This window comes from Janibacter sp. YB324 (assembly GCF_014217915.1).
Taxonomy (GTDB): domain Bacteria; phylum Actinomycetota; class Actinomycetes; order Actinomycetales; family Dermatophilaceae; genus Janibacter; species Janibacter indicus.
This window is the reverse complement of sequence record NZ_CP060120.1, coordinates 673,089-728,492: the sequence shown is the minus strand read 5'-3', so window position 1 is coordinate 728,492 and position 55,404 is coordinate 673,089. Positions and strand designations below refer to the sequence as shown.

Genomic DNA, 55,404 nt, shown 5'->3' with positions numbered 1-55,404 from the left:
TACCGCGCAGTAGGATCCTGTGACCCACCACACGGTGGGCTGATCCTCGGAGGAACCATGAGCTCCCACGCGACCGGCACCCGCGTCCAGCGGATGCCCCGCGCCCAGCGACGGGCCCAGCTGCTCGGCGCGGCGCTGACCGTCTTCGTCTCCAAGGGCTACCACGCGGCCGCGATGGAGGACATCGCCGACGAGGCCGGGGTGTCCAAGCCGGTGCTCTACCAGCACTTCCCGGGCAAGCTCGACCTCTACCTCGCCCTCCTCGACAACCAGTGCGACCACCTCGAGACGCTCGTGCTCGAGGCGCTCAACTCCAGCGAGGACCACGAGGAGCGCGTCTACGCGACGGTCCGCGCCTTCTTCACCTTCGTCGCCGACGAGGGCGGCGCCTTCCGCCTGATCTACGAGTCGGACCTGACCAACGAGCCCCAGGTGCGCCACCGCATCGACGCCCTCGAGGCCCAGCTCGGCGAGGCGATCGCCCAGCGGATCATCCAGGACACCACGCTGCCGCTCGAGCTGGCCGAGATGCTCGGCCTGGCGATGTCCGGCGCGGCGCAGGTCATGGCCCGCACCTGGCTGGCGCACGGCTCGCAGTTCCCGCTGGAGGTCGCGGCGCAAGCCGCGGGTCACCTCGCCTGGCGCGGCATCGGCTCCTTCCCCGTCAACCGCATGGGCGACCCCGACCGTGGCACGCCCGGGCAGGAGTGACACGATGAGCGCGAGTCACAGCACCGACAACCAAGGAGTGACCGTGGAGGTCAAGATCGGGATCCAGAACGTCGCCCGCGAGGTCGTCCTCGAGGCGAGCGGCTCCGAGGCGGAGATCGAGGCCGCCGTGCAGGCCGCGCTCGACGGTGGCGCGCTCGTGCTCACCGACGACAAGGGCCGCCGCGTCATGGTCCCCGCCGGCGCGCTCGGCTACGTCGAGGTCGGCGAGCCGAGCCGTGGTCGGGTGGGCTTCGGCGCCTGATCGCCGGGGCCGCCGCGCCCACATCGTCACTTCCTGAGATTCGCCCCACCCGTCTCAGGAGTCTATGTTGGTCACGGAGCCCGCACGGGCTACCTGAGCGCGTCCGCTCACCCCTGTCGGGCGCAAGAAGGAGTGATTGCTGTGCTGTGGACCATCATCGTCACCGTCATCTTCGGTGCCATCATCGGCGCCCTCGCCCGTCTCGTGCTGCCGGGCAAGCAGAGCATCTCGACGCTCGTCACCGTCGTCCTGGGCATCCTCGGTGCCCTCATCGGCTCGTGGGCCTACACGGCGCTGTCGGGCAACGAGACGACCAACGGCATCGACTGGATCGCTCTCATCCTCGGCGTCATCGCCGCCGCGATCCTGATCGTCGTCTACGGCATGGTCGTCGGCCGCAAGCAGGTCTGACGCACGAGCGCGAAGGGGGGTCCCGCCGAGTCGGCGGGACCCCCCTTCGTCATGTCGTGGGGCTGCAGACGGTGACGGCAGGCGCCTCAGGCCGACATGCCGAGGCGGGCCATCCGCTGCTGGTGCCGGTCGGTGAGCCGCTGCATGAGCTCGCCGACCTCCTCGAGGGTGGCGCCGGGCCGGTCGTGGCTCAGGCCGAGGACGAGCTCGCTGAGGGCCTCGCGCTGGGCGGCGACGACCTGCCCCTGGGTGAGGGCCTCGCCCATGAGCCGTCGGCCCCACAGCGCGAGCGGCCCACCACGGCGCGGGTCCTGCCTGATGCCGCGACGCACCGCGGTGACGATCGTGTCGCGGTCGGCCTGCAGGCCACCGGTCTGCTCGATGACCGCCCGGGCCGCGGGGTCGACGTAGCGCGAGATCTCGACGAAGAAGTCGCGCGCGATGCCGTCACCGATGTAGGCCTTGACCATGCCCTCGAGCAGGTCACGTGGCCGGGTGCGCGCGTGGTAGGCCTCGAAGGCGTCCTCGAAGGGCGCCATCGCGGCGACCGGGTCACCGCCGAGGGCGACGATGTGGTCGCACAGCTGCTCGTGGCTCTGGAACTCGCGCACCGCCATGCGCGCCAGCGCCCGCTTGAGGACGAGGTCACGGGCCATCTCGGAGTCCGCCGCCATCCGGGTGAAGCCGGAGATCGAGCCATAGGCGATGACCCCGAGGAGCTCGATCGTCCCCTCGCGCTCGCGGTCGCCGAGCTCGGGCACGGACGAAGGGGGAAGCTGCTCGCTCATGGGTCGCAGCCTAGTGGCGCACCGGCCTCGTTTCGGCTCCGGGAGGGGGTCGCGGGTAGCATGACGACGACCAGCGGTGCCCGGTCGGCATCCTTTGCCCCGGACGAGACGTCCGGCGCGGTCGCCCCACGTGGCGCAGACCGCTTTGACTCACCTCCGATCGGCCCGTGCCATCCACGGCGCGCGATGCGTCGTCCACGCTGAGCGAGAGATTCCATGACCGACACCGACACGACCGTGCCCGCGTCCGACGCCGAGCGCGAGGCCGTCCAGGCCACGCCTGACATCGAGGGCACCGCGCCCGAGGCGGCGCAGCAGACCTTCGGCGACTTCGACGTCCACCCCGACATCGTCGACGCGCTCGCCGACGCGGGGATCATCCACCCCTTCCCCATCCAGGCGATGACCCTGCCCGTCGCCCTCGCGGGCCACGACATCATCGGCCAGGCCAAGACCGGCACGGGCAAGACGCTCGGCTTCGGCGTCCCGATGCTCAACCGCATCGACCTCGAGTCCGACGACACCCGCCCGCAGGCCCTCGCGGTCGCCCCGACCCGTGAGCTGGCCAGCCAGGTCGCCGCCGACCTCGAGCGCGCCGGCAAGCGCCTGGGCATCAAGGTGCTCACCGTCTACGGTGGTCGCGCCTACGAGCCGCAGATCGAGGCGCTGAAGAAGGGCGTCCACGTCGTCGTCGGCACCCCCGGTCGCCTCATCGACCTGGCCCAGCAGCGCCACCTCGACCTGTCGGGCACCAAGACGGTCGTCCTCGACGAGGCCGACGAGATGCTCGACCTGGGCTTCCTGCCCGACGTCGAGAAGATCATGGCGATGACCTCCCCGGCCCGCCACACGATGCTCTTCTCCGCGACGATGCCCGGCGCGATCGTCGCCCTGGCCCGTCGCTACATGACCCAGCCGACGCACATCCGCGCGATGAGCGAGGACGGCGAGGGCGACAGCCACACCGTCAAGGCGATCGAGCAGTTCGTCTACCGCGCGCACGCGATGGACAAGGTCGAGATGCTCGCCCGCATCCTGCAGGCCAAGGACCGCGGCCTGACGATCATCTTCTCGCGCACCAAGCGCACCGCCGCCAAGGTCGCCGACGAGCTCACCGACCGGGGCTTCGCCGCGGCGTCGATCCACGGTGACCTCGGCCAGGGCGCCCGCGAGCAGGCGCTGCGTGCCTTCCGCAATGGCAAGGTCGACGTCCTCGTCGCCACCGACGTCGCCGCGCGCGGCATCGACGTCACCGACGTCACCCACGTCATCAACTACCAGTGCCCCGACGACGAAAAGACCTACGTCCACCGCATCGGCCGCACCGGCCGCGCGGGCAACACGGGCATCGCCGTCACCTTCGTCGACTGGGACGACGAGACCAAGTGGGCGATGATCAACCGCGCCCTCGACCTGGGCATCCCCGAGGCCGTCGAGACCTACTCCTCGAGCCCGCACCTCTTCACCGACCTCGACATCCCCGAGGGCACCAAGGGCCGCCTCCCCCGCGGGCAGCGCACCCGCGAGGGCCTCGACGCCGAGCGCCTCGAGGACCTCGGCGAGACCGGCAAGTCCAGCGGTCGTCGCTCCGGCGGCGGGCGCGGTGGCTCCGGCGGCCGCGGCAACGGCGGTGGCCGTGGTGGCGAGCGCTCCGGCCAGACCGAGGCGAAGGTGGACGGCGAGTCCCGTCCGCGTCGTCGCCGCAACCGCCGCCGCACCCGCGGTGGCCAGTCGCAGGCCTCGGGCTCGGAGAGCTGAGCGCTCCTCCCTTCGTCCCACGCGTCTCCCGATTCTCGGGTGACCCGAAAAACTGCCCCTTCGCAAGAGTTTCAAACCCTTGCGGAGGGGCAGTTTCTCTTGCCCAGCGCGAAGGGGGCCCGCCTCCCGGCTCCCTTCGGCCCGGCGAACTAGGCTGACTCGGGTGCGTGACCCCCGAAGCCTCGCCCGCGACGCCGCCCGCCGGGCCTACGCGACCCTGCAGCGCCTGCGTCCCCGCCCGACGGCCTCCGACGGGAGCAGCGCGGCAGAGGTCACCGCGCGGCTCGCGGCACTGACCGAGCAGCGCGACCACGCCGGCGCCGTCGACCTCGTCCGTCGCGAGGTCGACGCGCTGGGCCGGGACTCCGGCTTCCTCGACCAGGCCCGCCGCAGCGCCTCGCGGGCCGGCGAGCCGAGCCTGCAGGCCGAGGTGACCCGCGCCCAGCTCGCCGTGACCCCCCGTCTGGCCGGCCCGGCCCGCACCCGTCTGGCCGCGGCGCTCGACCAGGTCGAGGGGCGGCTGCGCGAGACCGACCCGGCGTGGTCCCCTTCGCTCGACCCCGCCGCGGTCCGCGCCGCCCGCACGCGCCAGGAGCGCACCGCACCCGGCGGCGGCCGCCGCGTCGTCCACCTGCTGAAGATCGCCCTGCCCCACCGGCAGTCCGGCTACTCCGTGCGCACCCGCTACAACCTCGCCGCCCAGGTGCAGGCCGGCATGGACCCGGTGGCGATCACGGCGCTCGACTTCCCCGGCGGTGACGCCCCGGAGGTCGAGGAGGTCCACGGCATCCGCCACCGGCACCTGCTGCGCGAGCACGTGCCCGGCGACGAGCGGGTCGACAGCTACCTCGACGCCTACGCGAGCGCCCTGCTGCCGGCCGTGGCAGAGGAGGCCCCCGACCTGCTCCACGTGCACTCCGGCGGCCGCGGCTACGAGGCGGCCCTCGTCGGGCGCGCCGTCGCCGACGCCCTCGACATCCCGTGGGTCTACGAGGTGCGCGGCTTCTTCGAGGCGATCTGGAGCCAGGACCTCGACCGGGCCGAGTCCGCCGAGACCTACCGCCGTCGGCGCGACACCGACACCCGGTGCATGCAGGCCGCCGATGCGGTCATCACCCTCAGCGAGTCGATGCGCTCGGACATCATCGGTCGCGGCGTGCCCGCCGACCGGGTCCACGTCGTGCCCAATGGCGTCGACGCCCAGGCCTTCTCACCGCGCCCCCGACGCGACGACCTCGTCGACGGCTACGGCCTGCGCGACCGCTTCGTCTTCGGCTACGTCTCCAACCTCGACCACTACCGCGAGGGGCAGGAGCTGCTCGTCGACGCCGCCGTCGCCCTGCGCGAGCGCGGCGTCGATGCGGTGGCGCTCGTTGTCGGCGACGGCACCCGGCGCGCCGAGCTCGAGGCGCACGCGGAGGCCGTCGGCGCCGGCGACGCGGTGGTCTTCACCGGCCGGGTCCCCCACGACGAGGTCCTCGACCACTACGCCCTCATCGACGTCTTCGTCGTCCCCCGCGTCGACGAGCAGGCGGCCCGCCTCGTCACGCCGCTCAAGCCCTTCGAGGCGATGGCCACGGGTCTGCCCGTGCTCGTCTCCGACCTGCCGGCCCTCACCGAGATCACCGGCGAGGGCGCGTGGGGCGAGTCCTTCGCCGCGGGTGACGCCGTCGCCCTGACCGACGCGCTCGAGCGACTGGCCGGCGACCCGAAGCGCCGGGCCGAGCTCGCGGCCGCCGGGCGAGCCTGGGTCGAGACCGAGCGCTCGTGGGCGGCCAACGGGCAGCGCTACGCGCAGGTCTACGAGCAGGTGCTCGGCGCCCGCGCCTGACCCCAGCAGCCCTCAGACGTCGACGTGCTCGCGCGGGTCGCCGTAGAAGACCACCCGGCTCGAGGCGTTCATGAAGGACGCGTCCTCGAGGGTCCACGTGTGCGCGTGCCGGTCGGTGCCGCGGATGCTCACGTAGTTGAAGCGATCGGACGAGTAGGTCCGCACCCCGGCCGCCTGGGCGCGGTTGAGCAGGTCGGTGTCGACGGCCCGCGGCAGGTCCGAGAAGCGCAACCGCCGCGCGACCTCGCCCTGCATGAGGATCGAGCCGCCCTGGACGAGCCGCTCGAAGCGGTGTTCGCTGCGCGGGAAGCGCAGGATCACCGCGCCGGTGCTGCGCAGCCAGGTGTAGTGCGCCCACTTGCCCGCGATGCCCGCGCCGGAGTAGTCCAGGGCGTCGACGAGGTCGAGCAGGTAGTGCCGCCCGTAGAAGTTGTCGTCGTCGATCTTGGCCACGTGCGCGCCGTCGCTGGCGTCGATGCCGAGGTTGAGGCAGGCGCCGAGGGTGAGCGAGGAGTCGGCGGGCACGACGACGAGCTGGTCGATGCCCCGCTCCCGGAAGCGCGCCTCCACGTCGGCGACGTCGACGTCGAGCCCGTGGAGCACGAGGACGACCTGCAGCTCCCCGCTCTCGCGCAGCGACTGCCGGGCCATGTTGTCGGCGACGGTGTCGAGCTCGTGGGCGCGGTTGGTCGAGATGACCGCGCTCACGCTCCGGTCGAAGGGAGCACCCGTCGCCTGCCGCAGGTCACGGGGGCGGCCGACGAGGGCCTCGAGGTCGGCGGCCCGGTGGGCGAAGGTGTGCCCGCCGCGCACGGCGCGGGCGGCCGGCAGGCCGACCCGGTCGACGAGCTCGTCCTGCCACAGGTGCGCGCGCACCTGCAGCGCCAGCTGGGTGTCGTCCTCGACCCGGCAGGTGTGCGCGGCCAGGGCCTCGGGCAGCCGGTCGATCGTGGCACCCGTGGCGACGACCGCCGTGCCGGCCGCCGCGGCCTCGAGCACGTGCCACGGTGCAATGGGCCGGTCGGCGACCAGCGCCGCGGCCCGGTAGCGCCCGAGGACCGGTCGGTCGCCGGGCAGCTCGCTCGCCGCGTCGTCGCCGCCGATGACGTCGAGCCGCTGCGGCTGCACGGGGGCGAGTCGGTCGAGGTCGACCTCGGCGTCGCCGACGAGGGCGACGACCTGCTCGCGTGCCTCGGTCGCGCCGACGAGCGAGGGCGCGTGGACCGTGTGGTCGACGGCCGGCGCCAGGTGACGCACCGCGCGGCCGAGGGCGGCGGCCCACTCGGGGATGCTCGCGGCGTCGTCGACGTGGATGTGCACGGGTGCGGTGACGCCTTCGACGAGACGCGCGACGTCGTCGGCGACGACCCGGGCGCTGCTCGTCACCCACACGATGACCGGCACCTCGACGCCCGCGACGGCCGCCCGCTGCCGACCGAAGGGGGCCGCCACCGTCACGCTCGATCGCGCGTCGACCTCGACGAGCACCGCGTCGGGGTCCTCGTCGGTGATGAGCCACTGGCTCGCCAGCCCGGAGCGCACGCGGTCGGAGGCGTGGACCTCGACGCGCAGCCGCTCCCGGGAGCGTCGCTCCGGGGACACCGGGGCGGTGACCCGCGCCTGCCGCCGGCTCCGGGCACGTCGGGCACGGGGGGTGGCGGTCGCGTCGCGCACGGCCGCGCGGACGGCCTTGGCGGGTCCGGTCAGGGCACTCATCGCATCTCCTCGGCAAGCTGGTGGACCCGTGCTCGGGCCTCGTCCTCGGGCAGCCACAGGGCGCTGCCGGCCGGCACGCCCCACGTCACGAGCTCGGCCTCGACGGCGGACCGGGTCCAGGCCGGCTCGACGAGGTGGGTGCGGGCGCCGCTCGGGGTGCTGACGACGACCTCACCGGTCGTCAGCTCGGGAGCCGGTCGTCCGACGGCCAGCGCCTCGGCCCGACGGACCCAGGTCACCGCGGCCTCGACGGGCTCCTCGGGGTGCACCTGGACGAGGTCGTCGGCGTGGTCGACGAGCCGGCGGACGGCCGGCAGCAGGCCCTTGCGGTACAGGCGCAGCCGCGCCGGATTTTCGCGGTGCAGCAGGCCGATGCGCACGTCGAGGTCGAGCAGCTCGTCGAGCACGTCGCGCAGCTCGTGGGGGTCGGCCATGGTGTCGGCGGCGTCGTCGACGACGAGCACGTCGAAGGGAGCCAGCGGCCGCGTCGAGATCCACGCGTGCGGCGCGGTGAAGGGGCGGCCGGGCGCACTGTCGCGCTCGGGGTCGGACTCGCCGTGGCGGGTGGCCCAGTCGAGGACGAGATCCTGGGGGACGTCGGCCCCGGCGGCGACCGGCGGCAGCTCCCCCTTCGTCCTGGCGGTGGCCAGCTGACGGTGCCACGCCTTGTAGGCCGAGCGGTAGGCCAGCCGCGCGCCGATGCCCCAGCCGACGCCGAAGTCGCTGCGGGACAACGACCCAGAGCGCAGACGGGTGATCTGCAGGGGCGGGGTGACCATCGGGGGGACCTGCCCGGTGACCGCCTCGATGCGGGCGTTGTACTCGCTGTCGGCGCTCTTGCGCACGTCGTCGAAGCTGCCCACCCGCTCGTGCGTGGACCGCCGCATCACGAGGCCGGCAGCGTTGTGTCGCACCGCCGGGTAGCCGAGCCAGGCGAGCCGCAGGTCCTCGCTGGCCCGGATCGCGAGCGCGTGCGTCGCGACGACCTCGGGGTCGGCGAGCAACGGGAGCACCTGCCGCTCGATGCGCTCGGGATGGCACCAGTCGTCGGCGTCGAGGAAGGCGAGGAACTCCCCCTGCGCCTGCGCCAGACCGAGGTTGCGCGCACGGTAGGCCCCGCCGTTGCGCTCGCGGGCGATGACCCGGGCGCGCGGGTCCAGGGCGGCGATGCGGGCGATCTCGTCGGTGAAGTCCGGCCCGGACGCGTCGTCGACGACGAGCACCTCGAGGCGCGACCAGGTCTGGTCGAGCAGGGCCCGGATCGCCGTGGCGAGCCACGGGCCGGGGCGGTAGGCGGTGACGACGACGCTGACCAGAGGCAGGTCGTCGGGGTCGACGTCGCGGCCGGTGGCCTCACGGACCCGCTCGCGCAGCCCGGCGCGGCGGGCCGCCAGCTCGTCGGCGTCGGGACCGACCCGGTCGTAGACGTCGAGGTCGTCTCCGAAGGCCGCGACCGACTGCGGCCCGACGACGGCGGCGAGCTCGGCGTCGGTGAGCAGCCGCGGCACGAGCATCCCAGCCTCGCGCCACCGGCGGGTGAGCAGCTCCAGCCAGGCGTCGCGGTCGCCCGTGATCGAGGGATGCGCGAGGTCGGTCTCGAGGTCGAGGCGCTCGTCGTCGCCGAGGGCGGTGAGCCGGGGCAGCTGCGCGGCGAGGACGGCGGCGCCCTCCCCCGCCTCGGTCTGCCGGGCGAGCAGCGTGTGGGCGTGCAGCAGGCACTGCCGCCCGGTCAGGGCACCCGCGTGACCGTCGTCGACGAGCTCGCGGAAGACCGCGGAACCGGTCCGGGCGAGGTCGGCGTCGCCGCTGGTGACGAGCAGCTCGGCCCAGCCGGCCCGCCAGCTCGGCGCGCCCGTGCGCTCGGCGAGGAGCCGGGCCGCGTCGCGCAGCAGGGCGGAGCGGGTGCGGTGGCCGGTCGCGACGAGGTCGTCGACCCCGATCTGCTCGGCACCTCGGGCATAGCTGGCGACGAGCGGGTCGGCACCGGTGAGCGGGGTGGGCCGCAGCCGGGCGCGAAGGGGGTCGATCACCCGTCGTCGGGCGGCCGGGTCACCGGTGACGACGGCCCGCAGGCCGCCGACCGCGAGGGTGCGGGCGCGTTGCAGGGTCGGCACGGCTCAGATCGCCGCGAGGATGGCTTCGGTGACCTCGCGGTAGGCGGTCGCGCCCTTGCTGGAGCGGGCGGTGTCGAGGATCGAGCGACCGGCGGCGGGCGCCTCGGCGAAGCGCACCGTGCGCGGGATCGGCGGCGAGAGCACCGGCAGCTTGTAGCGGGTGCCGAGGTCCTCGAGGACCTCGCGGGAGTGGTTGGAGCGGCCGTCGTACATCGTCGGGAGGATGCCGATGGTCTTGAGCTTCTTGTTGAGCAGGCGCTTGACGTCCTTGACCGTGTCGAGGAGCTGGCCGACGCCGCGGTGGCTGAGCATCTCTGCCTGCATCGGGATGATCAGGCCGGTCGCCGCGGTGAGCGCCGAGAGGGTGAGCACCCCCAGGCTGGGGCTGCAGTCGAGGAGGATGACGTCGTAGTCGCCGCGCACGTCCTCGAGCACCGACTGGAGGACGAACTCGCGCCCGGGGCGGGTGAGCAGCTGGGCCTCGGAGCCGGCGAGCTCGATCGTCGAGGGCAGCAGGTCGATGCCGTCGCTCGCCTCGAGGATCGCGTCGCCGATCTCGGCCTGGCCGAGGACGACCTCGTTGACCGAGAGCTCGACCGCGTCGGGGTCGATGCCGAGGCTGAAGGTCAGGCTTGCCTGCGGGTCGAGGTCGACGAGGAGGACCCGCCGGCCGAGCTCGGCCATCGCGGCACCGATCGAGGCCACGGACGTCGTCTTGGCGACGCCCCCCTTCTGGTTGGCGACCGCGATGATCGCCGCCTTCTTCGCGCGTGCCACGTGTGGGCCCTTCCGTCCGTCGGGATGCGCCGCCATCCTCTCAGGTCAGCGCCCGGCGGGGGGCACGCCACCCCGCGGCGCCGGTCACGTCACCGCACGGCGTCGACCGCGCCGATGCGCCCTTCGCGGAAGGCGCTGACGAAGAGTGCGTGGTCAGCCCGGACCCGGTCGGCGTAGTCGATCGCGAAGTCGACGAGCTGCTCGACGAACTCCTCCTCGTGACCCGCCACCGCCTCGGCGATGGCTGCCTCGGTGTGGAAGTCGACGACCGTGTGGTCGCTGTCGGCGTCGGAGACGCAGTGGATCTTGGCCGTCGCCCGCCCGAGGGCCACGACGACCGGCTCGATGTCGACCGGCTCGTGCAGGTCGACCCACGACAGGTCGATCTCGTAGGGCGAGACCTCGTCGACGACGTAGCCGACCCCGTCGACGGTCGTGTAGCCGAGGAGCGGGTCGGCGTGCACCTGCAGCGCACGCTGGCTGACGACGGTCCGCTCGCCCTCGTGGGCGAAGAGCTCGCGAGCCCGCGGCAGGTCGACGACGTCGGCGAGCGCGGGGCGGTTGGCCTGCTTCATCGACAGGACGACGTCATTTTCGTGGGCTTCGTTGTAGCCCTCGATGAGCAGGCTGTAGGCGGGCAGCCCGGCGCTGCCGATGCCGAAGCCGGACCGCCCGACGACGTCCTTGACCTCGTAGAAGGTCTCGTGCTCGGCGCGCTTGGCCTCGGGGATCGTCTCGAGGTATCGACCGTAGGCCTCGAGGACCTGCTCGCGCTCGGCGTCGTCGAGGCGCCGCACGCCGACCCCGTCGGTGAAGACCCGCCCCTCGTCGGTCACCTCGCTCATCGCGTCGAGCATCCCGGCGCGGCTGTTGCGTCGGGCCCGCTGGATCGTCGCGTGGACCGCGCCGTCGGTGTTGCCCAGCCGCAGCGCGAACTCGGTGTCGTCGGCACCGTCGACGAACTCCTGGACGAGCTCGAGGTAGCTGCGCAGGTAGGTGGCCGCGAGGTCGCGCACCGCCTGCTCGGGCAGGGCCTTGCGCCAGCCCATGACCGCCAGACCGGCGACGAAGCGCCGCAGGTCCCAGGTGAAGGGTCCGACGTAGGCCTCGTCGTAGTCATTGACGTCGAAGACGAGCTCGCCGTGGGAGTTGACGTAGGTGCCGAAGTTTTCGGGGTGGAGGTCGCCGTGGATCCACATGCGCGAGGTCCGCTCGTCGGCCCACGGCTCGTCGAGGTTGACCATGTCGCGGTGGAAGAGGCAGGCGCTGCCCCGGTAGAAGGCGAAGGGAGAGTCGGCCATCTTGCGGAACTTCACCCGGAAGGCGTCGGCTGAGGCCGCCATGAGGTCGGCGAAGGCCGCCTCGAGCGTCTCGATGACGTGCTGCCGGCGCTCGTCCTCGCCTGCGGCGCCGCCCGGCGAGCTGGTCACCGCAGCACCGGCACGCCGGTCGCGAGCGCCTCGATGCGGGCGAGCGACTCCGGCGCCGTGGTGTTTTCGCCGAGGCGGTTGGTCTTGCCGTCGCCGTGGAAGTCGCTGCTGCCGGTGGGCACGAGGTCGTGGCGGTCGGCGAGCTCGCGGGCGAGGGCCCGCCCCGCGTCGTCGTGGTCGCGGTGGTCGACCTCGATGCCGGCGAGGCCGGCCTCGACGAGCTCGGCCACGTCGTCGCCGTCGAGCGAGCGCTGGCGCTTGGTGGCAAAGGGGTGCGCGACGACCGGAACCCCACCGGCTGCGCGCACGAGCCGCACGGCCTCGGCGGTCTCGACGGCGTAGTGCGGCTCGTAGTAGGCGGAGCCGTTGTGCAGCCACTGGTCGAAGACCTCGTTGCGGTGGGCCGCGATGCCCTTGGCCACGAGCGCATCGGCCAGGTGGGGGCGACCGAGCGAGGCGCCCTCCTCGACCTGCGCCATGACGTCGGCCCACGTGACGTCGAAGCCGTCGGCCGCCATCCGGTCGACGATCCGCTGCAGGCGCGGCACCCGGTCGTCACGCATGCGGGCCATCTCGGCGACGAGGGCCGCGTCGGTCGGGTCGAACAGGTAGGCGAGCAGGTGGACCGAGCGCCAGTGGTGACGCGTCGACAGCTCGGCGCCGCGCACGAGGGCGACCCCGTGCCGCTGGGCGGCCTCCGCCGCCTCGTCCCACCCCGCCGTCGTGTCGTGGTCGGTGATCGCCAGCGTGCCCAGCCCGGCCTGCGCCGCCTGGGCCACCAGCTCGGCGGGCGCGTCGGTGCCGTCACTGCGGGAGCTGTGGGTGTGCAGGTCGATCACATATGCACCCTATGACCTCGGGCCGACAGCCCGAGGCAACCTGCCGCCCCCTTCGCACGTGTTGATCAGCAGAGGGGTCATGAGCAGCAGGGCACGAGACCGACGAAGGGGGCGACGCAGGTGGGGTGGTTCGACGACCGGGAGCGTGACGACGGGTACACCGCCTTCGTCACATCGGCGTCGCCGGCGCTCGTCCGGACCGCGTGGTTCCTCACCGGCGACGTGCACGCCGCCGAGGAGCTCGTGCAGGCGACCCTGGTCAAGCTCTACGTCGCCTGGCCCCGGGTCCGGCGCGGGGAGGTGCTCGGCATCTCCGTCGGCGCGGTCAAGAGCGCTGCCTACCGCGGCATGGCCAGGCTGCGCACCCATCTCGAGACCCCGAAGGAGGGCCTGTCGTGAGCCAGACCTGGTACGACGACCACAACGACCTCGAAGCGGCGCTGGCGACGGCCCTGCACTCGGCGGACGTGCCCGACCTCTCCCCCGACCTCGACGACGCCCTGCGCCGGGGCCGTCGGGTGGTCCCGCGGCGCCCACTCGCCGCCGTCACGGCTGGCGCGGCGGCGGCCCTCCTGCGGGGCCTGGGCATCGTCTCGGCGACGACCCTCGGTCCGGCCGAGACCCCGCCCGCGTCGACGACGAGCGTGCGGTCCGGCACCGTCGAGCTCGCCGACGTCATGGTGCTCGGCGACGGTGCGGGCGGCTACCTCACCTACGCGGTGGTCCGCGGCGAGCCCTCCGGCGTGCGCGGCTTCGCCGGTGACGACGAGGACGACCTCGTCGACTCCCGGTCGCGTCACCGCCCGGCAGCGACCTGTGGGTGCTCGTCGTGACGACCGACCCCGATGACGTGACGAGCCGGGTCGACCGGCTGACGTGGACCTCGGACGGGCAGGAGCGCGAGGCCAGCGCGCCCTAGGTCACCGACCGGGGCGCCGACGCGTGCTCAGCCCAGCCCGGGCCACTCGGGCGTGCGCTTCTCGGCGAAGGCGCGCACGCCCTCCGCCCGGTCGGCGCTGAAGGCGGTGTCGTGCCAGCGGGCGTCCTCGAGGTCGAGCCCCTCGTCGAGGCCCACGTCGAGGCCGCCGCGCATCGCGGCCTTGGCATTGCGCACCCCGACCGGGGAGTGCTTCGCGATCGTGCTCGCCAGTGCGAGGGCCTCCCCCTTCGCGTCGTCGACGAAGCGGTCGGCCAGGCCGAGGCGCAGCGCCTCCTCGGCGTCGATGCGGCGGGCGGTGAAGATCAGGTCGGCGGCCCGCGACCAGCCGATGCGGCGGGTCATCAGCTGGGTGCCCCCGCCCCCGGGGATGACCCCGACGGAGACCTCCGGCAGCGCGAAGAGCGCCCGCGGGCCGGCGACGATGAGGTCGCAGGCCAGGGCCAGCTCGCAGCCACCGCCCATGGCATAGCCGTCGACCGCGGCGATCGTCGGCACGGGCAGGTCGAGCAGGGCGCGGTAGGCGAGGCGGTTGCCGGGGCGCTGGGCGCGCAGCTGCTCGTCGCTCAAGCCGTTGCGCTCCTTGAGGTCGGCACCGACGCAGAAGGCCTTGTCGTGGCTCGAGGTGAGCACCACCGCGCGCACCGAGGTGTCCTCGGCGAGGGAGGCACCGGCCGCGGTGAGCGCGGTGGCCATCTGCGTGGAGACGGCGTTCATCGCCTCGGGGCGGTCGAGGACGACCTCGACGACGCCGGACTCGTGCCGGTCGATGCGGATGAGCGGGGTGTCGATCATGGGCCCATCCAACCAGCCGGCCCGGAGGCTGACAGAGAAGTGTGCGCAGAGCCGCCGATCCGGCCGGGGCACGATCGTCATCAGGGTGCAGCGGTCGACACGTGACCGCGTCAACGAGAGGATCGATCATGCGCTACACACTCGTCATCAGCGCCCCCGAGCCCGCCCAGGGGCAGGTCTCCCAGGAAGCGATGGCCGAGATGCAGGGCCTCATGGGCGACTACGCCGCCGCGCTGCACGCGGCCGGTGTGCTCGTCGCCGCCGAGATGCTGCGTCCCGCCGACATGACCACGACGGTGACCCGGCGACACGGCAAGGTCGAGATCCAGGACGGACCCTTCGCCGACACCAAGGAGGCGCTCGCCGGCGTCTTCGTCCTCGACGTGCCCGACCTGGATGCCGCTCTGGCCTGGGCGGAGCGGCACCCCGTCACCTCCTACGGCACCGTCGAGGTCCGGCCGAGCGCCGTCTCCGTCGTCGATGGCACCTGGGTCCCCGCGGGCTGACGCGGCGGTGCGGGCGGCCGAGGTCGCCCGCACCGGCTACGGCCGGCTCGTCGCCCTCCTCGCCGCCGCCGACGGCGACATCGCCGCGGCGGAGGACGCCCTCGGCGACGCCCTGGAGCGCGCACTGCGCCGCTGGCCGGAGGACGGCATCCCTGACCGGCCGGAGGCGTGGCTGCTGACGGTCGCCCGCAACCGGCAACGGGACCGGTGGCGCTCCGCCTCCCACCGGACCTCCGTCGAGCTCGAGCCGGACCGGCACTCACCCGCCCTGCTCGAGGACGTCGACCCCGACGCCCTGCCCGACCACCGTCTCGCCCTGATGGCCGCCTGCGCGCACCCCGCGATCGACCCGGGAGTGCGCACCCCGCTCATGCTGGGCGTCGTGCTCGGGTGCACCGCGGAACAGATCGGCCGCGCGATGTCCGTCCCGACGACGACCATGGCCTCACGGCTCGTGCGCGCCAAGCGCCGCATCCGCGAGCGCGGCATCCCCGTCGAGGTGCCCGGCTCGGACGTGCTGCCCGAGCGGATGGCGGCGATCCGGGAGGCGGTGCACGGGGTGCACGCCATCGAGTGGGCCAGCTCCGACCCCGAGCCGGTCTCCGACCTCGTCGGCGAGGCACTGCACCTCTCCGAGCTGCTCACCCGCCTCGCACCCCACGACGCCGAGGCCCACGGGCTCGCCGCCCTCGTGGCCCTCTCCGCCTCGCGGCTGCCCGCCCGAGGAGGCCGCGACGGCTTCGTCCCCCTCGCCGAGCAGGACCCCAGGCTGTGGGACCCGGACCTCATCGCGCGCGGCGAGGAGCACCTGCGGGCCGGTCACGCGCTCGGCGAGCTCGGCCGCTTCCAGGTCGAGGCCGCGATCCAGGCCGTGCACTGCGCACGCCGGCGCACCGGCCGCACGGACTGGTCCGCTCTGCGTCGTCTCCACGAGATGCTCCTGGCCCTCGCCCCAACGCGAGGTGCACGGGTCTCGCACGCGGTCGTCACGGCCGAGGGCGTGGGCCCGCAGGCGGGACTCGACCTGCTCGACGCCCTCGAGCCCGTGCGGCCGGCCTTCCAGCCGGAGTGGGCCGCGCGAGGGCACCTGCTCGCGCTGCTCGGACGCGCGGACGAGGCCCGCACGGCGTGGCAGCGGGCGATCAGCCTCACGACGGCACCCGCCCAGCGCCGCCACCTCGAGGAGCAGGTGGCGGCGCTGGCCGACCCGGGCAGGCGAGGGGCACTCCCTTCGCCCGACTGAGACGACGATCCACGAGGTGAGACGATGGGGCGATGAGCGAGGAGCAGCAGCAGGCAGACAACCGCAAGCGACCGACGACCGACGAGTTCCGGGCCTTCGTCGCCGAGGACTGGTCCCCGCGGTCGGACCAGCGCCCGACGCTCACCGAGGCGGCCGAGCGGGCCGCCGAGCGCCGCGCCGCCGTCTCCACCGCCCACCAGGGCGAGCGCCTCGTCATCCCCGCCGGCGGGCTCAAGGTCCGCAGCAACGACTGCGACTACGTCTTCCGCCCGCACTCCGCCTTCGCCCACCTCACCGGTCTCGGCGCCGACCGCGAGCCCGACGCGGTCCTCGTCATGGAGCCCCTCGGCGGCCCCGACGAGCAGGCCGGCCACGAGGCGAGCCTCTACTTCCGCCCGCTCGCGCCGCGCGACTCCGAGGAGTTCTTCGGCGACGCCCGCTACGGCGAGTTCTGGGTCGGCGCGCGCCCGTCGATCGAGGACATCGAGGCCGAGCTGGGCCTCGTCGGCCGGCACGTCGACCAGCTCGAGGACGCCGTCGGCAAGGACGCCGGGCAGGTCACCGTCCGCCTCGTCCGCGACGCCGACCGCGACCTCACCGCCCGCCTCGACACCGTCCGCGCGCAGGCCGGCGCCGACGCCGAGTCGCTCGCCGAGGCCGATGCCGCGCTCGCCCACGACCTGTCGCACCTGCGGATGATCAAGGACGACTGGGAGCTCGGCCAGATGCAGCAGGCCGTCGACGCGACCAAGGTCGGGTTCGAGGCGGTCATCCGCGAGCTGCCGGGCCTGCCCGAGCGGGGCCGCGGCGAGCGCTGGGTCGAGGGCACCTTCGGCCTGCACGCCCGGCACCAGGGCAATGGCGTCGGCTACGACTCGATCTGCGCCTCCGGCGACCACGCCAACACGCTGCACTGGATCAAGAACGACGGCGAGGTCAAGGACGGCGACCTCATCCTCCTCGACGCCGGGGTCGAGCTCGACTCCCTCTTCACCGCCGACATCACCCGCACCCTGCCGGTGAGCGGCACCTTCTCCCCCACCCAGCGCGAGGTCCACGAGGCCGTCGCCGCCGCGCAGGCCGCCGGCATCGCCGCGGTCAAGCCGGGCAACAAGTTCTCCGACGTCCACGCCGCGGCGATCCGCGTCGTCGCCGAGCACCTGCACGCGTGGGGCCTGCTGCCCGAGGGCGTCTCGGTCGAGGACACCCTCGACACCGAGCACGGCCAGTACCACCGCCGCTGGATGGTGCACGGCACGAGCCACCACCTCGGCATCGACGTGCACGACTGCGCCCTGGCGACCCGCGAGGAGTACATGGACGCCGAGCTGCAGCCGGGCATGGTCCTCACCGTCGAGCCGGGCATCTACTTCAAGGCCGACGACCTCAAGGTGCCCGAGCGATTCCGCGGCATCGGCGTGCGCCTCGAGGACGACGTCGTCGTCACCGAGGACGGCTGCCGCAACCTCTCCGGCGACTGGCCGCACACCGCCGACGAGGTCGAGGCCTGGATCGCCGAGGTCCAGGGGCGCTGACCTCCCTTCGCCCTCCCACGCGGGCGGATGGCCGGGAAGTCCTGAGATGGCCGGGAAGTCCGGAGTTGGCCGAGCAATTGCGCGGTCATCCCCGGACTTCCCGGCCATCTGCGCTCATCCCGGTCAGGCCACCCGCGCCATCGCCTGCTGGACCATCGCGAGCACCCGCTCCGGCTGATCGAGGTCGGTCCAGACGAGACGCACGACGGCGTAGCCAGCAGCTCGCAGCCGGTCCTCGCGGGCCTTCTCCGCCGCGAGCGCTCGCCGGCCTTCGTGCCCCTCGTACTTGACGAGCCCGTCGAACTCGACCACCACTCGCTCCCCCACGAGGAAGTCCACCCGCCCGATCTTGCCGCGCCGGTCGAAGATCTCGACCTGGCTGCGCAGGGACAGCCCGAGGTCCCGCAGGAGCACCCGAGTACGCGTCTCTCCGACCGACTCGCACTCTGGGTCGGCCTCCGCGACGACCCGCCGCAGACGTCCGGCTGCCAGTCCACGAAGCCCGAGTGCCACGCCCGCAGCCTCGACCTGCGCCCCCGTCACCTGCTCCGCGTGCAGCGCCCCGTCGAGGCTGACGAGACCGGGGAGGAAGCCGTACTCGTCGGTGACCTGCGCGATGGCCATCCCCACGGAGACCACCCGCAGTCCGTCGACGACCTCGGCCTCCACCCCGTCGGGCCAGGGATGCAGGCGCACACCCCCACGCAGCCGCCGTCGGGGCGACGAGCAGATCACCTCGACGGTCGAGAGCCCCACGCCCCAGAGCGGCAGCCCGTGGAGCACCGCGGCGCTGGCGTGCGACGCAGCTGCCCCCCGCCGCTCCCCCAGGACGGCTCGGGTGCACAGGGCAAGACGCGCCTCTGGCTTCGCCGAGCGCCATGTCTCGCCCGCGGCGAAGAGCCCCCGACGCAGCCGCACCAGCTCGCCGGACCGCACCAGACGCTCGGTCGCGTCCGCGTCGATCTCGATCGCCCGCAGCCTGGCGGTCGTGCACACCTGACCGCCCGCGACGAGCACACCTGCGAGTCGTGGATCCATCACGACATCCTTGCGGGGTCCTCCCTTCGCTCGCCGGCGTCATCCACAGGCCACCGGGCTGCGCTGCCCACGACGGCCGAGAAGTCCGGAGATGGCCGGGAAACCCGGAGTTGACCGAGCAATTGCGCGGCCAGGTCCGGCGATCTCGGCCAGTCGCGCGCTTCCCGGCCGGGTGTGGCCGGGTCAACAGCCGGACGGCCTGACCACCACGGGGGCGAAGGGGGAAGATGTCACCGACCCCCTTCGCCCCCACCGAAAGGCCCGCGCACATGTCGACCAAGACGGTCCCCGGCAACTACTTCGAGGACTTCGCGATCGGGCAGGAGATCCGGCACGCGACGCCGCGCACGGTGACCGAGGGCGACATCGCGCTCTACACCGGGCTCTACGGCTCGCGCTTCGCGGCGACGAGCGCGGCGACCTTCGCCGAGTCGATGGGCTTCGAGCGGATGCCGGTCGACTCCCTGCTCGCCTTCCACCTCGTCTTCGGCAAGTCGGTGCCCGACATCAGCCTCAACGCCGTGGCCAACCTCGGCTACGCGGGCGGTCGCTTCGGGGCGCCGCTGCACGTCGGTGACACGGTGACGACGACCTCGACGGTCATCGGCCTGAAGGAGAACTCCAACGGCCGCACCGGCGTCGTCTACGTCAACTCGGTCGGCGTCAACCAGCGCGGCGAGATGGTCGTCGACTACGTCCGCTGGGTCATGGTCAACAAGCAGGACGCCTCCTCCCCCGCCCCCGAGACGGTCATCCCCGACCTGCCGGGCGCCGTTGCGGCAGAGGACCTCCTGGTCCCCTTCGACCTCACCGGTCGCGACTACGACGTCGAGCTCGCGGGCTCGCCCTTCCTCTGGGGTGACTACGAGGTCGGCGAGCGCATCGACCACGTCGACGGCATGACGATCGAGGAGTCGGACCACATGCTGGCCACGCGGCTCTACCAGAACACCGCGAAGGTCCACTTCAACCAGCATGCCCAGTCGCAGGCCAAGATCGGGCGCCGCCTCATCTACGGCGGCCACATCATCAGCCTCGCGCGCGCCCTGTCCTTCAACGGCCTGGCCAACGGCCAGCTGATCGCGGCGATCAACGCCGGCGCGCACGCCAACCCGACCTTCGCCGGCGACACGATCTACGCCTGGTCGGAGGTCCTCGAGCGCATCGAGCTTCCCGGCCGCACCGACGTCGGCGCGCTGCGTCTGCGCACGGTCGCGACCAAGGACACCCCGTGCGCCGACTTCCCCTACAAGGGCGAGGACGGCAAGTACCTGCCCGAGGTCGTCCTCGACCTCGACTACACGGTGCTCATCCCCCGCTGACGGGCAGCGTCCGTTATGGCCGGGGGGCAGCAGGGAGAGGGCCCGGCACCGGGTCGCGCCGGGGGCCTGAGCCCGTGGCTGGTCGCCGCCGTGGCGGGCGCTCTCTACGCGGTGCTCTCCTGCCTGCGGCACGAGCGATACCTCAGCGGCATGGACCTGGCGATCTTCGGCCAGGTGGCCCGCCGGGTCGCCTCCGGTGAGGCCCCCTACAGCGAGATGAAGGGGGCCGACTACCTCATCTTCGGCGACCACCTCCACCCCGTGGTCCTCCTGCTGGGGGTCCCGTGGAGGTTGTGGGGCGACCCGCGCTCGCTGCTCGTCGCCCAGGCCGTGTGCGTGGCGATCGCCGTGGCGATCGTGGGGCGGCTGGCCGTGGAGAGACTCGGCACGCGGCTGGGCCTGCTGCTCACCGTCCTGCTCGCCCTGTCGGTCGGGGTCCAGGCGGCTGTCGTCTTCGACGTGCACGAGGTGGCCCTCGGCGCACCCCTCGTGGCCCTGGCCGGAGCCGACTTCGTGCGTCGCCGGTGGAACCGCACGGCCATCTGGGTCGCGCTCTTCCCGCTGGTCAAGGAGGACATGGCCGTCCTCGTGCTCGGCTTCGCCCTCGCCCTGCTCGTCGCCGGCCGGCGTCGGCTGGCGGCCGCCCTCGCGGTGTGGGCAGGCGTCGCGCTCGTCCTCGCCCTGCGCGTCATCATCCCGGCCCTCAACCCCCGCGGGATCTACCCCTACTCGGGCACGACGAGCGTTGCGCCGCAGCACGTCTGGGACAGCCTCGTCGCCGACGGGCGAGGGAGCATCACGGTCCTCGTCCTCGTCGCGAGCGCCGGGCTGCTCTCCCTTCGCTCCCCGCTCGTGCTCGCCGCGGCGGCACCCCTGGGGCTGCGCATGGCCTCGTCCAACGACTCCTACTGGGGGCTGGACTACCACTACTCGCTGCTGCCGGCCGTGGTCCTCGCCTGTGCGGCCGTCGACGGGCTCGCCCGGACCCGGTCGCAGGCCCTCCTCCGGGCCACCGTCGGGCTGTCGGTCGCCGTCGCCGTGTGGGCGGTGTGGACCGGCCCGCTCGTCGACGAGGTCGAGCGACAGCTCACCCCGTGCGCCCGCTGCGCCGACGCGCGCGCCGCGCTCGACCAGGTCCCCGTCGGTGCCGAGGTCGCCGCCGACGACCACCTCGCGCCGCACCTCCTCGCCGACCGAACCGTCCTGCACGTGCACCCCAACTACACCGACGAGGAGACCCGTCGCCCGGAGTGGATGCTGCTCGACCGGCGCACCGACACCGGGCGCAATGCCCACGGCCGCGCGTGGTCCGAGGAGCTCGTCGAGCACTCGATCGAGCAGGACGGCTACGAGCTGGTCTGGGAGCGCGCGGGCTATGTGGTCCTGCGGCGGTGACGTCCTCGAGCGCCGTGCGAGACCATCGACCGCACGACGACCCCGCGTGCGGAGACCACCCGCACGCCATCACGACGGAGGCACGATGCGGACCGACCACGAGACCCTCTCCCTGAGCATCACCGACGGGATCCTCCTCGTCACCCTCGATCGGCCGGAGGCGATGAACTCCTTCACGGTGACCATGGCCGACGAGCTCGAGGCGACCTTCCGCGAGGTCGACGACGACGACGAGGTCCGTGCGGTCGTCGTCACCGGCTCATGCTCAGGGCCAGCGCGACACAGCACATGGCGCGGCTGCGTGCTGTGTCATGAGGCTTGGAGGCAGCGAAGGGGGCGCCGGTTCCCCTACCGCTCGAAGACCTCCAGCAGCAGCGCGTGCTCGACGGCCGGGTCGGCGACCGCCTGCCCGCCCTCGCCGAGGATGTGGCCGAGCAGCTGCGCGGGCTGGGGGAAGTCGTCGGGCAGCGCGTCGTTGTAGAGGCGGTGCTCCTCGAGCGACTCGATGGCGTCGTCGAGGTGCCCGGTGACGTCCACGAAGTGGCTGGGCCGCTGGCTGCCGCCGACGGCGAGCAGCGTGACGTGCCAGGGCTCGAGGCCGTCGTCGACGAGCTCGGGGAAGATCCACCGGTTGCCGGCGTCGGCGCAGGCGTCGACGGTCGCGAGGCCCACGGCCCGGTGGTCGGCCTGGTTGAGGATGCCGCCCGGGAAGGTCACGTCGAAGGTCGTGCCGATGACGAGGTCGGGGCGAGCCCGCCGGATCGCCGCGGCGATGTCACGCCGCAGGGGCAGCCCGTACTCGATGGTCCCGTCGGAGTGGTCGCCGAACTCGACCTCCTCGACACCGACGACCGCAGCGCTCGCGCGCTCCTCGTCGGCGCGGGCGGGCGCGGCGTCGACCGGGTCCATCGTGTCGATGCCCGCCTCACCACGGGTCAGCAGGAAGTAGCGCACGCGCTTGCCCGCCGCGGTCCACTTGGCGATAGCGGCGGAGGTGCCGTACTCGATGTCGTCGGGGTGGGCGACGACGCACAGCACGGAATCGAAGGTGGTCTCGTCGAGGGCGGCCAGGTCGGGCTGGGTGCTCACACCGACGACGCTAGTCCCGCCCCGACCCGAGCGGAAGGGGCGGACTCAGCCCTGCTGGCCGTGCTCGGCCTCGCGGCGCATCCGCTCACCCTCGGCCCGTGCCGCTGCCTGATTGCGGGCCAGCTGCTCCCGGGCCGCGCGCGTCGGGTCGAGCTCGTGGAGCAGCTCACGCGCGCGGGCGGCGTGCTTGTGCTCGGTGAGCACCTCGTAACGCGACGCGACGACCTGGCTGACCGAGGTGAAGTCGCGCTGGCCGCCGGTGGAGCGGTAGCCGAGCCAGGCCCACACCGCACCGAAGAGCGCGCCCATCGCCATCGTCGAGGCCAGCCGCACGAGCAGGCCCTCGCTGCCCTCGAACATCGCGAAGATCAGGCCGACGAAGACACCGATCCAGATGCCGGAGAGCAGTCCACCGAGGACGACCTTGCCGCTCGTCAGCCGCCCGCGGACCCGCTCGACCTGCTTGAGATCGGTGCCGACGATCATGACGTCCTGGACCGGGAACTCCTTGTCGGCGAGGAAGTCCACCGTGTGCTGAGCCTCGGCATAGCTGTCGTAGATCGCCAACGACATCGGGTACTCCAGACGCAGGAACTGCTGCATGTGGGCGGCCATACCGGGCTGGGTGCTCATGGGTCCAGTATCCCACCCGGACCTGTGGGCCCGGTGTACGGGGCGGACGGGACGAAGGGGGCTGACCGTCACCTGCTTCGAGTGACGGCCAGCCCCCTTCGTCGGAGCGACGGGTGTCGGTGCCGGCACCGACCCGGACATCACCCCTTGAGCTGGTAGTCCTTGAGGATGCTCTTGCCGATGATCATCTTCTGGATCTCGGCGGTGCCCTCACCGATGAGCAGCATCGGGGCCTCTCGGTAGATCCGCTCGATCTCGTACTCCTTGGAGTAGCCGAAGCCACCGTGGATGCGGAAGGACTGGTTCACCACGTCGGCGCAGTACTCGGCCGCCATGTACTTCGCGATACCGGCCTCGAGGTCGTTGCGCTCGCCCTTGTCCTTCAGACGGGCGGCCTTGACCATCAGCTGGTGCGCGGCCTCGACCTTGCTCGCCATGTCGGCGATGCGGAAGAGGATCGCCTGGTGGTCGACGATCTTCTTGCCGAAGGTCTCGCGCTGCTGCGCGTACTGGACACCGAGCTCGAAGGCGCGCATCGCCAGGCCGCAGGCGCGGGAGGCGACGTTGACGCGGCCGACCTCGACGCCGTCCATCATCTGGTAGAAGCCCTTGCCCGGCTCGCCGCCGAGGATCTGGCCGGTCGTCGTCCGGTGGCCCTCAAGGATGAGCTCGGTCGTGTCGACGCCCTTGTAGCCCATCTTGTCGATCTTGCCGGGGACGGTGACGCCCTGGGCGGTCTCGCCGAAGCCCTCGGTCTTGTCGATGAGGAAGGTCGTCATGTTCTTGTGCGGGCTGTCGTGACCGAGGTCGGTCTTGACGAGCACCGCAACGAGGTTGGCGGAGGCGCCGTTGGTCAGCCACATCTTCTGGCCGGTGATCGTCCAGTCGTCGCTGTCGCCGTCGCGCACGGCCTTGGTCTTGATGCCGGCGACGTCGGAGCCGAGCCCCGGCTCGCTCATCGAGAAGGCGCCCCGGATCTCACCGGTGGCCATCTTCGGCAGGTAGTGCTGCTTCTGCTCCTCCGTGCCGTGCTTGAGGATCATGTAGGCCACGATGAAGTGGGTGTTGATGATGCCGGAGACCGGCATCCAGCCGCGGGCGATCTCCTCGACGCACAGCGCGTAGGTGAGCAGCGACTCGCCGAGCCCGCCGAACTCCTCGGGGATCATCAGGCCGAAGATCCCCATCTCCTTCATCTGGTCGACGATCTTCTGCGGGTACTCGTCCGCGTGCTCGAGCTCCTGCGCGACCGGGATGATCTGCTCGTCGACGAACTCCTTGACCAGGCCCAGCAGGTCGACCTGCTCCTCGGTCAGTCCGTCGGTCGTCTGCAGTCGGGACATGCGTCCACCTTTGCTCTCGTGGTTCAAGGATCCGGGTCAGTATCCCAGCGCGCCCCGCCGCCTGCCACAGAGTCTCAGGGTGTCCTCGGCCACGATCTAAGGCGGGTCATCAGAGACGGACGAAGGGAGATGTCAGCGCACATCACGCCGAAGTCAGGAACGACAACCTGCGGCAGCAGGCCATCGCAGGACTTGGGCGGGCGCTGACCTCTCCCTTCGCCCGTCGGTGGAAGGTCCCTGGTGGACCGGTCAGTAGACCTTGACGACGCGCCCGATGGGCGCGAGGTTCTTCCACCAGATGTAGTTGATCGCGCGGTTGCTCAGGCGGGCGCAGCCGTGCGACGCCGCATAGCCCGGGATCGACGGCGAGCCGTGGATCGCGATGCCGCCGTTGAAGTAGCGCGGACGCCACAGCTCCCCGAGGGGGGCATTGCGCATGCCGTTGATGGCGCGGTTGAAGCGGAAGGTGCCGCTCGGGGTCGTCGCGTAGAGGTAGCGACGCGAGGCGGACGACCAGTAGCGCTCGCCGTTGCCCGTGCTGGTGTTGAAGACCCACTGGGCCCAGCCCCAGCGGGCGACGATCTGCAGCTGACGGGTCTTGTCGATCTCGAAGGCCGACGTGGTGCGCGGGCGCGGGGTGCGGGGCTTGAAGATCGCCGACCACGTCTGCGGCCCGACGATGCCGTCGCGGCTCAGTCCGTGCGCCTTCTGCAGGGCCATGACGGCCTGCTGGGTGGTGTCGTCGAAGGTGCCGTTGGCCTGGCGCAGCCAGAAGTGGGCGTCGAGCAGACGCTTCTGCACGTTCTTGACCCACCAGCCGGTGTCGCCCTGACGCAGCTTGTCGGGCCGCGCGGCGCGGGCGTCCTCACCCGCGGTGACGACGAGCCCACCGGCGACGGCGGTCGCGGCGGCGCCGCGGAAGAGGTCGCGGCGGTCGAGAGAGATGGTGTCCATGGTGTCCCCCCTGGTGTGGATGCGCTGTACCCGTGCAGACGCCCGGACCGTCAGGTGGGTTGCGCGCTGGTGAGGAAAATATAGCGCGGCCCCCATCCACCCCGACCTCGAATACAGCGTCAGCCGCGGGCGGCGATCGCCTCGTGGGTCGCGAGCACGCGGCGCGCGATGTCGACGTGGAGGTTCTCGATCATCTTGCCGTTGTGGGTCACCACGCCCTTGCCGGCGCCGTCCTCCCAGGCCTGCAGGACCCCCTTCGCCTCCTCCACGGCCGCCTCGCTCGGGGCGAAGGTGGAGTTGCACACCTCGACCTGGCCGGGGTGGATGAGGGTCTTGCCGTCGAAGCCCATGTCGCGGCCCTGCTCGCACTCGGCCGTGAAGCCCTCGAGGTCCTTGACCGCGTTGTAGACGCCGTCGAGGACCGCGATGCCGGCCTCGCGCGCGGCGAGGAGCGCCCACGACAGCGAGGTGAGGAGCGGGGCGCGGCCGGGCACGTGGTCGGCCTGCAGCTCCTTGACCAGGTCGTTGGTGCCCATGACGAAGGTGACGAGCCGGTCGGACGCCTGCGCGATCTCGCGGATGTTGAAGATCGCGGCGGGCGTCTCGATCATCGCCCAGAGCTTGGTGTGCCCCGGCGCGCCGGCGGCCTCCATCGCCGCGACGAGCTGACGCACCTCGTCGGCGGTGTTGACCTTGGGCACGACGATGCCGTGCGGGCCCGCCTGCGAGGCGGCCGCGATGTCCTCGTCGTGCCACTGGGTGCCGATGCCGTTGACCCGGATCGTCAGCTCGCGCTCGCCGTACTCGCCGGAGCGCACCGCGGCGCACGCGGCCTCGCGGGCGGCGGGCTTGTCGTCGGGCCCGACGGCGTCCTCGAGGTCGAGGATCAGCGCGTCGACGGGCAGGGTCTTCGCCTTGTCCAGAGCACGGGCGTTGGAGCTCGGCATGTAGAGGACGGAGCGGCGGGGGGTGTAGCTGCTCTCGGTCATGGCTCAGGCCTCCGCGTAGAGCTTGGCGAGCTCGGGGTCGTTGGCGGACAGGCGCTCGGCGAGCTCGAGGATGACCATGCACTGCTTGTAGCTGGCGTCGTCCTCCATCTTGCCGTCGATCATCACGGCGCCACCGCCGCTCGGCATCGCGTCCCGCACCTCGCGGGCGTGGGCGACGTCCTCGGCGCTCGGGCTGAAGACCTTCTTGGCGATGTCGATCTGCACCGGGTGCAGGCTCCACGCCCCGACGCACCCGAGGAGGAAGGCATTGCGGAACTGGTCCTCGCAGGCCACGACGTCCTTGATGTCGCCGAAGGGGCCGTAGAAGGGGAAGATCCCGTGCATCGCACAGGCGTCGACCATGCGGGCGATCGTGTAGTGCCACAGATCCTGCTGGAAGATCGTGCGCTGGCCCTGGTAGTCGGGGGCACCGTCGGCGCCCTTCGTCGGGTCCTGACGCACGAGGTAGCCGGGGTGGCCGCCACCGACGCGGGTCGTCTTCATCCGACGGTCGGCAGCCAGGTCGGCCGGGCCGAGCGAGATGCCCTGCATGCGCGGGCTCGCACCCGCGATGGCCTCGACGTTGGCCATGCCGCGGGCGGTCTCGAGGATCGCGTGGACCATGATCGGGCGCTGCACGCCCCCCTTGGCCTCGAGCTGCGCGAGGAGGCGGTCGACGTAGTGGATGTCCTCGGGGCCCTGCACCTTGGGCACCATGACGACGTCGAGCTTGTCGCCGATCTCGGTGACGAGGGTCGTCAGGTCGTCGAGGACCCACGGGCTGTCGAGGGCGTTGACCCGGGTCCACAGCTGGGTGTGCTCGCCGAAGTCGACGTCCTTGGCGATCTGCACCAGGCCCTCACGCGCGGCCTCCTTCTTGTCCGCCACGACGGCGTCCTCGAGGTTGCCCAGGAGCACGTCGGCGACGCCGACCATGTCGGGGACCTTGGCGGCCATCTTGGGGTTGCTCGGGTCGAAGAAGTGGATCATCCGGCTGGGACGCGCCGGCACCTCGCGGGCCGGGGCAGGCGCCCCGACGGCGAGTGGGGCGAAGAAGTCCTTGGCACTGCGCATGTGTGGCTCGAGTCCTCTCGGGTGAGCGAAGGGGGGTTCTCGCGCAACCTAGCAAGGCGCCCGGGCGGGCCGATATGACGACCGACACCCGGGCACGCACCTAGGCTGCGGCCATGAGCGAGGTCAACCTCTCCGCCCTGACGACCGAGGCGCTGTCGAAGTCCGACGTGCTGTGGCTGCGCGCGGGCGGGCGCGAGCGGCTCACGTGGTTCGCCACGGGCGAGGACCAGCTCGCCGGTCAGGTACTCCTCGTCTCCGGCGGCCCCGAGGCCGACCTCGGGCCCCTCCCCGAGCAGGTCGAGCTCGTCCTGCGCAGCAAGGGCGACGGTGGCCGGCTGCTCACCCTGCGCGCCCGGGCGCAGTCGATCGCCGTCGGCAACCCGTGGTGGGAGCCTGCCGCCGCTGCGCTGCTCGCGGAGCGGCTCAACGCGCCCGGCGACCTCGTCGACCGCTGGCGCGAGAGCGCCACGCTCTGGCTCCTCTCCCCCTTCGGCACACCGGTGCAGGCCCCCGGCAGCCCCGGTCCCGAGGGCGGGGCGCGCGTCGCGGAGCGGACCACCGCCGGCGCCGCCGCCACCCGGGTGCGCCGCCCGTGGCACCTCGGCGGGCGCGGCGCCCGAGGCTGACCGGGACGCTCGCCGCCCGCGGTTACGCTGTCAGGCGTGAGTGCTCCCACCCGGTTCTTCGTCGCCCGCCTGGCGAGCCTCAACGTCTTCGACCCGCTCGGCGACCAGGTCGGCCGGGTCCGCGACGTCGTGGTCACCTTCTCCCCCGCCCGCCGCCCGCGGGTCATCGGCCTGGTCGTCGAGGTCCCCGGCCGGCGGCGCGTCTTCGTGCCGATGACGCGGGTGACCTCGGTCGAGGGCGGCCAGGTCATCACGACCGGCCTGGTCAACATGCGCCGCTTCGAGCAGCGGGCCACCGAGACGCTCGTCCTGGCCGACCTGCTCGAGCGGCCGGTCACCGTCCGCACCGACGACGGCGAGGTCGAGGCCACCGTCGAGGACATCGGCGTCGAGCAGTCCGCCAACCGCAGCTGGTTCGTCACCAAGGTCTTCGTCCGAGGTGGGCGCCAGTCCCGCCGTGGCCTCCTCGTGCGGCGAAGGGGGGAGACCTTCACCGTGCCGGTGGAGGACGTCACCGGTTTGTCGGCCTCGGTGAGCGCCGCCCAGCACTCCGCCGTCAAGCTGCTCGAGTCGGTCGAGGACCTCAAGGTCGCCGACCTCGCCGAGGTCGTCGCCGACCTGGCCCCCGAGCGTCGCGAGGCCGTCATCGCCGCCCTCGACAACGACCGTCTGGCCGACATCCTCCAGGAGCTCGGCGACGACGACCAAGGCGAGATCCTCGGCCTGCTCACCCAGAGCCGGGCCGCCGACGTCCTCGAGGCGATGGACCCCGACGACGCGGCCGACCTGCTCTCGGTTCTGCCGCCCGAGCGGGCCGAGACGCTGCTGCAGCTGATGAAGCCCGACGACGCCGAGCCGCTGCGCCGACTGCTCAGCTACGACGAGAACACCGCTGGTGGTCTCATGACGACCGACCCGGTCGTCCTGGCCCCCGAGGACACCGTCGCCGAGGCCCTGGCCATCGTGCGGCGTGAGGAGATCACCGCGGCCCTGGCCGCCACCGCCTACGTGTGCCGCCCACCCCTGGAGACCCCGACGGGCAAGTACCTCGGGATGATCCACATCCAGCGTCTGCTGCGCGAGCCCCCGCACGAGAGCATCGGTCGCTACCTCGACAAGGCGATCGACCCCCTTCGCCCCGAGGCACCGCTCGGCCAGGTGACCCGCACGCTCGCGACCTACAACCTCATCTCGGCGCCCGTCGTCGACGAGGCCGAGCACCTGCTGGGCGTGGTCACGGTCGACGACGTGCTCGACCACATCCTCCCGGACGACTGGCGCGAGGAGCGCCACGAGGTGACCGATGAGTGAGCGCCGCACGACCACGACCCGCGTGGACACCCCGCAGGAGGTGCGGCGTCAGCTGATCCGCAAGCCCTCCAGCTTCTCGACGGAGACCTTCGGGGTCATCTCCGAGAAGTTCGCCCGCTTCATGGGCACTCCGCGGTTCCTCATCTGGATGTCGCTCTTCGTCGTCATCTGGCTGGCGTGGAACACCTTCGCCCCCGAGGCGGCGCAGTTCGACCCGCGGGCGCTCAACTACACCCTGCTCACGCTCATCCTCTCCCTGCAGGCCTCCTACGCCGCCCCGCTGATCCTCCTCGCGCAGAACCGGCAGGACGACCGTGACCGCGTCGCCCTGGAGCAGGACCGCGTGCAGGCCGAGCGGGCCCTCGCCGACACCGAGTACCTCACCCGCGAGGTCGCCGCCCTGCGCATCGCCCTGCGCGACGCCGCGACCCGTGACTTCATCCGCAGCGAGCTGCGTGACCTGCTCGAGGAGCTGGAGACCAAGGGGCTCGAGGTGCGCCAGCGCGAGGAGCCCGGCGACGACGTCGCCGAGCCCAAGCCGCTCTCTCCCTGACCCGCTCCCGAAGACACTGCCCCGCCTCCTCGACGGGAGCGACGGCAGAGGCGGCTGCCTCGACGGGTGCGGCGCGGGCCACACTCCCGGGCGATCTACGATGGGGCAATGGCTTCTTCGCACCCCACGATCACCGATGAGCAGCTGCGCGAGGCGCTGAGCACGGTCATCGACCCCGAGATCCGTCGTCCGATCACCGAGCTCGGCATGGTCGAGACCGCCGCGGTCGACTCCGACGGCCTCGCCACGGCGACCATCCTGCTCACCGTCTCCGGGTGCCCGATGAAGGACACGCTGACGACCGACACGACCAAGGCGCTGGCGGCGATCGAGGGTGTCACCGACGTCAAGGTGACCCTCGGCGTGATGACGGACGAGCAGCGCGCCGAGCTCAAGACGCACCTGCGTGGTGGCCAGGCGGAGAAGGAGATCCCCTTCGCCAAGCCCGGCTCGCTCACCCGCGTCTACGCCATCGCCTCGGGCAAGGGCGGCGTCGGCAAGTCCTCGATCACCGCCAACCTCGCCGCGGCCCTGGCCGCCGAGGGCCTCAAGGTCGGTGTCGTCGACGCCGACATCTACGGCTTCTCCATCCCGCGCATGCTCGGCGTGACGCACCCGCCGACCCAGGTCGACGACATGATCCTGCCGCCGATCGCCTCGGACGTGAAGGTCATCTCGATCGGCATGTTCGTCCCCGGCAACCAGCCGGTCGTCTGGCGCGGCCCGATGCTCCACCGCGCGCTCCAGCAGTTCCTCGGCGACGTCTTCTGGGGCGACCTCGACGTGCTGCTGCTCGACCTGCCCCCGGGCACCGGTGACATCGCGATCTCCATCGCCCAGCTGATCCCCAACAGCGAGATCCTCGTCGTGACCACTCCGCAGCAGGCCGCGGCCGAGGTCGCCGAGCGGGCCGGGTCGATCGCCATGCAGACCCACCAGCGGCTCGTCGGCGTCATCGAGAACATGTCGTGGCTCGAGCTGCCCGACGGCTCGCGCCAGGAGCTCTTCGGCTCCGGTGGCGGTCAGACCGTCGCCGACTCGCTGAGCCGCACCGTCGGCGCCGACGTCCCGCTGCTCGGGCAGATCCCGCTCGACGTCTCGCTGCGCGAGGGCTCCGACCACGGGGACCCGGCCGTGATCTCCAACCCCGACGGCCCCGCCGCCGTCGCCCTGCGCGGCATCGCCCGCGGCCTGGCGACCCGCTCGCGTGGCCTGGCCGGCCGCAGCCTCGGCCTCACGCCCACTGGTCGCTGACAGGGGTTGAGGTGGCACCGACCGGAGAGGCGGTCACGGGTACCTCCCACCCGCACCATGACGAAGGGGGGCGAGGAGATCACTCTCCTCGCCCCCCTTCGTCATGGTCAGGGCTCAGGTGGCCTCGCGGTCCCAGGGGGTCCCGGCGGGCACAGCCGAGACGGAGGACTCGGGCTCGGCCGCAGCGGTGCTCGCTCGCGACGCCGCGCTGCCCGCCGGCTTGTCGTCGATGCTGAAGGCGTCGTCGAGCGGCTCGAGCAGCGCCTGCTTGACGATCCGCCGCGGGTCGTACTGCCGGGGGTCGTACTGACGCCAGTCGAGGTCGTCGTACTCCGGCCCCATCTGCTCCTTGAGCTGGACCTTGGCGTCGTTGGCCATCCGCCGCGCCCTGACGACGAAGCGCGCCAGCTTGGCGGCGTACTCGGGCAGCTGCTTGGGACCCAGGATGATGAAGGCGAGGACGATGAGGACGAGGAACTCGGTCCCGTGGACGGGCATCGTCAGCTCTCCTCGGCCGCTTCGAGCGTCATGGTCAGCTCCTGCTCCTTGCCGTCACGCCGGATCGTCAGGGTGACCTTATCCCCCACCGCCTTGGCCCGGATGCGGGTGATCAGCTGGTCGAGGTCGGTGATGCGGCGTCCGTCGAGCTCGGTGATGACGTCGCCGGCCTCGATGCCGGCCTTGTCGGCCGGGCCGTCGGGGACCACCGCGCGGCCGCCCTGCGCGGCGTCGTCCTCGAGGACCTTGGCCCCCTCGCCGTCCCAGCGCCGGTCGAGGCTCACGCCGATGATCGGGTGCTGCGCGCGGCCGGTCGCGATGAGCTGGTCGACGGTGCGCACGACGACGTCCGACGGGATCGCGAAGCCCACCCCGATCGAGCCGCTCGCCTGCTGCTGACCGGGCACCTGCGCGATCGCGGTGTTGACGCCGATGACGTCGCCGTCGCCGTTGAGCAGGGGGCCGCCGGAGTTGCCGGGGTTGATCGCCGCGTCGGTCTGGACCGCGGAGATGAAGGACTCGTCGCCCGCCTCGCCGGCCGTCACCGGCCGCTCGAGCGCCGAGACGATGCCGGCGGTGACCGTCGAGCCGAGCCCGAGCGGGGAGCCGACGGCCACGACCTCGTCGCCGACGGCGACGTCACCGGAGCGGCCGATGTCGAGCGGGTCCAGGTCGGTCGGGTCGACCTTGAGCACGGCCAGGTCGTAGGAGGAGTCCTTGCCGACGACCGTGGCGTCGCGGCGGCTGCCGTCGGTGAGCTCGATGCTCACGCGACCGTCGTCGCCGGCGGCGTCGACGACGTGGTTGTTGGTGACGATGTGCCCACGGTCGTCGTAGACCCAGCCCGAGCCGGTGCCGGAGCCACCGCCACCGCTCACCCGGACGGTGACCACGCTGGGCACCGCGTCGGCGGCGATCGCGGCGACCGACCCGTCGGGCCGCTCGGCGCTGCCACCCTCGCGCTGGACGATCGTCGGGCCGCCCCCGTCGTCGTCCGCCAGGCCGCCGACGAGTCCGCCGACCCCGCCGGCGACGAGCGCGGCGACGAGGGCCAGCGCCAGCGCGCCGCCCCAGCCGGGACCGCGTCGGGGACGCTGGGGCTGCGGCGTGGTCAGGTGCTGCCCGGCCTGCTGCTGGGCCACCGGGTGGGCCGGGTGAGGCTGCGGGCTCGGGGTCTGCTGCCGGTCACCGCCCAGGCTGTCGAAGGGGAGGTAGGGGCTCCGCGGCATCGGCTGCGTGTGCGATGCGCCGGGCTGCTCGTCGACGCTCGCCGCCGCCCGCGGCTCGGGGGCGGCGGGCACCGGCGGAGTCGGCTCGGTGGGCGCGTCCTGCGGACGCGGCCCCCTCACCGTGGTGCGGAGAGCTCATGTCTGTAGATCATGCCTTGTCGCCGGGGCTGCCGACTCACAGGGTGCCGGTCACCGGACGAGCGAGCGGGAAGCCGGAACCGCCCCGCCGGCGGCTCTCGGTGCGGGTCGACGGGGACGGGGCGCGGTGGCTCAGGCTCTCGCGCAGCAGCGATCGCCCGCGGTGGATCCGCGAGCGGACGGTGCCGAGCTTGATGCCGAGGGCGTCCGCCACCTCCTCGTAGGTCAGCCCCTCGATGTCGCACAGGACGACCGCCGCGCGGAACTGCGGGGGCAGGGCGTCGAGGGCGCGTTGGATGTCGGCGTCGAGGTGGTGCTCGAGGACGACCTGCTCGGGCGTGGCGGTGCCGCTGTGCAGCAGCGCCGCGAACTCGTCGGTCAGCGCGTCGAAGCGGATGCGCTGCCTGCGTCGGGCCCTGTCGAGGAAGAGGTTGGTCGTGATGCGGTGCAGCCACCCCCTCGAAGGTGCCGGGGGTGTAGCCGTCGAGCGAGCGGAAGACGCGCACGAAGACGTCGTGGGTCAGGTCCTCGGCGTCGTGCACGTTGCCGGTGAGACGGTAGGCCAGCCGGTAGACGCGGGCACTGTGCTCCTCGACGATCTCGGCCCAGGTGGGCGGTGCCCACTCCTGCTCCGGAAGGTCTCGGGCGTCGGTGCTGCTGGTCACCCGACCATGCTCACCCCCCAACCTGAAGGAAGTCTGTGACGGCCCACTGCCGACTAGGGTGGACTCCCATGACCGCCGCCCAGCTCAACAGCCATGCCTACGCCGAGCAGTTCGTCCCCGAGGACGAGAGCTTCGAGGCCGCACGTCGCACCGGGACCGAGCTCGGGGCGGTGCCGATCGGTACGGGCGGAGGCGCCGCCCTTCGCCTGCTCGCCGCGGCCAGCGGGGCCCGGCACGTCGTCGAGGTGGGCACCGGCGCCGGCACCTCCGGCCTGTGGCTGCTCGCCGGGATGCCCGCCGACGGGGTGCTCACCTCGATCGAGATCGAGCCGGAGCACGCGCTGCGGGCCAAGCGCTCCTTCGCCGCCGCCGGCATCGCCCCCCAGCGCACCCGGGTCATCACCGGTCGCGCCGTCGACGTGCTGCCGCGGATGAACGACGCGTCCTACGACCTGGTCCACATCGACGCCGACAAGGAGGGCTACCCGACCTATGTCGAGCACGCTATCCGGCTGCTGCGCCCCGGCGGCGTCCTCGCGATGGACAACATGCTCTGGCACGACAAGGTGGCCGACCCCGCTGCGCGGGACGCGACGACCGTGCTGCTGCGCAACCTGGGCAAACAGCTGCGCGACGACGAGCGGCTCGTCCCGAGCCTGCTGCCGGTGGGCGACGGCATGTTCGCCGCCGTCAAGCGCTGATCCGGCCGGGGGCCGGGCGCGTCAGAGGCTGCCGGGCCCGGGGCCGCGGCGGAACTGCGCCGGCCCCTCGGCGATGGCGACGACCTCGAAGGGCGTGATCTCGATCGGCGCCGAGCCGATGATCCGCGAGCCGGCCGACTCGGTCGCACTCGAGGTGAACTCCTCGCAGAAGTCGTCCCGGTCCTTGGCGGCGTCGAAGACATAGGTGCCCTCGAACCACTCGCCCTCGCGCATCCGCCACGTCTTGAAGGCCAACCCGTCGAGGAACATGAAGTTGGCCATCGAGGTGCCGACGACGTACTCCCGCAGCTGCTCGGCGACGTCACCCGGCGCATCGGTCAGCGACCAGCGGACGGCGAGTCCGTATCCGGCGTTCATGTGGGTCCCCTCGTGGGCTCGGAGCCAAGTCGACATGGTCCGGGCACCGTAGCCAGTGAGTCCGGCGGCCGACAGGTGCGTGTCATCATCCGGGCGTCCACGCACGACGGAGCCCCCGGACGCAGTGCGTCCGGGGGCTCACGTACCGGCGTTACTTCTGCAGACCCTCGCAGTTGTCGATGGCCTCACCCAGGGCGAGGACCTCGTCGGGCTTCATCTCGACGACGAGACGCCCACCGCCCTCCAGGGGCATGCGCAGGACGATGCCGCGACCCTCCTTGACGACCTCGAGAGGACCATCCCCCGTGCGTGGCTTCATTGCCGCCATGTGCGTTCCCTTCGATCAACACCGACCGGTGCCTCACCGGTCGGGCGGCGCAGTCGCGCCGACGCTGGCCCCCATTATCCACCTGTGGAGCGCGCTCGGCCTAATCGCCGTGGGTCACGGCGGCGTGACGTGCCAGGGCACGTAGGGCAGCAGCGCGCACGACCACGTGAGCACCCCGATGACGAGGACGCCGAGCACGACGACGGCGCGGCGGCGCCAGTGCGGGACGACCCGACCGCCGGTCGAGGTGCGCATGACGACCGACGCCAGGAGGGCCGCGATCGGGAAGTCGAGCAGGAGGAAGCGCCACATGCTCGTGATCGGCCGCACCACCGCGAAGAGGTACAGCGGGTAGACCAGCGCCCACATGCGCACCTCGAGCGGGATCCAGCGTCCGTGCCGGCCGAGGACGAGCGCGATGTAGGTCCCGACGAGCGAGACCATGACGACGACGGCGAGCAGGCCGCGCTGCTCCCAGGCCCAGCTGAACCACAGGACGAAGGGCCCCTCGTCGGGGCGCTGCCCCCACGCCGCCTGCACCCGGAAGAAGGCGTCGGGCAGCCCGGAGAGCCAGCCGACGGTGAGCGGCCAGGCGATGCCCGACAGTCCGGTGGCGAGGAGCATGGTCGCGATCCGCAGCCGGTCGTGGCCGAAGGGGGTGACCCCCGCCTCGCGGTCATCGCGCCAACGCAGCCACAGGTGGGCGAGCACGGCCACGCCCAGCGGCGCCGCGACCCCGCGGGTGAAGCCGAGGAGCAGCGCGATGCCGGCCACCACGAGGTAGCGGCCGCGCATGAGCATGAGCAGTGCTGCGGCGATGAGGACGGCGGCCAGGGCCTCGGTGTAGGGCAGGACCATGACGCCGGTCGCCGGGTAGAAGCACCACAGGGCGGCGGCGACGAAGGCGAGCCGCTCCCGGGCGGGCTGGCTGTCGGCGTGACCGGGGAAACTCAGGACCTTCCACACGAGGAGCGTCGCGGCGGCGCCGAGGACGAGGTTGAGGGCCACCGCCGACGCGGTGAACCCGATGCCGGAGTACATGACCAGCCGGACGAGCGCCGGGAAGAGCGGGAAGAAGGCCCAGGCGCTGTAGGTGATCTCGCCGGTCTCGGGGTCGGCCGGCAGCGGGATCGGGTAGCCCCCGGTGACGATCCGGTGGTACCACTGCGTGTCCCACAGGCGGAACATGTCGGCCAGCCCCGGCTCGAGGTGCCCGACCCCCGCCGGCGTCTGGTACCAGCGGGCCGCGACCCACAGCCCCAGGACGGCGACGAGACGCGAGAGCGCGTAGATCACCAGGAGCGAGCGGACCGGGTGGGCCAGCGCTGCCTCAGTCGTGGTGCGCGCCGTCATCGGTGCGGGCCGCCTCGCGCGCCGACTCGAGCTCGGCGATGCGCTGCTGCAGCCGGTCGAGGACGTCGTCGACCTGGTCCATGCGGTAGCCGCGCAGCGCGGTGTCGAAGCGGACGGCGTCGACGTCCTCGGCCCGGAAGTCACCCGACGGCAGGCCCGGGTCGGGCGCGGACGAGACCGCCTCGGCCATCGGGTCCGGGGTGATCCGCCCGGTGACCGCCGCGGCGATGGCGACGACGACGAGCAGTGCGACGAGGACGAAGAAGATCCAGACCACGGCTACTCCGGCTGCTTGGCGGTCTCGGGCCGCACCCGCTCGGACTCCGCCTTGAGGTACTCGACGGCGTCGACGAGGTCGTCGGTGACGTAGAGGCGGTCGATGTCGGCGGGGCTGATCATGCCGCCCTCGAGCACCGAGCCCCGCAGCCAGTCGATGAGTCCCCGCCAGTAGTCGGTGCCGATGAGCACGATCGGGAAGCTCGTCACCTTGCCCGTCTGCGCGAGGGTGACCGCCTCGAAGACCTCGTCGAGGGTGCCGAAGCCGCCGGGGAGGACGACGAAGCCCTCGCTGTACTTGACGAACATCGTCTTGCGGGCGAAGAAGTAGCGGAAGTTGATGCCGAGGTCGCAGTAGGGGTTCAGGCCCGCCTCGAAGGGCAGCTCGATCCCGAGGCCGACGCTCGTGCCGCCGGCCTCCCTGGCCCCGCGGTTGGCCGCCTCCATGGCACCGGGACCGCCGCCGGTGATGACGGCGTAGCCGGCCTCGGCGACGAGGCGGCCGAGCTCGATGCCCTGCGCATAGCGGGGCGAGTCGGCGGGGGTGCGGGCGCTGCCGAAGATGCTCACGGCCGGTCCGAGCTCGGCGAGCGCACCGAAGCCCTCGACGAACTCGGCCTGGATCCGCAGCACCCGCCACGGGTCGGTGTGCAGCCAGTCGGCGTGGCCGCGGTCGTCGAGCAGTCGCTGGTCGGTCGTGGACTTGGGCACCTGGCGGCCGCGCATGAGGACCGGGCCCTTGTGGTACCAGCGGTCGGACGCCGGCTGCTTCCCCTGATCAGTCACGTCAGCGACCCTACGCGAGCCACCGGAGGACCGCGGCCTCCGCCGTCTCGATCTGCTCGACCGGGCAGCGCTCCTCGTCGTGGTGGGCGAGGTTGGGGTCGCCGGGGCCGAAGTTGACCGCCGGGATGCCCAGCGCGGAGAAACGAGCCACGTCGGTCCAGCCCTCCTTGGGGCCCACGGGCACGTCGAGGGCCGCGACGAAGGCCTGTGCCGCCGGCAGGTCGAGCCCCGGCCTGGCCCCCTCGGCGACGTCACGCAGGTGCAGCTCGCGGCCGGGCAGCACGGTCTGGACGTAGGCGAGCGCCGCCTCGGTGTCCTTGTCCGGGCTGAAGCGGTAGTTGATCAGGATGCTGCAGCTGTCGGGGATGACATTGCCGGCGATGCCGCCGCTGATGCCGACGGCCTGGAGCGCCTCGTGGTAGTCGAGCCCGTCGACCGTCACGGTCTGCTCCTCGTGGGCGGCCAGGGCGGCGAGGACCTCGTGGGCGTCGTGGATGGCGTTGTGGCCGTTCCACGGGCGGGCGGAGTGGGCGGCGATGCCCTTGGTGACCACCTCGACGCGCATCGTGCCCTTGCACCCGCCCTCGACGGCCGCGTTGGTCGGCTCGAGCAGGACCGCGAAGTCGGCCGCCAGCAGGTCGGGGTCGGACTCGGCGAGCAGCTGCAGGCCGTTGTAGACCGCGTCGACCTCCTCGGCCTCGTAGAAGAGGAAGGTGATGTCGCGGCTCGGCTCCTCGACCAGCGCCGCCTTGAGCTGGACGGCGACGCCACCCTTCATGTCGACGGTGCCTCGCCCCCAGAGCACGTCGACGCCGCCGACCTGCTCGCGCCGGGTCGGGAGGTTGGCCGGGTCGCTCGTGAGCGGCACCGTGTCGATGTGCCCCGCGAGGACCACCCGCTCGTCCCGTCCGAGGTCGGTGCGCGCGATGACGGTGTTGCCCCGCCGGATCACCTCGAGATGACGAAGGGGGCGCAGCGCCGCCTCGATCGCGTCGGCGATGGCCGCCTCGTCGTGGCTCACGGACTCGATGTCGCACAGCTGCTGGGTGAGGGTCACGACGTCGGCGGTCAGGTCCAAGGTCGGCATGCCGCCACCCTACGACCGCCCCTTCGCCACGGGACGAGGACCCGGCCCAGCCACCGGTGCCCCCTCGGCGGCCACCTACGCCGCTGACTCGTCCGATGAATCACGGCGCACGGCCCTCGGCCTCTGCCATCCCGTGCCCCTTGTCGGCCGACTACGCCGCTGACTCGTCCGGTGAATCACGGGTCCCGGGCGCGACGGCCGACGAATCGGCCGACGGGCGGGGCGACGCGTCGGGGAGCCCTGCCGCTCGATAAGTCAGTCGATGATTCATCGCACGAGTCAGGGCCGTAGGGCCGAGTCGACTCCCTCAGGACCTCACCGACACCCCCCTCGCCGGCCCGGGCGGCGCAGATAGCGGGAGCGCGTGTCCACACCCCCCGACGGAGTCGCCCCCGTCGTCCACATCTCCCGCCGGGCCGCGGCCGGAGCCCATCGCGCGGGCCACGATGCAGCATGGACGACGACCTCACGGCCCACGCAGACGGCATCACCGGGGACGACGGCGACCAGATCATCTGCCCGGTTCCGTGCGCCTGGTGCGACGAGCTGGGCGCCGGAGGATGCGAGGACTGCCTCGACTGCCTGCTGTGGCCAGAGCTCCCGCCGCCCAGGGTGCGGTTCTTCCCGGAGCTGCCCGGACCGACCTCCCGACTACCCACGGACGATCTGCAGCGGCGCCGCGCACAGTTGGGCATCGGGGACCGGATCGGTCTGGTGAGCCGCCGCCATCGACGGGTCAGGCAGCTGAGCCAGCGGGACCTCGCGGCCGACCTCGGCTGGAGCCAGCCGAGCATCAACCGCGCAGAACGGCACGGCGGCAGCCTGAGCGTCGACAAGGTCGAGACCCTGCTGCGGCACGCCGGCTTCCGCCTGGCGATCGTGCGGGACGACACCGACGTCGGGGACGCCGCGGGCGAGGACCTCGACACCGCGTGGGGCACGCCCGACCTCGTGGCGCGCGACGGCGCGGGCCGGCGATTGCCTCCCTTCGGGCTCATCACGTGGCGCGACGAGATCGACCGGAGGCTTGACGCCGGGGGCCGCGGGCACGAGACGGAGTGGACCTGGCGGCGGTCCGGCTGAGGGTTTCGTAGGATTCGGCCCATGACGACGACGCGCGCAGCCTGGGGCCACGGAGTGGCCACCGTGACGACCGAGGGCACGGTCCTCGACACCTGGTACCCGCAGCCCGCCCTCGGCGAGGCCCCCGAGGCGACCCAGGTCCCCGAGGAGCTGCTCGCGCTGGCCGGCGACGACGAGGCGCGCGGCGTGCGCACCGAGGTCGTCACCGTCGCCATCGACCTCGACGCCGCCCCAGAGGGCGCCTCCGACGCCTACCTGCGCCTGCACCTGCTCTCGCACCGGCTCGTCCAGCCCAACTCGATCAACCTCGACGGCCTCTTCGGCCAGCTGAGCAATGTCGTGTGGACCAACCACGGCCCGTGCGCGGTCGAGGGCTTCGAGACCACCCGCGCCCGGCTGCGCGCCCGCGGCCCGGTCCAGGTGACGAGCATCGACAAGTTCCCCCGCCTCACCGACTACGTGACCCCCTCCGGCGTGCGCATCGGCGACGCCGACCGGGTGCGCCTGGGCGCCCACCTCGCCTCCGGCACCACCGTCATGCACGAGGGCTTCGTCAACTTCAACGCCGGCACCCTCGGCACCTCGATGGTCGAGGGCCGGATCAGCCAGGGCGTCGTCGTCGGCGACGGCTCCGACATCGGCGGCGGCGCCTCCACGATGGGCACCCTCTCCGGCGGCGGCACCGAGCGGGTCTCCATCGGCGAGCGCTGCCTCGTCGGCGCCGAGGCCGGCGTCGGCATCGCCCTGGGCGACGACTGCGTCGTCGAGGCCGGCCTCTACGTCACCGCCGGCACCAAGGTCACGCTGCCCGACGGCGCCGTCGTCAAGGCCGCCGAGCTCTCCGGCCGCAGCGGCCTGCTCTTCGTGCGCAACTCCGTGACCGGCACCGTCGAGGCACGGGACCGCACCGGCCACGGCATCGCGCTCAACGACGCGCTGCACGCCAACGACTGACGTGCCCAGGGCCGAGCACCCACCGCTGCCCGACGGCTCCGGACCGCGCTGGTCCGGGGTCGTCGCGCTCGTGTGCGTGCTCGCGCTCGTCGTCGGGGTCGGCGCCTGGTACGCCCGCGACCGGATCGGCCTCTTCCTCGGTGAGCAGTGCAGCGCGACCGCCCTCGGCGAGACGGTCACCTTCGCGCCCGACCAGATGCACCACGCGAGCACGATCGTGCTCCTGGGGGTCAAGCGCGGCCTGCCCGCCCGCGCCGGCACGATCGGCATCGCCACGGCGATCCAGGAGTCGAAGCTGCGCAACCTCTCCTACGGCGACCGCGACTCCGTCGGCCTCTTCCAGCAGCGACCGAGCCAGGGTTGGGGCACCGCGGCCCAGCTGCAGGAGCCGGTCTACGCAACCAATGCCTTCTACGACGCCCTGGTCAAGGTCGACGGGTGGCAGCAGATGGTGATCACCGAGATCGCCCAGGAGGTCCAGCGCAGCGGCTACCCCGAGGCCTACGCCGACCACGAGCACGAGGGGCGGGCGATCGCCTCCGCCCTGAGCGGCCACTCCCCCGAAGGCTTCGTCTGCCGCCTCGACGACCCCACGGCCGCCGGCCGCCCCGACCGCTTCGTCGCCGCGCTCGACGAGGAGACCGGGCACTCCGGCACCGCCGACGGCCAGACCATCAGCATCACCGCCGCGGACTCCCGCCACGCGTGGGCGGTCGGCTCGTGGTCGGTCGGCCAGGCCAAGGCCCGCAACGTCGTGCGGGTGCAGGTCGGCGACCGCGAGTGGGTCCGTGGCTCCGGGGACGACGCGATGCAGTGGCGCGACGCCGACGAGCCGATCGAGGACACCCGCGTCGTCGTCACCCTCCACGACGGCTGAGCGGACCTCCCCTTCGCCCGCCGTTGCGGGCCCGGCACGCAGCGACCCCCTCCGCCCAGATGGACGAAGGGGGTCGAGCTCACGTGCTGCGGGTGGGGTCAGCGGCCCTCGATGCCCACGTAGTCACGCTCGGTCGGGCCGGTGTAGATCTGGCGCGGACGGCCGATCTTGGTGTCCTTGTCCTCGATCATCTCGCGCCACTGGGCGATCCAGCCCGGGAGGCGGCCGATGGCGAAGAGGACGGTGAACATCTTCGGCTGGAAGCCCATGGCCGTGTAGATCAGGCCGGTGTAGAAGTCCACGTTGGGGTAGAGCTTGCGCTCGACGAAGTAGTCGTCGGCCAGCGCGATCTCCTCGAGCTTCATGGCGATCTCGAGCTGCTCGTCGCCACCCATCTTCTCGAGGATGGTGTGCGCGGTCTCCTTGACGATCGCCGCGCGCGGGTCGTAGCTCTTGTAGACCCGGTGGCCGAAGCCCATGAGGCGGACGCCGTCCTCCTTGTTCTTGACCTTCTTCATGAAGGTCTCGGCGCCGTCGTCGGAGGCCTGGATCTGCTGGAGCATCTCCAGGACCGCCTGGTTGGCGCCGCCGTGCAGCGGGCCGGAGAGGGCGTGGATGCCCGCGGAGACGGAGTTGAAGAGGTTGGCGTGGGCCGACCCGACGAGGCGCACCGTCGACGTCGAGCAGTTCTGCTCGTGGTCGGCGTGCAGGATGAAGAGCTGGTCGAGCGCGCGCACGATCTCGGGGTCGAGGTCGTAGGGCTCGGCCGGGAAGCCGAAGGTCATCCGGAGGAAGTTCTCCGTAAGGCTCAGCGAGTTGTCCGGGTAGAGGAAGGGCTGCCCGACGCTCTTCTTGTGCGCGTAGGCGGCGATCGTCGGCAACTTCGCCAGGAGGCGGATCGTCGAGATCTCGACGTGCTCCGGGTCGAAGGGGTCGAGGCTGTCCTGGTAGAAGGTGCCCAGCGCCGACACGGCGGAGGACAGGACCGGCATCGGGTGCGCGTCGCGCGGGAAGCCGTTGAAGAAGGCCTTGAGGTCCTCGTGGAGCATCGTGTGGCGCGAGATGCGCTCCTCGAAGTCGCCGAGCTGGTCGGCCGTCGGCAGCTCGCCGTAGATCAGCAGGTAGGCGACCTCGGTGAAGGTCGACTTGCTCGCCAGCTGGTCGATCGGGTAGCCGCGGTAGCGCAGGATCCCGGCGTCACCGTCGATGTAGGTGATGTCGCTCTTGCAGGAGGCGGTGTTGACGAAGCCCACGTCGAGCGTGGTGTTGCCCGTCTCCTTCATCAGCGTGGAGATGTTGTAGCCGTCATTGCCCTCGGAGGCCTTGACGAGGGGGAACGTCAGGTCCTTGCCCGCGGCGGAGAAGGTGGCGTCATCGGTCATGGAGGTCATCAGCCCTTCGGTCGTGCCGTGCCGCAGGGGCGGTGGCCCCGGGCATGCGATGTCATCACTGAAACTACCCCAGCGGTGTGCTGGGTCACGATGCGGGTCCGGCGGCCAGCCGGGCCGCCGCCATCGCGATGCGTTGGTCGGTCGCCGTGAGGGCGACCCGCACGTGCTGCTCGCCGGCCGCGCCGTAGAAGTCGCCCGGCGCGACGAGGATGCCGCGCTGCGCGAGCCGGTCGACGGTCACGCGGCTCGGCTCACCCGCGCTCGCCCAGAGGTACAGGCCCGCCTCGGAGTCGTCGATGCGCAGGCCGAAGCCCTCGAGCGCCGGGCGCAGCACCTCGCGGCGGGCCCGGTAGATCTCCCGCTGGGCCGCGACGTGCGCGTCGTCGCCGACGGCCGCGAGCAGCGCCCGCTGGACCGGCCACGGCACGATCATGCCCGCGTGCTTGCGCACCTCGAGCAGCCGCCCCACGAGGGTGGGGTCACCGGCGACGAAGGCCGCGCGGTAGCCCGCGAGGTTGGACTGCTTGGAGGTCGAGTAGACGGCGAGCAGGCCCTCGTGGGAGCCACCGGTGACGCGCGGGTCGAGGATCGACGGCGTCGTCGGCAGGCTGTCGTAGCCCTCGCCACGCGCCTCCTCGGTGCGCCAGTCCAGCTCGGCATAGCACTCGTCGGAGGCGACGACGACGCCGCGCTCACGCGCCCAGGCGACGACCTTGGCCAGGTGCTCGACGCCCAGGACCTTGCCCGTCGGGTTGCTCGGGGTGTTGAGCCACAGCAGCTTCGGCGCGCTGGCCGGGGTCGTCGGACCGAAGGCGGTCGTGGCATCGGCGGCGAAGGGGGTGGCCCCCGCGATCCGGGCGCCGACGTCGTAGGTCGGGTAGGCGACCCGGGGGAAGGCGACGGTGTCCCCGGCGGTCAGGCCGAGGAGGGTCGGCAGCCACGCGACGAGCTCCTTGGAGCCCACGGTCGGCAGCACGCCGGCGGGGTCGACGCCCGGTGCACCGCGACGGCGGGCGAACCACTGCGCGATGCCCTCGCGCAGGTCGGGTGTGCCCCAGGTCTGCGGGTAGCCGGGCGCGTCGGAGGCATCGCGCAGCGCCCGCTGGACGACCTCGGGCGTGGAGTCGACGGGGGTGCCGACCGACAGGTCGACGATGCCCTCGCCCTGCGCGGGGTCGGGCGAGACAAAGGAGCTCGCTCGCTCCTTGGCAGGAGCGAGCGAGTCCCAGGGGAAGTCAGGCAGGTCCATCAGCAGGTGCCGACGCTCACTCGTCGTGCTCCTGCGGGGGCAGGGCCGCGATGATCGGGTGGTCCTTGTCGATCATGCCCATCTTGGCCGCGCCACCGGGGCTGCCGAGGTCGTCGAAGAACTCGACGTTGGCCTTGTAGTAGTCGGCCCACTCCTCGGGGGTGTCGTCCTCGTAGTAGATGGCCTCGACGGGGCACACCGGCTCGCAGGCACCGCAGTCGACGCACTCGTCCGGGTGGATGTACAGACTGCGCTTGCCCTCGTAGATGCAGTCGACGGGGCATTCCTCGATGCAGGCCTTGTCCTTGAGGTCGACACAAGGCTGCGCGATCACGTACGTCATGCGCCCCATACTATGTCGCCCCATGAGTGGTCTGCCGCCGGGTCTCACCGTGGGCTCTCGCGTGGCGGTCCGTTCCCGGATCGCCCCTCCCCCGCCGTCCGGCCCGACGCTGACCGACATCGTCGGCGAGCTCGTCGGCATCGACGCCACGCACCTGCGCATCGCCACCCGCACCGGCGAGGTCTCCGTGGCCCGTGACCGCGTCGTCGCCGCACGCGTCATCCCGCCGAAGCCCACCCGGCGCGGCGCCCCGCACCGCGCCATCTCGCTCGAGGACCTGCACCTCGTCATGACCCGCGGCCAGCCGGGCGTCGAGGAGACCTGGCTCGGCGCCCCCGGCTCCGGGTGGCTGCTGCGGGCCGGTCTCGGGTGGACCGGGCGCTCCAACTCCGCTCTGCCCGTGGGTGATCCGGGCCTACCGCTGCCGGAGGCCGTCGACGCCGTGGAGGCCTGGTTCGACGAGCGCGGGCTCATCCCGCTCATCATGCTGCCGCGGCCCACCGGCGCCGCCACCGCCGACGACCCGCTCGGGGCGCTGCTGCTCGAGCGGGGCTGGGTCGAGGGCAACCCCGCCGACGTCCTCACCGGCCGCACCGCCGACCTGCTCGCACCCACCCCTGCCCCGGCCGGCCTGCGCCTGACCACGTCACCGTCGGCCGACGAAGCGTGGTTCGCGGGCGGCTCCCCCCGCCTGCTCGACCACCTCGACGCGGCGCGGCAGGTCCTCGCGCTGCCGGCGCACCAGGTCTTCGCCACGGCCACCACCGACGAAGGGAGCACCGCCGGCGTCGTGCGCGTGGCACTGAGCGACGGGTGGGCCGGCGTCTTCGGCCTGCACGTCTCCCCCGCGTACCGCGGGCGCGGCATCGGCCGGTGGCTGACCGTCGAGGCGCTCCGGATCGCGGCCGCCGCCGGCGCGAGCCTGACCTACCTGCAGGTCGAGCCGGACAACGCGCCCGCCCAGCACCTCTACCGCGGCCTCGGCCTGGCGCCCCACCACGACTACGTCTACCTCGCGCTGCGCGGCGCCCGAGCCTGACTCCCGGCCGCCGCCAGGGCGGCCGCCGCCTCGTCCCGGTCGTGGACGACGACCTCACCGGGCCGAGCCATGGCCAGCGCCGCCACGTGACCGGGCAGCGGGGTGACGAGGGGCTGCACGTGCAGCCCGTCACCGTCCCGGGAGCCATGCGCCTTGAACGCCGCCTCCTGCCGCACCCACTCCGCGACGTCCGGACCACGCCGGGCCGACTCGACGTCGACGCCCACCGGGCCCGCAGCGGTGGCCACGAGCACGAGCGGCCCGGCGTGGGCGACGCTGACGTGGACACCCTCGACGGCCGGTCGACCGTGCGGGCGACCGCAGTCGTCACAGGTGCGGTCGACGGCCACGGACCACGGGTCCCGGCCGGTGGTTCGGCCCACAGCGACACGGAGCAGCACCGCCCCGACGACGAAGCGACCCAGGTCCGCAGCGCCCTCCAGACCCGCCGCCCGGGCGGCCTCCACCGGGTCGAGCAAAGGCAGCAGGCCGCGGTCCATCACACGCAGGTCCGACCACCAGACGTCCACGACGTGGTTGTCCATGTGAGGTCCTGACGTCAACGGTTGTACTCTCGCCCTAGCTACTAAGGATAGGCACACCACATTGACTCCCACGGCGACGCTCACGGAGGTGGCCCGCCCGGCTCCCGAGCGCGTCCCGGGCCGGGGGACCGCCCCCTTCGTCCACCCCGGGTCGACCCGTCCCGCGCTCCTCGACGGCGACCGGGTGCTGACGCACGCCGACCTAGCGGCACGGGTCGGGGCGCTCGCGGAGCGCCTGCCCGACGCGGCGACCGGTCGTCGCCTGGTCCACCTCCACCCGACGCGCGACGTCCCGGGTGTCGTGGCCCACCTGGCGGTGCTCGCCGCCGGTCACGTCGGGCTCGTCACCGGACCGGGCGCGGAGTCGGTCACCGAGCGCTTCGCCCCGGACGTGCGGCTCGTCGGCGAGCGCATCGAGGCCCTCTCGACCGATCCCCAGCACCTGCTGCACCCCGACCTCGCGCTGCTGCTGTCGACCTCCGGCAGCACCGGCAGCCCCAAGCTCGTGCGCCTCTCGCACGACAACCTCACGAGCAACGCCGCCGCCATCGCCGAGGGCCTGGGCCTGCGCGCGGACGACCGCGCGATCACCTCGCTCCCCCTCCACTACTGCTACGGCCTGTCCGTCCTGCACAGCGCGCTCCTCGCCGGCGGCGGCATCGTCGTCACCGAGCGCTCGGTGACCGACGACGAGTTCTGGCGGCTGCACGCCGAGCACCGCGTCACCGTCCTCGCGGGGGTGCCGCACACCTTCGACCTCGTCGACGCGCGCCTGCGCGCCGGGACGCCCGGGCTGCGCCTCGTGACCCAGGCCGGCGGCGCGCTCGGCGCCGAGCGGGTGCGCGAGCTCGCGGTGCTCGGCCGGCGCCAGGGCTGGGAGCTCGCGGTGATGTACGGCCAGACCGAGGCGACCGCCCGGATGGCGATCCAGCGCGGCGCCGAGGTCCTCGAGCACCCGGACGCGGTCGGGCGGGCCGTCGCCGCCTCGGCCTTCCGCCTGGACCACGACGTCCCGGGCGGGAGCGACGAGGTCGGCGAGCTCGTCTTCACCGGCCCCGGCGTCATGCTCGGCTACGCCGAGCACCCCGACGAGCTCGCCCTCGGCCGCATGGTCGCCGAGCTGCGCACCGGCGACCTCGGGCGGCTGGACGACGGCCGCGTGCGCATCGTCGGCCGCCGCGACGACATCGCCAAGGTCCTCGGCCTGCGCATCGACCTCGACCACGTCGCGAGTGCCCTCGCGGCCGCCGGCCACGACGCCGTGGTCACCGCGGACTCCCACCACCTGCTCGTCACCCTCCCCCACGCCGACGAAGGGGGGCGCGCCGCCATTCGTCGCACGGTGCGTGGTCTCACGGCCGAGGCGGCAGGGCTGCGCCCGGGAGCCGTGCTCGTCGCCGTCGTCGACGAGATCCCCCGCCTGCCCAACGGCAAGGTCGACCGGGTCGCCTGCCGGGAGCTGGCCCTGTCGACCGCGCACGACGCACCGGCGCCCGACCCCCGGCACGACCGGCTCGGCGCCGTCGTCGCCGTCATCGGCTCGGCCCTGGGCCGGGACGACGTCGACCCGGACCGGTCCTTCGCCGACCTGGGGGGCGACTCCTACAGCCTCGTGCAGACCTCGGTCCGGCTCGAGCAGGTCCTCGGCCGGCTGCCCGACGGCTGGCACCGCCTGCCGCTGCGGACCCTCGCCGCCGAGGCGCGGCCGACCGGCCGCCACGTCCAGTGGGTCGAGACCCCGCTGCTCGTGCGGGCCGTGGCCGCGCTGGCGATCTGCGCCAGCCACCTGGGGATCGTGACCACCCCCGGCGGCGCCCACACCCTCCTCGCCCTGGCCGGCTGGTCGATGAGCCGCTTCACCCTCGACGACCCCCGACCGCAGGAGCGACGCCGACGCGGGCTGCGCTCCCTCGTGGGCCTGGCGGCTCCATCGATGGCCGTCGCGCTCTTCGGCCTCTTCACGGCCGGCGGCTACACCTGGCACAACGTGCTGCTCGTCAACTGGCTCATCGGCGAGATGGAGTGGGGCGCGCGGATCAACCTGTGGTTCATCGAGGCCCTGCTCGCGTGCAGCCTCGCCGCACTCGCCCTGCTGTCGGTGCCCGCGCTCGCCCGGGCGCACGTGCGCCACCCCTGGGCGTGGAGCATGGCGCTGGCCGCCGCCGCGCTCGTGCCGCGGTGGATCCTCGTGCCGGACTCCACCGGGGCCACCCGTGGCCTGCCGGGGTCGGTCCTGTGGCTCTTCGCCATCGGCATGGCCCTGGGCGTCGCCCGCACCCACCGGCAGCGCCTGGCGACCCTCGCCCTCACCGCCGTCGGCATGTGGGACTTCTTCGTCGAGCCGAGCCGCGGATGGACAGTGCTCTTCGCGATCACCGTCCTGGCGCTCGTCCCGCGCGTCCCGCTGCCCCGCCTGCTCGTGTGGCCCCTCGGCCTCGTCGCCGCAGCGTCCCTGCACATCTACCTCGTCCAGTGGCAGGTCTTCCGGGTCGTCGACCACGCCTGGCTGGCCCTCGGCACCTCCCTCGCGCTCGGAGCCCTCCTGTGGTGGCTCCTGCAGGCCCCGACCCGCATGCTCATCGACCGACTCGTCCGCCCTCGTCCCCGACCCACCGGAGATCCCTCATGAACCGTCGCACCCTGCTCACGACCGTCGTCGGCACGACTGCGGCCCTCGCCCTCACCGCGTGTGGTGGCTCGGAGGGACCGACGACCGACCCTGACGCGCTGCAGATCTACTCCAGCCAGCACGACAACCTCACCAAGGCGTGGGCGAAGGGGTTCACCGACAAGACCGGGATCAAGACCCAGATCCGTCCGGGCAAGGACTCGTCGATGGGCCACCAGATCGTCGAGGAGGGTGACGCCTCGCCCGCCGACGTCTTCCTCACCGAGAACAGCCCCGCGATGACCCTCGTCGAGGACGCCGGGCTGCTCGCACCCGTCGACGCCAAGACCCTCGCCCAGGTGCCGGAGAACCGTCGCCCGTCGAGCGGTGACTGGACGAGCGTCGCCGCTCGCTCGACCGTCTTGGTCTACAACCCCGACAAGGTCTCGAAGGACGACCTGCCCGCCTCACTCATGGACCTGCAGCAGCCCGAGTACAAGGACCAGTGGGGCGCGGGCGCGACGGGCGCCGACTTCCAGGCGATCGTCGCCGGCATGCTCGCCGACCAGGGCGAGGCCAAGACGAAGACGTGGCTCGACGGCATGAAGGCCAACGCCCGGATCTACGAGAACAACATCGCGACGATGAAGGCCGTCAACGCCGGCGAGGTCCCGATGGGCGTCATCTACCACTACTACTGGTACCGCGACCAGGCCGAGACCAAGGAGGGCACGGCCAACACCGCGCTGCACTACTTCAAGGGTGAGGACCCGGGCGCCTTCGTCAGCCTCTCCGCCGCCGGCGTGCTCAAGAACGCCAAGCACCCCGACGAGGCGCAGCAGTTCGTCGACTACATCCTCTCCGAGGAGGGGCAGGCCGTCCTCGAGTCGAGCGGGTCCAAGGAGTACGCGGTGGCGAAGGGGGTCGACTCCGACCCCGACCTGCCGACGCTCGAGTCCCTCCAGGCGCCCGCCGTCGACCCCTTCTCCCTCGACTCCGAAAAGGTCACCCAGCTGATGACCGATGCCGGCATCCTCTAGGCACCTGGTGATGACCGCGGCGGTCCTCGTCGCGGTCATCACGGTGCTGCCGCTCGTGGTCGTGGCCGCGGACGGCTTCGGCAGCTCGCCCGCGGGCGCCGTCGACTACCTGCTCCGCCCGCGCACGGCGGAGCTGCTGACCAACACCCTCCTGCTGCTGCTCGTCACGGTGCCCGCGACGGTCGTCCTCGGGGTCGGGGCGGCCTGGCTCGTCGAGCGCACGGACCTGCCCCTCGCCGGGGTGTGGCGGGTGCTGCTCGGTGCCCCCCTGGCCGTCCCCGCCTTCGTCGCCGCGTACGCCTGGGTCTCCTTCCGACCGGGACTCGACGGTCTCGGCGGGGCCGCACTGGTGACGACGGCCGCGTACTACCCCTTCGTCTACCTGCCCGTGGCCGCGATCCTGCGCGACCTCGACGCCGCCCCCGAGGAGGACGCCCGTGCCCTCGGCGCCAGTCCGCTGCAGGCTTGGCGCCGCACGGTCCTGCCCCGGCTGCGACCGGCCATCAGTGGTGGCGGCCTGCTCGTCGGGCTGCACCTCCTCGCCGAGTTCGGCGTGCTCGAGATGATGCGCTACCCGACCTTCACCACCGCGATCCTCGTGCAGTACGAGGTGAGTTTCTCCAGCAACCAGGGCAGCGTGCTCGCGCTCGTCCTCGCCCTGATGTGCGTCACCGTCCTCACGCTCGAGCACCTGCTGCGCGGCACCGCTCGCACCGCCCGCGTCGGCCGCGGCGTCCACCGCCGGGCGGCGCTGGTACGCCTGGGTCGGTGGTCCCCCGTGGCCCTCCTCGCGCTCACCGTTGTCGTCGCCGTCTCCCTCGTCCTGCCGGTCACGCTCGTCGGTCGGTGGCTGCTCGCCCACCTGGCCGCCCCCGTCGACGAGCTCGGGATCCGCCCTTCGCTGCTCGTCACGACCGGGTCGACGATCTCGCTCGCCCTCGCCGCCGCGGCCGTCACGACCGTCCTGGCACTGCCGGGCGCATGGCTGCTCAGCCGGCGGCGCACCGCGTGGACACTGGTGCTGGAGCGGGTCACTTACATCGCGAGCTCGCTGCCCGGGGTCGTCATCGCCCTGGCCCTGATCACCGTCTCCGTCCGGTACGTCCCGGGGATCTACCAGTCGCCGCTGCTGCTCGTGCTCTGCTACTCGATCCTCTTCATCCCCCGCGCCATGGTCTCCCTGCGCTCCGGCCTGGCCGCCGCGCCCCCCGAGCTCAGCGATGCCGCGCGGTCGCTCGGGTGCAGTCCGCTCGGGGCCTTCCGCCGGGTCGTGCTGCCGCTCATCCTCCCCTCGGCGCTCACCGGAGCGGCCCTCGTGGCCATCGCGGCCGCCACGGAGCTCACCGCGACGCTGCTGCTGTCGCCGACCGGGACCTCCACCCTGGCCACCGCCTTCTGGGCCGCGAGCGACGAGTTCGACTACGCGGGCGCTGCTCCCTTCGCCGCCATGATGATCCTCTTGTCCGCGCCCTTGACCGTCCTGATGCTCCGACAGAGTGGGATCGAAGAATGAGCACCGTCGACATCCGTGGCGTCACCGTCGGGTACGGCGCCGAGCCGGTCCTGCGCGACGTCGACCTCACCGTGCCCACGGGCACGACGACCGCCGTCCTCGGTGCCTCCGGTGGCGGCAAGACGACGCTGCTGCGCGTCATCGCCGGGTTCCTCGCCCCCGATGCCGGCACGGTGACCATCGGTGACCGGGTCGTGTGCGGCGCCGGTCGGGCCGTCCCGCCCGAGCGGCGGGGCATCGGGTACGTGCGGCAGGACGGGGGGCTCTTCCCCCACCTCGACGTCGCGCACAACATCACCTTCGGCATGCCGCGGGCCGCCCGCCGGCGCGGCGACCGCGTCGAGGAGCTGCTCGAGCTCGTCGGCCTGCCCGCCGCGACCGCCACCCGACGCCCCGACCAGCTCTCGGGCGGCCAGCAGCAGCGCGTGGCCCTGGCCCGGGCGCTGGCCCTCTCCCCGTCCGTCGTCCTGCTCGACGAGCCCTTCTCCTCGCTCGACACGGCCCTGCGCGCGAGCACTCGCGATGCCGTGGCCACCGCCCTCGCGGAGACCTCGGCCACGGCGATCCTCGTGACCCACGACCAGCAGGAGGCGCTCTCCTTCGCCGACCAGGTCGCCATCATGCGCGGTGGGCGGTTCAGCCAAGTGGGTGCCCCCCGCGAGATCTACGACGAACCGGTCGACGCCCGCGAGGCCGCCTTCCTCGGCGACGTCGTGCACCTCACCGGACACCGCACCACCGACGGCATCACCTGCCCGCTCGGGATCGTCACGGCACGAGGCGACGTCCCGCGCGGCGACGGAGAGGTCGTGGTCGTCGTGCGGCCCGAGGACCTCAGCCTCAGCGACTCGCCGGGCTGCCCCCACGGCACGGTCCAGGACGTCGACTACCACGGCGCGCACGCCATGGTGCACGTGGCGCTGGCCGACGGCACCGTCGTCACCGTCCGCGTCCCCGGCCGGCACTCCCCAGAGGTCGGCGAGCAGGTCCCGGTGAGCGTCGACGGCCCGGTGCTGGCCTACCCGGGCTCCGCGCTCGTGTGACCCCCGTCAGGGGTTGGTGCAGGTGACGTCGTCCTGGGGGATGTAGGTCGTGGTGAAGGTCGAGGACTTCACCGTCGAGCCACCCTTGATGAAGGTGCGGGTGATGTCGACCGAGAAGCCCGGCGCGGGCGACTGCGGCACGCAGCCCTTCTTGTCGTCGGTGATCTTCTTGGGCGGCACGATGTTGCGGCGGGCGCTCTTGGAGGCCTCGACCTTGTCGTAGGCCTTGCGGCCGTCGAAGCTCACCGTCACCTCGTCGCCGTTGACCGAGGCGTTGATCAGGATGCCGGCGCCGGTGTCGTTGGTGAAGCGGTTGTCGACGCCCGGCCAGGAGATCGTCGCCTCACGCCCCTCGGGGTAGCGCGAGATGTAGAAGGAGTGCGGGTGGAACTCCTCGATCTTGGCTCCCGAGAAGAAGACGGCGTTGAAGAGCGTCGTCGACAGCTGCGAGATGCCGCCGCCGTAGTCCTCGGTGAGTCGTCCGGCATAGATGACGCCGGCCTTCTGGTAGCCCTTGTCCGGCGTGCGGGGGCCGAGCAGCTGGTTGAGCGAGAAGGTCTCGCCGGGCGCGACGTAGGCGCCGTCGAGCTGGCGCGCGGCGATCTTGATGTTGTTGGTGCGCACGCCCCCGGTGTCGGGCAGGTAGGTCGTGAAGGTCGAGATCTGCTCCTTGGGCAGGGTGCGCTTCGCCTCGGCGGTGGTGAACTCCGGCTTGGCCTCCTGGGCCCGCGCCGTGACGGTGCGCTCGGAGCCCGACTTCTTCATCGCGGCGGCGATGTCGGCACCGAGGCCCTCGGCCTTGAGCTCGAGACCGCTGCTCGACGGCGTGACGGAGAAGCTGCGGCCGTTGCGCTGGACCGTGGCGTCCTGGGCGGGCCGGAAGCGGCCGGAGGCCTTGCCCGCGGCGACGGCCGTCTGCTGGATCTTGTCCTCGTCGACGGTGGCCGAGAGCTTGCCCTGCGAGTTCTTGATCGACACGACCGCGGCGAGCTGCTCCGCGGTCAGCTCGAAGGAGATGGTCTTGTCGGCGCCGGAGGCCTTGGGGTCGGTGGTCTTGATCGTCACCGGCCCGGAGACGAGCGGCGCGAGGTCGTCCTTGGCGAAGCGGTCGATCTCGGCCTGGCTGAGCTTCGGCTTCGGCTGGGTGGTCGCGGCGTCGATGGCGCGGTTGGACGGCCACCCCTCGACGATCGCCTCGACAACCTTGTCCCGCTCGACGGTCAGCCCGGGCTTGGACGCGGTCTTGGTGATCTTGGCCCCGTCGAGCGCGACCTTGCCCTCGGTCGGCTTGACGTCCATGCCGTCGGTCGCCTCGTCGACGGCCGCGGCGAGCGCGTCCTCGTCGACGGCGACCTCGACCTCGCGCTCGACGCCGCCACGCACGTGGTTGACGAGGTCGACGGGGTTGAGGCTGAAGCCGGTGAGCCCGCTCACCGACTCCTCGTAGTCGTAGCCGAGGCCGGAGTCGGCGGGCTCGAGCTCGACGCTCTTGCCCGCGACGTCGACGACGACCGGCTCGGCCTCCTCGTCGGCGAGCTGCTTCTCCAGCTTGGACTGCGCCTCGTCGGGGGTCAGCCCGCCGATGGCCACCCCACCGACCCGGGTGTCGGAGGGCACCCGGTCGCCGAAGTACATCGCCGCGGCGACGTAGAGCCCGGCGATGACGACGAGCACGAAGGCACCGGCGAGCGCGCCACGGCCCCGGCGGGGCCGGTCGACGAGCCCGTCGTCGGTCCAGCTGTCGTGGGTCATGCGGTCACCTCGTGCTCGTGTACTGGCTGCGGTAGTAGATCAGCGGGTCGCCCCGGTGCGCGTCGGCGCGGCTGGACACGACCTCGCCGACGACGATCGTGTGGTCGCCGGCATCGTGCTGGGCGCTCGTGCGGCACTCGAGGGTGCCCAACGCGTCGTCCAGCAGGGCGACGCCGAGCTCTCCCCGATGGTGCGCCACCCGCGAGAGCTGGCCGTGCAGCGGGCGCCCGCCGGTGCTCAGCCAGCTGGCCGCGGGGCGGCCTGCTGCCGGGAGGATCGAGATCCCCCAGACACCCGATTGTGTCACGGCCTCGTGCCAGCCCGTGTCCTTGGCGACGCAGACGAGCACCAGCGGCGGGTCGAGCGAGACCGACGTGATCGAGTTGGCGGTCATCGCGTGGTCGTGGCCGTCCTCGAGCGTCGTCACCACGGTCACCCCGGTCGCGAAGTGCGCCATGGTGTGCCGCAGGCTCGTCGGGGCCAGCCCGGTCATTGGCGGGCCACCAGTGGCGGACGCTCCCCCGCGGGCTCCCCGGCCACCGGGAGGCCGGTCGCCACGTCGAGGCGGGCGAATCCCTCACGCCCCGGGAGCAGCGCGGCGATGTCGTTGGACAGGGCGTAGGTGTGCGACGGGCCGAGCGTGACCTGCGTGCGGTGGTGCCGCAGCGCGGCCTCCTGGTGGGCGATCGCGGACTCGTCGACGACCGCGTGGGTCACGACGGCGTCGTCCACGACCGAAGGGGGGAACTCCCCGGTCGGCTGCGTCCAGCCGACCTGCGCCGGCGCGTGGAGCGTCGCGAGGACCTCGCGGTCCTCCTGGGCCCACGAGCGCGGGGTGAAGACGCCGAAGAGGGCGGGGCGCCCCCCTTCGTCCATCGCGGCGACGGCCGCCCGGGTCACCTCGTGGGTGCGGATGTGGTCGGGGTGGGCGTAGCCGCCGTCGGCGTCGTAGGTGACGACGAGGTCGGGCGCGACCTCGTCGACGACCGCGCGCACGGCGGCGACCGCCTCGGCGTCGTCGGAGCGCACCCAGCAGCGCGGGTCCGCCGCGGCCGGGGTGCCCGCCATGCCGGAGTCGCGCCAGCGCGAGAGCCGGCCCACCGCGGGGTCCTCGCCGAGGACCTGGCTGCGGGCGCCGATGGCGGTCATCGCGCCGCGCAGCTCGTCGCGGCGGAACTCGCCGAGCGTGTCCTCGTGGTCGGCGTCGAGGTGCGCCAGCTCGGGCGGGATGACCTCGCCCTGCTCGCCGAGGGTGCAGGTGAGCACGTGGACCTCGTCACCGGCGGCGACGTGG

54 protein-coding genes and 2 pseudogenes (1 of these 56 cut by a window edge) are annotated in these 55,404 nt (G+C 72.5%); 26 read left to right on the top strand and 30 right to left on the bottom strand.

All coding sequences use genetic code 11. The features are described from left to right. Positions 1-57: 57 nt before the first annotated feature. The 3 genes from H7A72_RS03655 (at position 58) to H7A72_RS03645 (ending at position 1,384) form a co-directional block, all read left to right on the top strand. Positions 58-711 carry a TetR/AcrR family transcriptional regulator gene (locus tag H7A72_RS03655; protein WP_185221662.1) on the top strand — a complete coding sequence of 218 codons (654 nt, stop codon included), beginning with the start codon at positions 58-60 and terminating at the stop codon, positions 709-711. Positions 712-754: 43 nt separating this feature from the next. Beyond that, positions 755-973: a DUF3107 domain-containing protein gene (locus tag H7A72_RS03650; RefSeq protein WP_072623903.1), complete on the top strand. Its 219-nt coding sequence runs from the start codon at positions 755-757 to the stop codon at positions 971-973. 141 nt (positions 974-1,114) lie between these two features. Next, complete coding sequence (locus H7A72_RS03645; protein WP_370543555.1) at positions 1,115-1,384, top strand: GlsB/YeaQ/YmgE family stress response membrane protein; 270 nt, start codon at positions 1,115-1,117, stop codon at positions 1,382-1,384. An 86-nt stretch (positions 1,385-1,470) separates the two neighbouring features. Here H7A72_RS03645 and H7A72_RS03640 read toward each other — a convergent pair whose 3' ends face one another. Continuing rightward, a complete protein-coding gene (locus H7A72_RS03640; protein ID WP_185221661.1) occupies positions 1,471-2,172 on the bottom strand; it encodes a ferritin-like fold-containing protein in 702 nt (233 codons plus the stop codon). A gap of 216 nt (positions 2,173-2,388) precedes the next feature. Here H7A72_RS03640 and H7A72_RS03635 point away from each other — a divergent pair, with 216 nt between their 5' ends. Further along, a complete protein-coding gene (locus H7A72_RS03635; protein ID WP_185221660.1) occupies positions 2,389-3,930 on the top strand; it encodes a DEAD/DEAH box helicase in 1,542 nt (513 codons plus the stop codon). A 163-nt stretch (positions 3,931-4,093) separates the two neighbouring features. Further along, positions 4,094-5,761: a glycosyltransferase family 4 protein gene (locus H7A72_RS03630; RefSeq protein ID WP_185221659.1), complete on the top strand. Its 1,668-nt coding sequence runs from the start codon at positions 4,094-4,096 to the stop codon at positions 5,759-5,761. A 12-nt stretch (positions 5,762-5,773) separates the two neighbouring features. Here H7A72_RS03630 and H7A72_RS03625 read toward each other — a convergent pair whose 3' ends face one another. From H7A72_RS03625 to H7A72_RS03605, 5 genes are all read right to left on the bottom strand, one after another. Continuing rightward, positions 5,774-7,477 (bottom strand): glycosyltransferase, encoded by a 1,704-nt coding sequence (locus tag H7A72_RS03625; RefSeq protein WP_185221658.1) that lies wholly within the window; start codon positions 7,475-7,477, stop codon positions 5,774-5,776. Beyond that, entirely contained in the window at positions 7,474-9,591 is a 2,118-nt protein-coding gene (locus H7A72_RS03620) for a glycosyltransferase family A protein (protein WP_084450113.1), read from the bottom strand. The genes H7A72_RS03625 and H7A72_RS03620 overlap by 4 nt, the downstream gene beginning before the upstream one ends. 3 nt (positions 9,592-9,594) lie before the next feature. Next, complete coding sequence (locus H7A72_RS03615; RefSeq protein WP_084450112.1) at positions 9,595-10,368, bottom strand: ParA family protein; 774 nt, start codon at positions 10,366-10,368, stop codon at positions 9,595-9,597. An 89-nt stretch (positions 10,369-10,457) separates the two neighbouring features. Beyond that, positions 10,458-11,798: a DUF2252 domain-containing protein gene (locus H7A72_RS03610; RefSeq protein WP_223277769.1), complete on the bottom strand. Its 1,341-nt coding sequence runs from the start codon at positions 11,796-11,798 to the stop codon at positions 10,458-10,460. Continuing rightward, positions 11,795-12,637, bottom strand: coding sequence for a PHP domain-containing protein (locus H7A72_RS03605; protein ID WP_185221656.1), 843 nt, complete (start codon positions 12,635-12,637; stop codon positions 11,795-11,797). The genes H7A72_RS03610 and H7A72_RS03605 overlap by 4 nt, the downstream gene beginning before the upstream one ends. A gap of 120 nt (positions 12,638-12,757) precedes the next feature. Between H7A72_RS03605 and H7A72_RS03600 the strand changes: the two genes are divergently transcribed. Both H7A72_RS03600 and H7A72_RS03595 read left to right on the top strand, forming a co-directional pair. After that, positions 12,758-13,036, top strand: a complete 279-nt coding sequence (locus tag H7A72_RS03600; RefSeq protein ID WP_185221655.1) for a sigma factor — start codon at positions 12,758-12,760, stop codon at positions 13,034-13,036. Next, entirely contained in the window at positions 13,033-13,470 is a 438-nt protein-coding gene (locus H7A72_RS03595) for a hypothetical protein (protein WP_084450109.1), read from the top strand. Before H7A72_RS03600 ends, H7A72_RS03595 begins: the two co-directional genes overlap by 4 nt. 113 nt (positions 13,471-13,583) lie before the next feature. Here the strand turns inward: H7A72_RS03595 and H7A72_RS03590 are convergent, their stop codons facing one another. Then, positions 13,584-14,369, bottom strand: coding sequence for an enoyl-CoA hydratase/isomerase family protein (locus tag H7A72_RS03590; protein ID WP_185221654.1), 786 nt, complete (start codon positions 14,367-14,369; stop codon positions 13,584-13,586). A gap of 128 nt (positions 14,370-14,497) precedes the next feature. Here H7A72_RS03590 and H7A72_RS03585 point away from each other — a divergent pair, with 128 nt between their 5' ends. The 3 genes from H7A72_RS03585 to H7A72_RS03575 are packed head-to-tail and all read left to right on the top strand — an operon-like array spanning position 14,498 to position 17,653. Beyond that, entirely contained in the window at positions 14,498-14,875 is a 378-nt protein-coding gene (locus tag H7A72_RS03585; RefSeq protein ID WP_084450107.1) for a YciI family protein, read from the top strand. Then, on the top strand, positions 14,850-16,118 hold the full coding sequence (locus H7A72_RS03580; RefSeq protein WP_084450106.1) for an RNA polymerase sigma factor: 1,269 nt from the start codon (positions 14,850-14,852) through the stop codon (positions 16,116-16,118). Before H7A72_RS03585 ends, H7A72_RS03580 begins: the two co-directional genes overlap by 26 nt. 32 nt (positions 16,119-16,150) lie before the next feature. Continuing rightward, on the top strand, positions 16,151-17,653 hold the full coding sequence (locus H7A72_RS03575) for an aminopeptidase P family protein (RefSeq protein ID WP_185221653.1): 1,503 nt from the start codon (positions 16,151-16,153) through the stop codon (positions 17,651-17,653). A 123-nt stretch (positions 17,654-17,776) separates the two neighbouring features. Here H7A72_RS03575 and H7A72_RS03570 read toward each other — a convergent pair whose 3' ends face one another. Then, the gene (locus H7A72_RS03570; protein ID WP_185221652.1) at positions 17,777-18,691 is read right to left on the bottom strand and encodes a hypothetical protein; all 915 of its coding nucleotides are present in this window, start codon (positions 18,689-18,691) and stop codon (positions 17,777-17,779) included. Between the two features lie 269 nt (positions 18,692-18,960). Between H7A72_RS03570 and H7A72_RS03565 the strand changes: the two genes are divergently transcribed. The 3 genes and pseudogenes from H7A72_RS03565 to H7A72_RS17050 all read left to right on the top strand — a co-directional run. After that, positions 18,961-20,013 carry a MaoC family dehydratase gene (locus H7A72_RS03565; protein ID WP_185221651.1) on the top strand — a complete coding sequence of 351 codons (1,053 nt, stop codon included), beginning with the start codon at positions 18,961-18,963 and terminating at the stop codon, positions 20,011-20,013. Positions 20,014-20,028: 15 nt separating this feature from the next. Then, positions 20,029-21,408, top strand: coding sequence for a DUF2079 domain-containing protein (locus tag H7A72_RS03560; RefSeq protein ID WP_185221650.1), 1,380 nt, complete (start codon positions 20,029-20,031; stop codon positions 21,406-21,408). Continuing rightward, a pseudogene (locus tag H7A72_RS17050) lies at positions 21,302-21,658 on the top strand (enoyl-CoA hydratase-related protein); the annotation flags it as partial. The gene H7A72_RS03560 and the pseudogene H7A72_RS17050, both read left to right, overlap by 107 nt. Positions 21,659-21,756: 98 nt before the next feature. Here the strand turns inward: H7A72_RS17050 and H7A72_RS03550 are convergent. From H7A72_RS03550 to H7A72_RS03525, 6 genes are all read right to left on the bottom strand, one after another. After that, the gene (locus H7A72_RS03550; RefSeq protein ID WP_185221649.1) at positions 21,757-22,497 is read right to left on the bottom strand and encodes a PIG-L deacetylase family protein; all 741 of its coding nucleotides are present in this window, start codon (positions 22,495-22,497) and stop codon (positions 21,757-21,759) included. 45 nt (positions 22,498-22,542) lie between these two features. Next, positions 22,543-23,130, bottom strand: coding sequence for a general stress protein (locus H7A72_RS03545; RefSeq protein WP_185221648.1), 588 nt, complete (start codon positions 23,128-23,130; stop codon positions 22,543-22,545). Positions 23,131-23,270: 140 nt separating this feature from the next. Continuing rightward, positions 23,271-24,473, bottom strand: a complete 1,203-nt coding sequence (locus tag H7A72_RS03540) for an acyl-CoA dehydrogenase family protein (protein ID WP_185221647.1) — start codon at positions 24,471-24,473, stop codon at positions 23,271-23,273. 249 nt (positions 24,474-24,722) lie between these two features. Then, positions 24,723-25,427, bottom strand: coding sequence for a L,D-transpeptidase family protein (locus H7A72_RS03535; RefSeq protein ID WP_185221646.1), 705 nt, complete (start codon positions 25,425-25,427; stop codon positions 24,723-24,725). A gap of 119 nt (positions 25,428-25,546) precedes the next feature. Beyond that, complete coding sequence (locus H7A72_RS03530; protein WP_185221645.1) at positions 25,547-26,416, bottom strand: CoA ester lyase; 870 nt, start codon at positions 26,414-26,416, stop codon at positions 25,547-25,549. A gap of 3 nt (positions 26,417-26,419) precedes the next feature. Then, positions 26,420-27,490, bottom strand: a complete 1,071-nt coding sequence (locus tag H7A72_RS03525) for a CoA ester lyase (RefSeq protein WP_185221644.1) — start codon at positions 27,488-27,490, stop codon at positions 26,420-26,422. Between the two features lie 113 nt (positions 27,491-27,603). Here H7A72_RS03525 and H7A72_RS03520 point away from each other — a divergent pair, with 113 nt between their 5' ends. The 4 genes from H7A72_RS03520 to H7A72_RS03505 all read left to right on the top strand — a co-directional run bounded on the left by H7A72_RS03520 (position 27,604) and on the right by H7A72_RS03505 (position 31,234). Continuing rightward, on the top strand, positions 27,604-28,116 hold the full coding sequence (locus H7A72_RS03520; RefSeq protein ID WP_185221643.1) for a hypothetical protein: 513 nt from the start codon (positions 27,604-27,606) through the stop codon (positions 28,114-28,116). A 36-nt stretch (positions 28,117-28,152) separates the two neighbouring features. Continuing rightward, positions 28,153-29,427 (top strand): magnesium transporter MgtE N-terminal domain-containing protein, encoded by a 1,275-nt coding sequence (locus H7A72_RS03515; RefSeq protein ID WP_072623881.1) that lies wholly within the window; start codon positions 28,153-28,155, stop codon positions 29,425-29,427. After that, positions 29,420-29,980 carry a DUF1003 domain-containing protein gene (locus H7A72_RS03510; RefSeq protein WP_185221642.1) on the top strand — a complete coding sequence of 187 codons (561 nt, stop codon included), beginning with the start codon at positions 29,420-29,422 and terminating at the stop codon, positions 29,978-29,980. The genes H7A72_RS03515 and H7A72_RS03510 overlap by 8 nt, the downstream gene beginning before the upstream one ends. Positions 29,981-30,088: 108 nt before the next feature. Continuing rightward, the gene (locus H7A72_RS03505) at positions 30,089-31,234 is read left to right on the top strand and encodes an Mrp/NBP35 family ATP-binding protein (protein ID WP_185221641.1); all 1,146 of its coding nucleotides are present in this window, start codon (positions 30,089-30,091) and stop codon (positions 31,232-31,234) included. A gap of 114 nt (positions 31,235-31,348) precedes the next feature. Here the strand turns inward: H7A72_RS03505 and H7A72_RS03500 are convergent, their stop codons facing one another. The 3 genes and pseudogenes from H7A72_RS03500 to sigE all read right to left on the bottom strand — a co-directional run bounded on the left by H7A72_RS03500 (position 31,349) and on the right by sigE (position 33,764). Beyond that, positions 31,349-31,732, bottom strand: a complete 384-nt coding sequence (locus H7A72_RS03500) for a hypothetical protein (RefSeq protein ID WP_072623878.1) — start codon at positions 31,730-31,732, stop codon at positions 31,349-31,351. A 2-nt stretch (positions 31,733-31,734) separates the two neighbouring features. Then, positions 31,735-33,033, bottom strand: coding sequence for a S1C family serine protease (locus tag H7A72_RS03495; RefSeq protein WP_223277768.1), 1,299 nt, complete (start codon positions 33,031-33,033; stop codon positions 31,735-31,737). Between the two features lie 103 nt (positions 33,034-33,136). After that, positions 33,137-33,764 (bottom strand): annotated as a pseudogene (sigE, locus tag H7A72_RS03490) (RNA polymerase sigma factor SigE). A 68-nt stretch (positions 33,765-33,832) separates the two neighbouring features. Here sigE and H7A72_RS03485 point away from each other — a divergent pair. Beyond that, positions 33,833-34,465 carry an O-methyltransferase gene (locus tag H7A72_RS03485; protein ID WP_072623875.1) on the top strand — a complete coding sequence of 211 codons (633 nt, stop codon included), beginning with the start codon at positions 33,833-33,835 and terminating at the stop codon, positions 34,463-34,465. A 21-nt stretch (positions 34,466-34,486) separates the two neighbouring features. Here H7A72_RS03485 and H7A72_RS03480 read toward each other — a convergent pair whose 3' ends face one another. The 6 genes from H7A72_RS03480 to dapE form a co-directional block, all read right to left on the bottom strand. After that, the gene (locus tag H7A72_RS03480) at positions 34,487-34,843 is read right to left on the bottom strand and encodes a hypothetical protein (protein WP_084450093.1); all 357 of its coding nucleotides are present in this window, start codon (positions 34,841-34,843) and stop codon (positions 34,487-34,489) included. 151 nt (positions 34,844-34,994) lie between these two features. Beyond that, entirely contained in the window at positions 34,995-35,171 is a 177-nt protein-coding gene (locus tag H7A72_RS03475) for a DUF3117 domain-containing protein (protein WP_007923758.1), read from the bottom strand. Between the two features lie 114 nt (positions 35,172-35,285). Beyond that, positions 35,286-36,524, bottom strand: a complete 1,239-nt coding sequence (locus tag H7A72_RS03470; protein WP_185221640.1) for a hypothetical protein — start codon at positions 36,522-36,524, stop codon at positions 35,286-35,288. Further along, positions 36,502-36,801 (bottom strand): DivIVA domain-containing protein, encoded by a 300-nt coding sequence (locus tag H7A72_RS03465; protein WP_223277767.1) that lies wholly within the window; start codon positions 36,799-36,801, stop codon positions 36,502-36,504. Before H7A72_RS03465 ends, H7A72_RS03470 begins: the two co-directional genes overlap by 23 nt. A gap of 2 nt (positions 36,802-36,803) precedes the next feature. Then, positions 36,804-37,586, bottom strand: a complete 783-nt coding sequence (locus H7A72_RS03460) for a TIGR00730 family Rossman fold protein (RefSeq protein WP_185221639.1) — start codon at positions 37,584-37,586, stop codon at positions 36,804-36,806. Between the two features lie 10 nt (positions 37,587-37,596). Then, positions 37,597-38,673 (bottom strand): succinyl-diaminopimelate desuccinylase, encoded by a 1,077-nt coding sequence (gene dapE, locus H7A72_RS03455; protein WP_185221638.1) that lies wholly within the window; start codon positions 38,671-38,673, stop codon positions 37,597-37,599. Positions 38,674-39,126: 453 nt separating this feature from the next. Here dapE and H7A72_RS03450 point away from each other — a divergent pair, with 453 nt between their 5' ends. Genes H7A72_RS03450 through H7A72_RS03440 form a run of 3 tightly spaced genes read left to right on the top strand, consistent with a single transcriptional unit; the run spans position 39,127 to position 41,587 of the window. After that, positions 39,127-39,756, top strand: a complete 630-nt coding sequence (locus H7A72_RS03450) for a helix-turn-helix domain-containing protein (RefSeq protein ID WP_185221637.1) — start codon at positions 39,127-39,129, stop codon at positions 39,754-39,756. A gap of 21 nt (positions 39,757-39,777) precedes the next feature. After that, positions 39,778-40,710: a 2,3,4,5-tetrahydropyridine-2,6-dicarboxylate N-succinyltransferase gene (gene dapD / locus H7A72_RS03445; RefSeq protein WP_072623869.1), complete on the top strand. Its 933-nt coding sequence runs from the start codon at positions 39,778-39,780 to the stop codon at positions 40,708-40,710. A gap of 1 nt (position 40,711) precedes the next feature. After that, a complete protein-coding gene (locus H7A72_RS03440) occupies positions 40,712-41,587 on the top strand; it encodes a hypothetical protein (RefSeq protein ID WP_185221636.1) in 876 nt (291 codons plus the stop codon). A 98-nt stretch (positions 41,588-41,685) separates the two neighbouring features. Here H7A72_RS03440 and H7A72_RS03435 read toward each other — a convergent pair whose 3' ends face one another. From H7A72_RS03435 to fdxA, 3 genes are all read right to left on the bottom strand, one after another. Continuing rightward, complete coding sequence (locus H7A72_RS03435; RefSeq protein ID WP_084450154.1) at positions 41,686-42,969, bottom strand: citrate synthase; 1,284 nt, start codon at positions 42,967-42,969, stop codon at positions 41,686-41,688. 94 nt (positions 42,970-43,063) lie between these two features. After that, entirely contained in the window at positions 43,064-44,227 is a 1,164-nt protein-coding gene (gene dapC, locus H7A72_RS03430; protein WP_223277766.1) for a succinyldiaminopimelate transaminase, read from the bottom strand. A gap of 16 nt (positions 44,228-44,243) precedes the next feature. Then, positions 44,244-44,570, bottom strand: coding sequence for a ferredoxin (fdxA, locus tag H7A72_RS03425; protein ID WP_072626107.1), 327 nt, complete (start codon positions 44,568-44,570; stop codon positions 44,244-44,246). A 22-nt stretch (positions 44,571-44,592) separates the two neighbouring features. Between fdxA and H7A72_RS03420 the strand changes: the two genes are divergently transcribed. After that, entirely contained in the window at positions 44,593-45,609 is a 1,017-nt protein-coding gene (locus H7A72_RS03420; RefSeq protein ID WP_185221635.1) for an N-acetyltransferase, read from the top strand. Here H7A72_RS03420 and H7A72_RS03415 read toward each other — a convergent pair. After that, a complete protein-coding gene (locus tag H7A72_RS03415; protein ID WP_185221634.1) occupies positions 45,579-46,154 on the bottom strand; it encodes a 4'-phosphopantetheinyl transferase superfamily protein in 576 nt (191 codons plus the stop codon). The genes H7A72_RS03420 and H7A72_RS03415 overlap by 31 nt on opposite strands. 88 nt (positions 46,155-46,242) lie before the next feature. On the opposite strand from H7A72_RS03415, the gene H7A72_RS03410 reads away from it, so the two are divergent. From H7A72_RS03410 to H7A72_RS03395, 4 genes are read left to right on the top strand one after another with little or no spacing between them, the layout of a single operon-like run. Beyond that, the gene (locus H7A72_RS03410) at positions 46,243-48,783 is read left to right on the top strand and encodes a non-ribosomal peptide synthetase (protein ID WP_185221633.1); all 2,541 of its coding nucleotides are present in this window, start codon (positions 46,243-46,245) and stop codon (positions 48,781-48,783) included. Further along, positions 48,780-49,802 carry an iron ABC transporter substrate-binding protein gene (locus H7A72_RS03405; RefSeq protein WP_185221632.1) on the top strand — a complete coding sequence of 341 codons (1,023 nt, stop codon included), beginning with the start codon at positions 48,780-48,782 and terminating at the stop codon, positions 49,800-49,802. Before H7A72_RS03410 ends, H7A72_RS03405 begins: the two co-directional genes overlap by 4 nt. 10 nt (positions 49,803-49,812) lie before the next feature. Further along, positions 49,813-51,315: an iron ABC transporter permease gene (locus tag H7A72_RS03400; protein ID WP_223277765.1), complete on the top strand. Its 1,503-nt coding sequence runs from the start codon at positions 49,813-49,815 to the stop codon at positions 51,313-51,315. Beyond that, the gene (locus tag H7A72_RS03395; protein ID WP_185221630.1) at positions 51,312-52,358 is read left to right on the top strand and encodes an ABC transporter ATP-binding protein; all 1,047 of its coding nucleotides are present in this window, start codon (positions 51,312-51,314) and stop codon (positions 52,356-52,358) included. Before H7A72_RS03400 ends, H7A72_RS03395 begins: the two co-directional genes overlap by 4 nt. 6 nt (positions 52,359-52,364) lie before the next feature. Here the strand turns inward: H7A72_RS03395 and H7A72_RS03390 are convergent, their stop codons facing one another. The 3 genes in view from H7A72_RS03390 to mshB are tightly spaced (at most 4 nt apart) and all read right to left on the bottom strand, a layout consistent with a single transcriptional unit that may run on beyond the window. Then, complete coding sequence (locus H7A72_RS03390; RefSeq protein ID WP_185221629.1) at positions 52,365-54,110, bottom strand: VanW family protein; 1,746 nt, start codon at positions 54,108-54,110, stop codon at positions 52,365-52,367. A 4-nt stretch (positions 54,111-54,114) separates the two neighbouring features. Further along, entirely contained in the window at positions 54,115-54,603 is a 489-nt protein-coding gene (locus H7A72_RS03385; protein WP_223277764.1) for a flavin reductase family protein, read from the bottom strand. Beyond that, a protein-coding gene (mshB, locus tag H7A72_RS03380; protein ID WP_185221628.1) for an N-acetyl-1-D-myo-inositol-2-amino-2-deoxy-alpha-D-glucopyranoside deacetylase crosses the window boundary here: on the bottom strand, positions 54,600-55,404 show its 3' portion. It continues 107 nt past the right edge of the window; 805 of the gene's 912 nt are visible here — the last part of the coding sequence; its start codon lies off the right edge, out of view; it ends in the stop codon at positions 54,600-54,602. Before mshB ends, H7A72_RS03385 begins: the two co-directional genes overlap by 4 nt.

Bases quoted from the DNA above. Each gene is read 5' to 3' on its own strand.
- H7A72_RS03415 (WP_185221634.1), bottom strand. From the start codon at position 46,154: ATGGACAACCACGTCGTGGACGTCTGGTGGTCGGACCTGCGTGTGATG.
- H7A72_RS03635 (WP_185221660.1), top strand. From the start codon at position 2,389: ATGACCGACACCGACACGACCGTGCCCGCGTCCGACGCCGAGCGCGAG.
- H7A72_RS03480 (WP_084450093.1), bottom strand. From the start codon at position 34,843: ATGAACGCCGGATACGGACTCGCCGTCCGCTGGTCGCTGACCGATGCG.
- H7A72_RS03385 (WP_223277764.1), bottom strand. From the start codon at position 54,603: ATGACCGGGCTGGCCCCGACGAGCCTGCGGCACACCATGGCGCACTTC.
- H7A72_RS03560 (WP_185221650.1), top strand. From the start codon at position 20,029: ATGGCCGGGGGGCAGCAGGGAGAGGGCCCGGCACCGGGTCGCGCCGGG.
- H7A72_RS03585 (WP_084450107.1), top strand. From the start codon at position 14,498: ATGCGCTACACACTCGTCATCAGCGCCCCCGAGCCCGCCCAGGGGCAG.
- H7A72_RS03400 (WP_223277765.1), top strand. From the start codon at position 49,813: ATGACCGCGGCGGTCCTCGTCGCGGTCATCACGGTGCTGCCGCTCGTG.
- H7A72_RS03450 (WP_185221637.1), top strand. From the start codon at position 39,127: ATGGACGACGACCTCACGGCCCACGCAGACGGCATCACCGGGGACGAC.
- H7A72_RS03545 (WP_185221648.1), bottom strand. From the start codon at position 23,130: ATGAGCACCCAGCCCGGTATGGCCGCCCACATGCAGCAGTTCCTGCGT.
- H7A72_RS03535 (WP_185221646.1), bottom strand. From the start codon at position 25,427: ATGGACACCATCTCTCTCGACCGCCGCGACCTCTTCCGCGGCGCCGCC.
- H7A72_RS03405 (WP_185221632.1), top strand. From the start codon at position 48,780: ATGAACCGTCGCACCCTGCTCACGACCGTCGTCGGCACGACTGCGGCC.
- H7A72_RS03655 (WP_185221662.1), top strand. From the start codon at position 58: ATGAGCTCCCACGCGACCGGCACCCGCGTCCAGCGGATGCCCCGCGCC.
- H7A72_RS03420 (WP_185221635.1), top strand. From the start codon at position 44,593: ATGAGTGGTCTGCCGCCGGGTCTCACCGTGGGCTCTCGCGTGGCGGTC.
- H7A72_RS03390 (WP_185221629.1), bottom strand. From the start codon at position 54,110: ATGACCCACGACAGCTGGACCGACGACGGGCTCGTCGACCGGCCCCGC.
- H7A72_RS03475 (WP_007923758.1), bottom strand. From the start codon at position 35,171: ATGGCGGCAATGAAGCCACGCACGGGGGATGGTCCTCTCGAGGTCGTC.
- H7A72_RS03625 (WP_185221658.1), bottom strand. From the start codon at position 7,477: ATGAGTGCCCTGACCGGACCCGCCAAGGCCGTCCGCGCGGCCGTGCGC.
- H7A72_RS03505 (WP_185221641.1), top strand. From the start codon at position 30,089: ATGGCTTCTTCGCACCCCACGATCACCGATGAGCAGCTGCGCGAGGCG.
- H7A72_RS03525 (WP_185221644.1), bottom strand. From the start codon at position 27,490: ATGCGCAGTGCCAAGGACTTCTTCGCCCCACTCGCCGTCGGGGCGCCT.
- H7A72_RS03395 (WP_185221630.1), top strand. From the start codon at position 51,312: ATGAGCACCGTCGACATCCGTGGCGTCACCGTCGGGTACGGCGCCGAG.
- H7A72_RS03500 (WP_072623878.1), bottom strand. From the start codon at position 31,732: ATGCCCGTCCACGGGACCGAGTTCCTCGTCCTCATCGTCCTCGCCTTC.
- dapD (WP_072623869.1), top strand. From the start codon at position 39,778: ATGACGACGACGCGCGCAGCCTGGGGCCACGGAGTGGCCACCGTGACG.
- H7A72_RS03540 (WP_185221647.1), bottom strand. From the start codon at position 24,473: ATGTCCCGACTGCAGACGACCGACGGACTGACCGAGGAGCAGGTCGAC.
- H7A72_RS03510 (WP_185221642.1), top strand. From the start codon at position 29,420: ATGAGTGAGCGCCGCACGACCACGACCCGCGTGGACACCCCGCAGGAG.
- H7A72_RS03520 (WP_185221643.1), top strand. From the start codon at position 27,604: ATGAGCGAGGTCAACCTCTCCGCCCTGACGACCGAGGCGCTGTCGAAG.
- dapE (WP_185221638.1), bottom strand. From the start codon at position 38,673: ATGCCGACCTTGGACCTGACCGCCGACGTCGTGACCCTCACCCAGCAG.
- H7A72_RS03530 (WP_185221645.1), bottom strand. From the start codon at position 26,416: ATGACCGAGAGCAGCTACACCCCCCGCCGCTCCGTCCTCTACATGCCG.
- H7A72_RS03485 (WP_072623875.1), top strand. From the start codon at position 33,833: ATGACCGCCGCCCAGCTCAACAGCCATGCCTACGCCGAGCAGTTCGTC.
- H7A72_RS03570 (WP_185221652.1), bottom strand. From the start codon at position 18,691: ATGGATCCACGACTCGCAGGTGTGCTCGTCGCGGGCGGTCAGGTGTGC.
- H7A72_RS03470 (WP_185221640.1), bottom strand. From the start codon at position 36,524: ATGACGGCGCGCACCACGACTGAGGCAGCGCTGGCCCACCCGGTCCGC.
- H7A72_RS03565 (WP_185221651.1), top strand. From the start codon at position 18,961: ATGTCGACCAAGACGGTCCCCGGCAACTACTTCGAGGACTTCGCGATC.
- H7A72_RS03580 (WP_084450106.1), top strand. From the start codon at position 14,850: ATGGCACCTGGGTCCCCGCGGGCTGACGCGGCGGTGCGGGCGGCCGAG.
- H7A72_RS03575 (WP_185221653.1), top strand. From the start codon at position 16,151: ATGAGCGAGGAGCAGCAGCAGGCAGACAACCGCAAGCGACCGACGACC.
- dapC (WP_223277766.1), bottom strand. From the start codon at position 44,227: ATGGACCTGCCTGACTTCCCCTGGGACTCGCTCGCTCCTGCCAAGGAG.
- fdxA (WP_072626107.1), bottom strand. From the start codon at position 44,570: ATGACGTACGTGATCGCGCAGCCTTGTGTCGACCTCAAGGACAAGGCC.
- H7A72_RS03590 (WP_185221654.1), bottom strand. From the start codon at position 14,369: ATGATCGACACCCCGCTCATCCGCATCGACCGGCACGAGTCCGGCGTC.
- H7A72_RS03640 (WP_185221661.1), bottom strand. From the start codon at position 2,172: ATGAGCGAGCAGCTTCCCCCTTCGTCCGTGCCCGAGCTCGGCGACCGC.
- H7A72_RS03435 (WP_084450154.1), bottom strand. From the start codon at position 42,969: ATGACCGATGACGCCACCTTCTCCGCCGCGGGCAAGGACCTGACGTTC.